A 56,664-nucleotide genomic window follows, 5' to 3' on the forward strand; every position below is an offset into this window, starting at 1 on the left:
GAAGAAGCCGTCCTGCGAGCGGCCCGCGGGGTCGCCGCTGATGATCTGCGTGTCGGCCGGCGTCAGCAGGAAGACCCGCGTCGCCACCCGCTCGATCGAGCCGCGCAGACCGAAGGCGAGCCCGGCGGCGAAGTCCACCACGCGCTTGGCGTCGGAGGGCTCCATGGCGGTGAGGTTCACGATGACCGGGACGCCGTCCCGGAAGAGCTCGCCGATGCCCCGGGCGTCCCGGAACCCGTCCGGGGAGACGGTCGCGATCCGGCGGCCCTGCACCTGGGCCGAGTCGGACGCCACCCGGACCCGGGGGTCCGTCACCCAGGCGTCGGCGCTCTCGTTACCCTCGGCGTACTCGTCGTCGTAGTAACGCTCGTCGTTGTCCTCGACGAGTCCCAGCCAGGCACTGGCCTTGCGCACCGATCCCATGGACGCCTCCTTTCAACGCGGTCACTTGTGGTTCCGCATGTCCCTATCGTCGTCCATGATGCGGATCGCGCGCCAAGTGGATAGTCGGCGCGCGCGGTTTTCGTGACGGTACTGGTGCAGAACGTGAGGCCCGGTTTCTGGCGATTCGTCAGGAAACTTGCGGTATGCGGGGCCTGACGGAGGTTCCGCAGGAGCTGTGCAACTTAAAATATGAAAGTCGGGCCAGAAGGGTGACGGCTGGCGCGTCCGGGTGAACGGGGTGGCTCGGTACGATGCCCACACCGCTGCCCGCAGGGGCGCGCGACTCACGGGGGAGTCTCTTGTTCGGGATAGTCAGGCCCTGCACCCATCGGCTCACCGAGGGGCTCAAGGCCGAATGGATGGCCCATCTCTGCGGCCTCTGCCTGGCACTTCGGGCCGACCACGGGCAGTTCGCCCGGGTGGTGACCAACTACGACGGGCTCATCGTCTCGGTGCTGACGGAGGCTCAGACCGGCCTGGCCGACGGCGGGCGCCGTACCGCCGGTCCCTGCCCGCTGCGCGGCATGCGCACCGCCCCGGTCGCCCGGGGCGAGGGCGCTCGGCTCGCGGCCGCCGTCTCGCTGGTCCTCGCCTCGGCGAAGGTTCGGGACCACGTCGCCGACCGGGACGGACTGTTGGCGCGCCGGCCGGTCGCCGCCGCCGCCCGGCGGGTCGCCAGGTCCTGGGACCGGGCGGGTGCGCGGACCGGGCACGCGCTCGGCTTCGACACCGCCGTCCTCGTGGACGCCGTGGACCGGCAGACCGGGATCGAGACGCTCGCCGGGCTCGGCACGCCCCTCCTCGCCGTGACGGAGCCGACGGAGACGGCGACCGCGGCGGCCTTCGCGCACACCGCCGTCCTCGCCGGCCGGCCCGGGAACGTCGAGCCGCTCGCCGAGGCGGGCCGGCTCTTCGGGCGCCTCGCCCACCTGCTGGACGCCGTGGAGGACCGGGACGCCGACGCGGCGTCCGGCGCCTGGAACCCGCTCGCCGCGACGGGCACCTCGCTCGCCGAGGCGCGTCGGCTCGCGGACGACGCGCTGCACGGCATACGCCTCGCGCTGCGGGACGCGGAGTTCGTGCACGGCCGGCTGGTGCACGTGCTGCTCGCGCACGAACTGCGGGTTTCGGTGGACCGCGCCTTCGGCACGACGAGCTGCGCGCACGGCGTCGGTGGAGCCGGGGCCGTCCAGCCGCCGGGGCCGCACGCCCCCGGCCCCGTACCGGGCAATCCGTACGCGCCCGGCGGCCCGGGGGGTCCTGGGGCCGAGCCGCCCGAGCCGCCGAACCGCCGGCGCGGCCTGATGGCCGGGTGCGCGGTCTGGATGGGCCTGGCGTGTACGTGCCGGCTGTGCTGTGGGCACGAGGACCCGTGGAGCGGGGAGCGCCGCGAGGGGCTCTGCAACGACGTGGGTAGCTGGTGTGATTGCTGTGACTGCTGTAGCAACTGCTGCGGCGAGGGGGACGGCTGCTGTGGCGACTGTGACTGTGGGTGCGACTGCGGCTGCTGAGGTGCCCGTGACCTGCGCCGGTGGGACGGCGGCTGCTGTGGTCGGCGCGGTCCGTGCCGGTGGGACTGCGGCTGCTGAGGTGGCCGTGGCCTGTCCCGGTGGGACTGCGGCTGCTGTGGTCGGCGCGGCCCGTGCCGGTGGGACTGGGCGGGCTGAGGTGGCCGTGGCCCGTTCCGGTGGGACGGCGGCTGCTGGGGCACGTGCGGAGGGCGGGCGATGACGCGGAACGCGGCCGTCGTGATCATCGGCGCCGGGCCGCGCGGGACCGGGGTGCTGGAACGGATCGCCGCCAACGCGCCCGAGCTGTACGGCGGTTCCGGCCTCGACATCCACGTCGTCGACCCGTACCCGCCCGGCGGCGGCCGGATATGGCGCCACGACCAGTCGCCGCTCCTCCAGATGAACTCGCAGGCACGGGACGTCACCCTCTTCACCGACGCCAGTGTCGAGATGACCGGGCCGGTCCTGCCCGGACCCACCGTGCACGAGTGGGCCGGCGGGGACGCGCGGGCCTTCGTCAGCCGCCGCGCGCACAGCGGCTATCTTCGCTGGGCCTACGAACGGGCCGTCGCCGCCCTGCCGGCCGGGGTCGTCGTCCACCACCACCGGCGCACGGCGCTCCGCGTCGCGGGAGCGTGGAACGGCCGCCAGACGGTCTGGCTGGAGGGCCTCGACACGCCCCTGGCCGCCGACGCCGTCATCCTCGCCCAGGGCCACCTGGACGCGGAACCCGACCAGGAGCAGCGCGAGTTGGCCGCCCACGCCACGCGCCACGGACTGCAGTACCTGCCGCCCGCGTACACCGCCGACAGCGACCTGTCGCGGCTCGCGCCCGGTGCGCCCGTGCTCGTGCGCGGCCTCGGCCTCGCCTTCGTCGACCTCATGGTGCTGCTCACCGAGGGGCGCGGCGGCCGGTACGAGGACGGGACGTACGTGCCCTCGGGGCGCGAGCCGGTCCTGTACGTGGGGTCGCGGCGAGGCGTCCCGTACCACGCGAAGATCGCGTACCCGCTCGTGGGCGAACGGCCGCCGCTGCCCCGCCATCTGGGTCCGGCGGAGGTCGACCGGCTGCTCGCCCTGCCCGGCGGCTTCGACTTCCGGCGGGACGTCTGGCCGCTGGTCGCCAAGGAGCTCGGCTTCGCGTACTACCACCGCCTCTTCTCCGCCCACCCCGACCGCACCCGCCTCGCCTGGGCGGCCTTCGAGCGCGCCCACGCCGCCTGCCCGCCCGGCGGTCCCGAACTCGGCGCCCTCCTCGCCCGCGCCGTGCCCGACCCGGCCGACCGGCTCGACCTCGCCGCGCTGGACCGTCCCCTCGCCGGGGTGCGCCACGCCTCCGCGGCGGCGCTCCAGGAGCACCTGCGCGGGTACGTCGCCGCGGACCTGGCCCGCCGCCGCGACCCGGCACGCAGCCCCGACCTCGCCCTCTCCCACGCCCTGCTCGGCGTCTACGGACAGCTCGCGCCGCTCGGTGACCTCGGCACCTGGTGGCACGGCTTCTTCAGCTCCCTGGCGTCCGGGCCGCCCGCCCCGCGCCTGCGGAGCCTGCTCGCCCTGTCGCGCGCGGGGGTCGTACGGTTCCTCGGCGCGGACCTCCGGGTGGCCGTCGAGGGCGGGGTGTTCCGGGCCCAGAGCCCCACGCTGCCGGGGCGGGCCACCGAGGCCCGCGCCCTCGTCGAGGCCCGGCTCCCCGAGCCCACCGTCGCGACCACCCGCGACGCGCTGCTGCGGGCGCTGCACACCGACGGCGCGGCGGCCACCCCGGCGGGACTCCTCGCCGTCGACCCCGTCGACGGCCGCGTCCTGGACCGGGCGGGGAGGCCGCACCCCCGGCGCTTCGCGCTCGGCCCGCACACCGGCGCACGCGGCCCCGGAGGGTTCCCCCGGCCCGGCGGGAACGGCCTCGCGCTCCGGCAGAACGACGCGACCGCGCGGGCCGCCCTGGCCCTCCTGCGCGGCCCGGGCCGGAGCGTCCCGCCGGGCGCCTGACCGTGTCCCCGCCCCGAGGCGTCGTGTCCGGGGCTTCCCGGACCCGTATGGAAGGGTTGAACACCATGAGCACGGATGACACCGATCCCCAGCGGGACTGGCAGCACTGGCACGAGAAGCGGACGGCGGCGGTCTCCTCGCCGTACGGACCGCTCTCCCTCACCGGCACGTACTGGCTCTCCGACCACCCGGAGGGTCGAATTCCGGCCGTTCCCGGGCGGTGGCGGGACGAGGGCGACGAGGTGGTCCTCACGGCCGACGCCGAGGACGCCGTCACCGTCGACGGCAAGCCCCTGATCGGCAGCGTCCGGCTCACCGCCGACCACGCCCCGATCCACGAGTCCCGGGTCGAGTCGGCCGGCCGACGGCTTGTCCTGCTGAGCCGTGAAGGGCTGTGGGCGGTACGGGACTTCGACCCCGAGTCGGCGGCGCGCCGCGCCTTCCGGGGCATCGAGGCGACCCCCTACGACGCGAGCTGGGCGGTGCCCGGCACCTACCGGGCGTACGAGAGGTCCAGGAGCGTCCGGGTGGAGAACGCGGACGGGAAGGAGCGCGGGCTCGGGCTCGCGGGCGAGCTCTCCTTCGCGCTGCGCGGCGTCGAGCACTCCCTCCAGGTCGCCGTGGAGGACGACGGCACGCTGTGGGCGGTCTTCGCGGACGCGACCAGCGGCCGCGACAGCTACCGTTTCCGGTTCCTGCGTCCCGCCGCGCCCGCCCCGGACGGGTCGGTGACGGTCGACTTCAACCGCGCGCTGCTGCCGCCGTGCGCCTTCGCGGACCACTTCATCTGTCCGTTCCCGCCGCCCGGGAACACCCTCGACACCGCTGTGCCGGCGGGGGAGCGGCGGCCGGTCGAGGGCTGAGCGCCGGGCCGGCCGCGACCGGGCGGCACACGGAAGGGGCGCCGGTGACCACGCGGGTCACCGGCGCCCCTTCCGCGTGCCTTTCTCCGGAGATCTCCGAAGTCGCCTGTGGGGCGCGGTAGTTGAGCGTCGTACGGCCGAAAGGCGCCCTTGCGGCGTCCGCCCGGACGGCCGGAGACTCCCCCTCAGCGCCGGCCTTGGCCGCGCCTCACGGGTCCGGCACCCCACGGCGGACCCCCCGATTCCCCCTTGGAGGAACGCGAAGTGAGGATCAAGCGCACCACCCCCACAAGAACCATCCGTCTGCTCGCGGTCGCCACCGGCCTCGCCGCCGCCGCGGCCGTCGCGGTTCCCGCCGCGAACGCGGACACGGCGCAGACCTTCAGCGCCTCGCAACTGACCGCCGCGAGCGACGCCGTGCTCGCCGCCGACGTGGCCGGTACCGCCTGGCACGTCGACAAGGCGACCAACACCCTCGTCGTCACGGCCGACTCCACCGTCTCGAAGGCGGAGATAGCCGAGATCAAGCGCGAGGCCGGCGCCAACGCCGGGGCGATCCGGGTCGAACGCACCCCCGGCACGTTCAACAAGCTGATCTCCGGCGGCGACGCCATCTACTCCAACACCGGACGCTGCTCCCTCGGCTTCAACGTCCGGGACAGCGCGGGCGCCTACTACTTCCTGACCGCCGGGCACTGCACCGACGGCCAGGGCACCTGGTACGCCAACTCCGCCCGCACGACCGTCCTCGGTTCCACCTCGGGGTCCAGCTTCCCGACGAACGACTACGGCATCGTCCGGTACACCAACTCCAGCATCACCAAGTCCGGTTCGGTCGGCAGCGTGGACATCACCAGCGCCGCCAACGCCACCGTCGGCATGTCCGTGACCCGTCGCGGCTCCACCACCGGCACCCACAGCGGCTCGGTGACCGGGCTCAACGCCACCGTGAACTACGGCGGCGGTGACGTCGTCTACGGCATGATCCGCACCAACGTGTGCGCCGAGCCCGGCGACTCCGGCGGCCCGCTCTACTCCGGCAGCCGTGCGATCGGCCTCACCTCCGGCGGCAGCGGCAACTGCTCCTCCGGCGGTACGACCTTCTTCCAGCCGGTCACCGAGGCGCTGAGCGCGTACGGCGTCAGCGTCTTCTAGGGCGGCCGGAACCGGAGGCCGACCAGACCTAGGCGGAGGACCGTACTCCGTAGCACCATGATCCGAACCGAAGTCGGTCCCCCGGCCCTCTCCTGGCCGGGGGACCGACGCGTGGAGTCGTGGGTGGGGAGAGACACGTGACCGTCCGGCCCGGTGGACCGATACCCGACGTGGACGCCCAGCGCAGGGTCCGGCGCAGCCCGCTGCTCTTCACGGCGCCGATCGTGCTGCTCCTCCTGCTCACCGCCGTGCTCGGCTGGGAGATCGTCCGCGCCAACGTGACCGAGGAGGCGAGGACCGCCTGGCCCTGGCGGCTGCAGCTGCTCGACATGGAGCCGCTGGGCAGCCTGCTCGCGGTCGCGGCGGCGGCCGTCCTCGCGCGGGCGCAGTACGCCCGGACCGTACGGCCCTACCTGGGCTGGCGGAGCGACTGGACGGCGGGGCGGCTGCGCGGGAGCGACGTCGAGTGGCGGGCCGGGGTCTACAACGGCGGGCAGCACACGGCGGTGCTCGAACGGTACGACTGCCGGGTCGTGCTGGCGGGGGAGAGCGACCCGGAGTCGACCCCGTGGACGGACCTTCCGGCGGCCGTGGCGGTCCTGACCGGGGCCGGTCTCGTGGCGGGCGAGGACTTCCGGATCGCCACCTTCGGCACCTTCCCGCTGGTGGGCACGGGGACGTACGAGACCGTCGAGATGGGGGCGTTCTCGCGGCGCTTCGTCGACGAGGTCGACGCCTTCCACGTCCGGCTGAGGGTCGTGGACACCGTCGGCGACAGCCATGAGAGGGCCATGAACTGCCTCAAGGGCGCCCGCTCGACCGGCTATCCGCCGCCGCCGGCGTCCTGACGGGCGCCGCTGGGCCGACCTCGGCCGCCGCCGTCGTGGTCGGTGCCGGCGCCGAGGGTCCCCGCCTGGTTCCGTAGCCATTCCAGGACGGCTGGAAGCGCGTACCGGGCGATTGCTTGTGAAAACTTTCACGATACCTCAGGGGTCTAAAGTCCCTCGGTTTTCATGCTGGTCAGGGATTGGTTTCGAGAGTATCCGCGCGATCTCGCAGGGCCTTTCGACCGGCCCTCTCAGGGCTTTGTCCGGCCCTTTTCCACGGCCCCCGGGTGTCGAATGGAGACATCGGAAAAGGATCGAAGAGGGATCGAAGAAGGAGTACCTGCCATGGAGGCCAAGGAGATGGTGGACGGACTCGTCCAAGGGGCTCTCACGGCCCTCGGGCGGTTCGGGGAGTTCGACCAGGAACGGGTCGACCACATCGTCAAGAAGGCGTCGCTCGCGGCGCTGGGCGCGCACGGCGACCTCGCGAAGCTGGCCGTGGAGGAGACCGGCCGCGGTCTTTTCGAGGACAAGGCCGTCAAGAACCTCTTCGCCTGCGAGCACGTCACCCACTCGATGGCCGGTCTCAGGACCGCCGGCGTGATCCGCCGCGACGAGCTGAACGGCATCACCGAGATCGCCGAACCCGTCGGTGTCGTCTGCGCGATGACCCCTGTCACCAACCCCACCTCGACCACGATCTTCAAGGCCCTGATAGCCCTGAAGACCCGTAACCCGATCATCTTCGCCTTCCACCCCTCCGCCCAGCGGTGCTCCGCCGAGGCCGCCCGGATCGTCCGCGACGCCGCCGTCGCCGCCGGAGCGCCCGCCGACTGCGTGCAGTGGATCGAGGAGCCCTCCATGGAGGCGACCGGCCTCCTCATGCACCACGAGGGCGTCTCCACCATCCTCGCCACCGGCGGCAACGCGATGGTCAAGGCCGCCTACTCCTGCGGCAAGCCCGCCCTCGGCGTCGGCGCGGGAAACGTCCCGGCCTACGTCACGAAGAGCGGCAGGCTCCGGCGGGCCGTCCACGACATCGTGCTCTCCAAGGCCTTCGACCACGGCATGATCTGCGCCTCCGAACAGGCCGTCATCCTCGACCGGGAGGTGTACGAGCAGGGCATCGCCGAGTTCGAGCGGCTCGGCGCGTACGTCGTCACCGCCGCCGAGAAGACCAAGCTGGAGGAGTACGTCTTCGGCACCACCGCCTACGCCACCACCTGCGGCGGCGCCAAGCTGAACGCGGACGTCGTCGGCAGGTCCCCGCGGTGGATCGCCGAACAGGCCGGTTTCGAGGTCCCCGACGGCACCACGCTCCTGCTCGCCGAATGCCACGAGGCCGGCGAGGGCGAACCGCTCACCCGTGAGAAGCTCTCCCCGATCCTGGCCGCCCTCAGGGCCGACACCACCGAGCACGGCCTCGAACTCGCCGCGAGGATGGTCGAGTTCCACGGTCTCGGCCACAGCGCCGCGATCCACACCGAGGACGAGGAGCTCGCCGAGGAGTTCGGCAGGCGGGTCAAGGCGATCCGGATCATCGTCAACGCCCCCTCCACCTTCGGCGGCATCGGCGACGTCTACAACTCCTTCCTGCCCTCCCTGACCCTCGGCTGCGGCTCGTACGGGCACAACTCGGTCTCCGGCAACGTGACCGCGGTCGACCTGATCAACGTCAAGCGGATCGGACGGCGCAACACCGACATGCAGTGGTTCAAGGTCCCGCCGAAGATCTACTTCGAGCGCAACTCCCTGCGCTACCTGGGCGAGATGGACGGCCTCGAGCGGGTCACCGTCGTCACCGACAGGACCATGGGCACCCTCGGCTTCGTCCAGAAGGTCACCGACATCCTCCAGGCCCGCCCCTCCGCGGTCGTCCTGCAGATCATCGACAACGTCGAGCCCAACCCCGAACTGGCCACCGTCCAGGCCGGTGCCGCGCTGATGCGGGACTTCGCACCCGACACCATCGTCGCGCTCGGCGGCGGCTCGGTGATGGACGCCGCCAAGATCATGTGGCTGATGTACGAGCACCCGGAGGTCGAGTTCGCGGACACGAAGGAGAAGTTCTTCGACATCCGCAAGCGCGCCTACAGGTTCCCCGGGCTGGGGGAGAAGGCGCAGCTGGTGGCCGTCCCGACCACCTCAGGCACCGGCAGCGAGGTCACCCCCTTCGCCGTCATCTCCGACCCGGCGGCGGCTCAGAAGTACCCGCTCGCCGACTACGCGCTCACCCCGAACGTCGCGATCGTCGACCCGGTCCTGCCCATGGGGCTCCCGGCGGCCGTCACCGCCGACTCCGGCTTCGACGCCCTGACCCACGCCACCGAGGCGTACGTCTCGGTCTACTCCAACGACTACACCGACGGGCTCTGCCTCCAGGCCATCAGGCTCATCTTCGAGAACCTGGAGCGGTGCGTGGTGAACGGGGCGAAGGACCCCGAGGCCCGCGAGAAGATGCACAACGCCTCGACCGTCGCCGGAATGGCCTTCGCCAACGCCTTCCTCGGTCTCGTCCACGCCATGGCGCACACCCTCGGCAACACCTTCCACGTCGCCCACGGCCGCACCAACGCCCTGCTCCTGCCACACGTCGTCCGGCACAACGGCCAGGTCAGCGGCAAGGCCACCCCGTGGCCGAAGGCCGAGGTCTACCGCGCCCCGGAACGCTTCCAGGAGATCGCGAAGACGCTGGGCCTGCCGGCCGCGACGCCGGAGGAGGGTGTGGAGTCGTACGCGAAGGCGGTCGAGGAGCTGCGCACCCGGTGCGGGATCCCCGCCTCCTTCCAGGCGGCGGGCGTCGACGAGGCGGCCTTCCTCGCGGCCCTGCCGCAGCAGGCGATGAACGCCTACGCCGACCAGTGCGCGCCCGCCAACCCGCGGATGCCGATGATCGAGGAGATGAAGGAGCTGATGACCCGGGCGTACTACGGCGCCTGACCGCCCCCGGACCACAGGCCGCCTCGCGCGAGGAAGCGCGGGGCGGTCTCGTGCGGTGGAGGTTCAGGCGGCGGCCCCGCCGGCCGCGCCGAGTTCCTCGGCGATCGGCTGGCTGCCCGGCTTGCGCCTCAGCGAGGACATCACCAGCGTGACCACGGTCCCGACGACCGCCCAGGCGGAGAGCACCAGGAGCGAGACGGTGACGTCGTTGCCCTTGAAGTACGCGATCGAGCGCGCCGCCCAGGTGCCCGCGCCCGGGGGCAGTGCGGGGCCGATCGCCTTCCAGAACGGCGGCAGCATCGGCAGCGGGAACGCGCCGCCCGCGCTCGGGTTGCCGGCGACCACGATCAGCAGGATCGCCAGGCCGATGCCGACGATGCCGAAGACCGACTGCAGCGCCAGGGTGGCGGCGCCGACCGCGAAGACGACCAGGGCGCCCAGACCCCACAGGGCCACGACGCCGCCCGGCAGCGCGCCCAGGATCGGGCCGACGATGACCGCGCCGCCGAGGCCGCCGAGGATCGCGTAGAGCGCGAGGGTGCCGAGCCGGATGACGGCGCGCTCCCGGTTCGCGGGGCGGGAGCCCGCGCTGATGGCGAGGATCGCGGCGCAGATGTAGCCGCCGACGCACCAGCCGACGACCAGGTAGAAGGCGGAGAGGCCGTCGAAGTCCTGTGGGGAGGCCGGGGCCACGTCGAGGGTCCTGACGGTGCGTCGCTCGGCGCCCTCGACCTCGGTGAAGAGCCGCTCCAGGCCCGAGGCGAGCACGGTGCCGCCGCCGGAGGCGACGAGCAGGGTGTCGGTGGTCCCGGCCGGGTTCACCAGCAGGGCGCCGTCGATGTCCCGGTTCAGGACCTGCTCGCGGGCCTCGGCCGCGTCGCTGACCGCCCGGGGGTCGAGCGGTCCGCCGGGGAGCCTCTCCAGCCGCCCGACGAGCTGGGTGGCGGCCTGGGGAGGTGCGACCACGCCGAAGGGGACGTCCTTCGGCTTCGGGTCGTGGAGCGCCCCGACGTACGAGGCGATGAACAGCAGCTGGAGGGCGAGGACGCCGACGACCAGCAGGGCGGCGCGGGGAGTGACGGCACTCTTCAGTTCGTCGACGAGGCTCATGCCCCCACGCTCCGGGGAGGGGGATGATCGCGCAGGCGGGGTGGGGCCGAACGGACGACCCGGCGGGGGCGCGGGGTGCCGCCGTGATCCACCGCGCGGGACGCCGTCGTGCGGTTGTGGGCGCCGCGCGGTCCGGGCAGGCTCGGTCGGGGGAGCCCCGGGCCCCTGCCGGGATGAGTTCCGGCCGGGTCGCGAGTCGGTTCCGGTGGGCGTCGTACGACACCCACCGGCACGAGACACCACGGAGGACACCATGACGACCACTCCCGGCGACGCGAGCGGCGAGCGCCCCGGCAGGCCGCCGGTCGTCGACCTGGCCACCTGGCAGGCGGCGCGCGACGAACTGCTGGTCCGCGAGAAGGAGCACACCCGCGCGGGCGACGCGATCGCGGCGGCCCGGCGGCGGCTGCCGATGGTGGAGTTCGACGGCACCGTCGAGGTCACCGGCGCCGACGGGCCCGTGCCGTTCCTGGACCTCTTCCAGGGGCGCGACGAGCTCGTGGTCTACCAGCACATGTGGTACGACGGCGCGCCGCACCAGGGGCAGTGCGAGGGCTGCACCACCACGGCCTGGCACGTGAGGGACGCCGTCTACCTCAACGCCCGGGGCGTCTCGTACGCCGTCCTGACCTCGGGCCCCTGGGACGAGGTGGCCCGCTACGTCGCGTTCATGGGGTACACCCAGCCCTGGTACTCGGTGCGGGGTGTGGAGGCGCCGGTCGGCGGAGAGATGGGCCACATCGTCTCCTTCCTGCGCGACGGCGACCGTACGTTCCTGACCTACTCCACGACGGGCCGCGGCAACGAGGTGGCCAACGGGTCCCTCGGCCTGCTCGACATGACGCCCTACGGCCGCGGCGAGGGGTGGGAGGACAACCCCGAGGGGTGGCCCGTGCTCGGCCATGTCCGCGAGGGGTACCCGGCCGTGGGCCGCCAGTCCTGCTGGTACTGGCGCACCGACGCCGACGGCGACGCCACCTGGGGCCCGACCAGCCGGCCCGTGCCGCAGTGGACCCGCCCCGGTGCGACCCCCGTGGAGACCCTCGGCCGGCACGGCGAGCACCACTGACGCGCGCCCGTCCGCGGCCCCTGAACTGTGGCCCCCGAGCCCGGCGTACCCGCCGTTCTCGGGGGCCACTGCTCTGTCCGTCGTACGCGGCAGGTCGCGGGAGGCCGGCGAGGGGGTACAGTAATCGAACGAGCGTACGATGAACATATCGGGTGAATCGTCGGAATGGGGTGGAGTGATGGAGGTGTGGCATGGCGGGCTTCGCCCATCTGCACGTCGCGTCCGGTTACTCCGTCCGCTACGGCGCCGCCCACCCGGAACATCTCGTCCGGCGGGCCGCCGAGCGGGGCGTGCCCGCCCTCGCGCTCACCGACCGTGACACCGTCACCGGCCTCGTCCGCTTCGCGCAGGCCTGTGCGGAGACCGGGGTACGGCCGGTCTTCGGTGTCGACCTCGCGGTGGAGGCCCTCGCGCCCCCGCCGCCGACCCAGCGGCGCCGTACGCCCGTACGCGGAGGCGCCCATGTGGTCGAGCCGCCGCTGCGGTTCACGCTGCTCGCCCAGGACCGGGAGGGCTGGGCGCGGCTGTGCCGCATCACCTCGGCCGCCCACGCCGGTGCCGCCGGTTCCCTGTCCGGTTCCGTGTCCGGCGGTTCGGGTGTCGCGTCCGCCGGTGCCGGTGCCGGTGCCGGTGCCGGTGCCGGTTCCGGTACGGCGCCGGTGGTGCCGTGGGAGGCGCTGCGCACGTACGGCGGCCCCGGCCTGACCGCGCTGCTCGGACCGCTCTCGGAGCCGGTCCGCGCCCTGGCGGCGGGGCGCGAGGACGTCGCGACGAAGCTGCTCGCCCCCTGGCAGGAGATCTTCGGTGACGGCCTCCGGCTGGAGGCCGTGGGGCACAGGCCCTCCGGCACCGGGCCCGGGTCGATCCGGCTGGCCGCCCGGACGATGGCCCTCGCCGACCGCACCCGTACCACCGCCGTGCTGTCGAACGCCGTGCGCTACGCCGACCAGGAGCAGCACCGGCTCGCCGACGTCCTGGACTCCGCGCGGCTACTGCGGCCGATCGACCGGCGCCGCCTGGACGGCGGGCAGCGCTGGCTCAAGGACGAGGGACGGATGGCGAGCATCGCGCGGATGATCGCCGAGTGCGCGGGCGCCAACCCCGCGCGGGCCCGCCGGCTGCTCGCCGACACCGCCGCCACGGCGGCCGCGTGCACCGTGGACCCCGTCGCCGACCTGGGGCTCGGCACACCGCACTTCCCCGAGCCGGGCGTGCTCGGCGCCGACCCCGGCGCGGACGGCGCGGCGCGGCTGCTGCGCGAGCGGAGCGAGGCGGGCCTGGTCCGGCGCGGCCTGGACCGTGACCGCGCCGCGCTCGACCGGCTGGACGAGGAGCTGGCGATCATCTCCCGGTTGGGTTACGACGCGTACTTCCTCGCCGTCGGCCAGGTCGTGGCCGACATCCGGGAGAAGGGCATCCGGGTCGCGGCCCGGGGCTCCGGCGCCGGATCGATGGTCTGCCACGCGCTGGGCATCGCCACGGCCAACCCGCTCGAACACCGCCTGCTGTTCGAACGCTTTCTGAGCGTGCGCCGGAAGTCGCTGCCCGACATCGACATCGACGTGGAGTCCGCCCGCCGGCTGGAGTGCTACGACACGATCTTCGACCGGTTCGGCAAGGAGCGGGTCGCGGTCACCGCGATGCCCGAGACCTACCGGGCCCGCCGCGCCCTGCGCGACACCGGCCTCGCCCTCGGCATCGCGCCCGCGGACGTCGACCGGATCGCCAAGAGCTTCCCGCACCTGCGGGCCTCCGACATCACCGGCGCCCTCGCCGAACTGCCCGAGCTGCGGGGTCTCGCGGCCGAGGCGCACCGGTACGGGCCGCTGTGGGAGCTGGCCGAGGGCCTCGACTCCCTGGTCCACGGCATGGCCATGCACCCCTGTGGTGTGGTCATCAGCGACGCGACGCTCCTGGACCGGCTGCCGGTCCAGCCGACCCCGCAGGGCGACTACCCCATGGCGATGGCGGCGAAGGAGGAGATCGAGGCGCTGGGCAACATCAAGCTGGACGTCCTCGGCGTACGGATGCTGTCCTCGATGACCCACGCGGTCGCCGAGATCGAACGGACCACCGGCACCCACATCGACCTCGACGACCCCGCGCAGGTGCCGCTCGACGACGTCTTCGCCTTCAAGCTCATCCAGGAGAGCCAGACCCTCGGCCTGTTCCAGCTCGAATCGCCCGGCCAGCAGGACCTGCTCTCCCGGCTCCAGCCCCGCGACCCGCAGGACGTCATCGCCGACATCAGCCTCTTCCGTCCCGGGCCGGTGGCCGGCGGCATGCCGGAGCGGTACATCGCCGCACGGCACGGCGGTTCACCCGGGTACGCCCATCCCGACCTGGAGCCGGTGCTCGCCGACACCTACGGCGTGACCATCTGGCACGAGCAGATCATCGAGACCCTGTCGGTGATGACCGGCTGCGACCGGGCGCTGGCCGAGGTCGCCCGGCGGGCCCTCGGCGACAAGGCCCGGCTGCCCCGGATCCATGACTGGTTCCACCGCCTGGCCGGGGCCCGGGGCTACAGCGCGGAGGTGCGCGAGCAGGTCTGGAAGACGGTCGAGGCCTTCGGCGCCTACGGCTTCTGCCGGGCGCACGCGGTCGCGTTCGCCGTACCGGCGCTGCAGAGCGCCTGGCTCAAGGCGCACCATCCTGCGTTCCTGCTGGCAGGTCTCCTCGAACACGACCCCGGTATGTGGCCCAAGCGCGTCCTCGTCTCCGACGCCCGCCGCCGTGGCGTGCCGATCCTCCAGGTCGACGTCAACGACTCCCGGGTGAAGCACACCGTGGAGAAGACCGACGGGGACCGGTGGGGCGTACGGCTCGCCCTGTCAGCCGTGCACGGCATCAGCGAGGAGGAGTGCGCGCGGATCGAACAGGGGCAGCCCTACGGATCGCTGTCGGACTTCTGGCAGCGGGCCCGCCCCAGCCGGCCCGTCGCCGAACGGCTCGCCGAGCTCGGCGCCCTGCACGCCCTCCACGACGGCCGCCTCACCCGACGCGACCTGCTGCTGCAGATCGCCGAACTCCACCGGCAGTCCCGCACCCGCTCCGCGAGCGAGGGGCAGCTGCCCCTCGACGCGGGCGCCGTCGGCGGGGCGGAGCCGAGCGGTCTGCCCGAGATGACCGGACGCGAGGCGTTGAGCGCCGAGCTGAACACCCTCGGCATCGACGTCTCCAAGCACCTGATGGAGCACCACCACCGGCTGCTGCGCGAGATCGGCGCGATCGACGCGGCCCACCTGGCCGGGATGCGCGCGGGTCAGCAGGTTCTCGTCGCCGGGGTCCGGGCATCCACCCAGACCCCGCCGATCGCCAGCGGCAAGCGGATCATCTTCGTCACCCTGGAGGACGGCTCCGGCCTGGTCGACCTGGCCTTCTTCGAGGACTCCCACCCGGCCTGCGCGCACACCGTCTTCCACAGCGGACTGCTCCTCGTGCGCGGCACGGTCCAGGTGCGCGGCACCCGCCGCACCATCGTCGGCACCATGGCCTGGGACCTGGACGAGATCGCCGCCGCCCGGCGCGACCGGGGCCCCGAGGCCGCGCTCGCCCTGCTCGGCGCCGACCGGCCGCACCCGACCCCCGCCCAGCCGCACCGCGTCCTGGTCAACGGCACGACGGGCGCCCGCCTGCACCCGTACGCCGACCTGCAACCGGCCGGCAGCCGTTCGGCCGACCTGAAGAAGTTCGGCTACACGAGCCCCGGGAGCGCGGGATGACCACACGGCAGCGGCACATCGCCCACCTCCACCTGCACACGGCGCCGACCGAGACCCAGTACGGAGACATAATCGAACTGGTGTCCGGTATCACGCCGCACGTCCAGGCCGTCCCGCCCCAGGCCGTCCAGCTGGACCTGACTTCGGCGCTCCGCTACTTCGACCTGTCTCCCTACGACGTCGTCCAGCTGGCGAAGCTCCGACTGAAGGCGCTCTACGACATCGACAGCAGCGCCGGGCTCGCGAGCAACCGGATGCTCGCCGCCATGGCCGCCGACGCGTCCGCGCCCGGCGAGACCACCTGGGTCCGCGCCGACGAGGCCGAGGAGTGGATGTACCCCCGGCCGGTCACCGCGCTGCCGGGGATCGGGCGCGCCACGGCCGACGCGCTCCACCGGTACGGGCTCCACACCATCGGCCAGGTCCTCGAGCTGCCCCCGGCGACCTTGCAGCGACTGCTCGGGGCCGGTCCCGCCCGGCTCCTCGCCGAGCGCGCCCGGGGACGTGACCCCCGCCCGGTCACCCCGTCCGAGCCCGCCGCGCACCTGAGCGCCGACCTCGTCCTGGACCGGGACTGCCTCGACCCGGAGCAGCAGCACCGGGCCGTCCTGGGGCTCGCCGACCGGATCGGACGGCGCCTGCGCGGCGAGGGCCAGACCGCCGGCCGTCTCACCCTCACCGTGCGGTACGCCGACCGCAGCTCCACCACCCGGACGCGCGCCCTGCCCGAGGCCACCGCCCACTCGCCGGCCCTCGCCGCGACCGCCCTCGGGCTGCTGGCCGCCCTGGGGCTCCAGCGGGCCCGCGTCCGGTCGTTCGCGCTCCGCGCCGACGACCTGCTGTCCGCCGACAGCGCCTACCGCCAGCTTTCCCTGGACCCCGGTGACGCCCGCGCCCGCGCGGCCGAGGCCGCCGCCGACCGGGCCCGCCGCCGCTTCGGCCCGGAGGCCGTCCGCCCGGCGGCGCTGGCCCGCTGACCGCCGCTCGGCGTCCTCGGAGTGGTCCGAAACGGTCACCGTGTACTCCGAGTTGACGAGAAGTCAGTTTTTACCGACGCGTAACTTCCCAGTCGACGCTACTCGTGCGTAGCTTGGCCTGAAGCAGAGCATCCCCACTTGTGGTCCGGGCCGCAGGGCGTACTGCCGTCGTTCGTTCCTGATTTCCCTTGAGCCGCAAGGAGATCGCACGATGCTGCCCTGGAAGCACGCGCTCAGAGCCCTCTCGGTCCTGCTGCTGACCGCCGCCGCGACCCTCGCCCCCACCGCCTCCGCCCAGGCCGTCCCCACCCAGGCCGCCGCTTCGAGCCGAGGCTGGAACGACTTCTCCTGCAAGCCCTCGACCGCCCACCCGCGCCCCGTCGTCCTGGTCCACGGCACCTTCGGGAACTCCGTCGACAACTGGCTGGTCCTCGCGCCGTACCTCGTCAACCGCGGGTACTGCGTCTTCTCGCTCGACTACGGCCAACTGCCGAACGTGCCCTTCTTCCACGGACTCGGCCCGATCGCCGCGTCCGCCGAGCAGCTCGACGTCTTCGTGGACAAGGTCCTCGCGGCCACCGGCGCCCCCGAGGCCGACCTCGTCGGGCACTCGCAGGGCGGGATGATGCCGCGGCACTACCTGAAGTTCCTCGGCGGGGCCGAGAAGGTCAACGCGCTCGTCGGGATCGCCCCCGACAACCACGGCACGACCCTCCTCGGCCTCACCAGGCTGCTGCCGTACTTCCCCGGCGTCGAGGACCTCATCAGCGCCCACACCCCGGGCCTCGCCGACCAGGTGGCCGGCTCACCGTTCCTCACCCGGCTCAACGAGGGCGGGGACACGGTCCCGGGGGTCACGTACACGGTCATCGCGACCAAGTACGACGAGGTGGTCACCCCGTACCGCTCGCAGTTCCTCTCCGGGGACCGCGTCACCAACGTGCTGATCCAGGACAAGTGCGCCCTGGACCTCTCGGAGCACGTGGCGATCGGGACGGTGGACCGGGTCACGTTCCACGAGGTGGCCAACGCCCTCGACCCGGCCCGCGCGACCCCGACCACCTGCGCCTCCGTGATCGGCTAGCCCGGACCGGCCCGGGGGCCGGCCCCGCGCCGACCGGCTAGCGCGTGGCGCGACGGCCCCGGCGGGTCGCCCCGAAGAACACGGCCGCACCGAGCGCCATGACGGCGGCGCCACCGATCGCCAGGTACGACGTGGTGGCGTCGCCCCCGGTCTCGGCGAGGCGCTCGCCCGTGTCCGAACCGGCCGCGGCCGGCGCGTTGGGCGCGGCCGTGGCCGCCGGGTCCGAGGCGGCGGACGGGGAGGTCGCGGGGTCCGAGGCGGCCGGGTCCGAGGTCGCGGGGTCCGAGGCCTCCGGCGCCGGGGCCGTCGCCTCCGCACCGGTCCCGGCGTGCTGGTCGCCGTGCCCGCCGTGCTCCACGGTGGACTTGTCCTCGCCGTCCTTGATCTCCTCGTCGCTCGGCGCCGACGCCGTCGGGGCCGTCGTACCGCCGTTGTCCTTGCCGAAGACGACGTCGGAGCAGGTGTAGAACGCCTCGGGGGAGTCGGAGCGCTGCCAGATCGAGTAGATCAGGTGGCGGCCGGACTTGTTCGGGATCGTGCCGTCGAAGACGTAGTCGCCGTTCTCCATGCGCGGGTCGGTCACCGTCGCGAACGGCTTCGCCTCCAGGTCCGACCACGCCAGCGGCTTCGAGGGGTCGTAGCCGTCCTTCGTCACGTACAGCTCGAACGAACCGCGGTGCGGGGCGGTGCCCTTGTAGCGGAAGGTGTGCTTGCCCGAGGCGAGCGTGCTGGACGGCCAGTCGCCGCGGGCCAGGTCCAGACCCCGGTACTTGTCGTTGCCGGCGCTGCAGAGCTTGCCGTCCGGGATGAGGTCGCGGTGCTTCCCGGCGGCGTTGGCGATGTTCACCGCGTTCCAGTCGTAGAACGCCTGCGCTCCGCTCGCCGCCACGGCCGCCTTGCACGCGGCCGACTGCGGGCTCTCCGGCCCTTCCGCGTAACAGGCGGAGACCCGGCTCACCGGGTCCGTCATCGACCCGTGCGCCGCGGCGGGCGAGGCGGCGAGCCCGGCGAGCGCGAGCGGCGCGACACCGAGGGCGAGGACGGCGGACGCGGTACGGCGAGCGGTCATGGTGAACAACTCCTTGGAGGGGGGACGTGCGTGGGGTTGCTCAGCAAGCTAGCCGCCGAAATCCACGAAATCCGCTGCAAGGAGGGGGCGATGGCGATCCTTATGGTCGCTTTAAGGAGCGGCTAAGCGGCCCTTCGGACTCCCGCTCGGCCCACCCCGGACACCGGCTCCCGAGCCGCCCGTGCGGCCTTCGGTCCAGCCTCCCTACGCCAGGCGCCGGTAGCGCCGCTCCGGGCGGCCCGTCCCCCCGTACCGCAGCGTGATCTCCGCCCGGCCCGTCTCCGCGAAGTACTCCAGATAGCGGCGCGCGCTGACCCGGGACAGCGCGCCCGCCTCCGCGCACTCCGTCGCCGACAGACCCGCCGGGTGTGCCCGCAGGATGGAGTCCACCAGGTCCGCCGTCGGGGCGGCGAGGCCCTTCGGGAGTTCGCGCGAGCCCGGCGGGCGGGCGCCGAAGATCTGGTCCACGTCCTCCTGGCGCGCCTCGTCCAGCTCGTCCAGGCGGGTCCGCAGCGACGCCGCGTGCCGCAGCTGTTCCTGGAGCGCGGCCTGGTTGAACGGCTTGATCAGATAGTGCAGCGCCCCCGCGCGCAGCGCCGAACGGATCATGCCCGCGTCCCGCGCGGCCGTGATGAACAGGGCGTCCACCGCGAGGCCGGAACCGCGCAGCTCGCGCAGCACAGTGATCCCGTCCATGTCGGGCAGGTAGATGTCCAGCAGCACGAGGTCCGGGCGCAGCCGGTCGGCGAGGCGTAGCGCCTCACCGCCGCTGTGCGCGACCCCGACGACGGAGAAACCGTCCAGAGTCGACACATAACGGCTGTGCAGCTTCGCGACCATGAAGTCGTCGTCGACCACCAGCACCTTCGTCACGCCGACACGCTAGGTCGCGACCACAAGGACCACAACGTCCGTTGATTGCGGAAGAGAGACAGGTTCTTAACGCGCGGGCAACATGTGGGCCACTTCACACATCTATCGAGAGGCGGCACACGTGCGTCTGCGCACCCCCCTCGCCCTGCTCGGGGCCGCGCTGCTGGTGTTGGTGGGGCCGCCCCTGCTCTCCGCCGGCACCGGCTCCGACACCGGCACCCAGATACCCGGACTGCGGTTCATGGTCCCCAACACACCCGGCGGCGGCTACGACATCACCGCCCGCACGGCGGCGAAGAACGCCGAGGACGCCGGCCTCACCACCGGCATCGAGGTCTTCAACCTGCCGGGCGCCGGCGGCACCGTCGGCCTGACCCGGCTCGTCGGCGAACACGGCAACGGCAAGGTCGCGATGTCCATGGGGCTCGGCGTCGTCGGCGCGGTCCACACCAACAAGACGCCGAAGACCCTCGCCGACACCACCCCGATCGCCCGGCTCACCATGGAGCCCGACATCGTCGTGGTCGGCAAGAACTCCCCGTACAAGACCATGGGGGACCTGCTCACCGCCTGGAAGGCGAACCCCGGCAAGCTGCCCGTCGGCGGCGGCTCCTCACCCGGCGGCCCCGACCACCTCGCCCCGATGCTGATGGCCCGCGCCGCCGGCATCGCGCCGAAGAGCGTCAACTACATCCCCTTCGACGGCGGCGGCGAGCTCCTCGCCTCCATCCTCGGCGACAAGGTCGCCTTCGGTGTCTCGGGCCTCGGCGAGTACCGCGACCAGATCGAGTCGGGCGAGCTGCGCCTGCTCGCCGTCACCGGCCCCGAACGGGTCCCCGGCCTGGACGCGCCCACCCTGCGCGAGGCGGGCCTCGACACCGAGTTCATCAACTGGCGCGGGATCGTCGCCCCGCCCGGCCTCTCCGACGCCGAGCGCGACAAGCTCGTCGGCCTCGTCACCCGGCTGCACGACTCCCCGCAGTGGCGCGAGTCGCTGAAGAAGAACGGCTGGCACGACGCCTTCCAGCCCGGCGAGCAGTTCGGCGCCTTCCTCGCCGAACAGGACAAGCAGGTCGCCTCCGTACTGAAGGAGCTGGGACTGTGAGCGCCCCCACGAACCCCACGCCGTCGCAGCGGTCCTGGCTGCGAGAACACTCCGAACTCGGCGTCGGCGTCCTCCTCTTCGCCATCGGCGTCCTCGTCCTCACCGACGCCCTCACCATGACCGTCGACCTCGCCCAGCGCGGCCCCGTCGGACCCAGGACCGTCCCCGTCGTCGTCGGCGTCGGCCTGCTCGTCGTCGCCGTCCTGCTCACCGTCGACGTCCTGCGCGGCGGCCGCGGCGAGGCCGAGGGCGGCGAGGACGTCGACCTCTCCGAGCCCGGCGACTGGCGCACGGTCCTGCTCCTCGCCGGAGTCTTCCTCGCCTTCGCCGTCCTCATCGGACCGGTCGGCTTCCCCGTCTCCGGAGCCCTGCTCTTCTGGGGCGCGGCCTACGCCCTCGGCAGCCGCCACCTCACCCGCGACCCGCTGATCGCCGCCGGACTCTCCCTGCTCACCTACGTCCTCTTCAACAACCTGCTCGGAGTTCCGCTGCCCGGCGGCCCGCTGATGGGAGCGCTCTGACCCATGGACTCACTCCACTCCCTGATCGACGGCTTCGGTACGGCCCTCACCCCGATGAACCTGCTGTGGGCCGCCATCGGCGTACTCCTCGGCACCGCCATCGGCGTCCTGCCCGGCATCGGCCCCGCCATGGCGGTCGCCCTGCTGCTCCCGGTGACGTACGGACTCGAACCGACCGGCGCCTTCATCATGTTCGCCGGCATCTACTACGGAGCCATGTTCGGCGGCTCCACCACCTCGATCCTGCTCAACACCCCCGGCGAGAGCGCGGCCGTCGTCGCCGCCCTGGAAGGCAACCCGATGGCCAAGGCCGGCCGGGGCGCGCAGGCGCTCGCGGCGGCCGCCATCGGCCACTTCACCGGCGGCATGATCGGCACCCTGCTGCTCGTCGCCCTCGCCCCGACCGTCGCCGCGCTCGCCGTCGACATCGGAGCGCCCGACTACTTCGCCATCATGGTCCTCGCCTTCATCGCGGTGACCTCCGTCCTCGGCTCCTCCCGGATCCGCGGCCTCGCCTCGCTGCTCATCGGCCTCACCCTGGGGCTGGTCGGCCTGGACCAGATGACCGGGCAGCAGCGCCTCACCTTCGGGTCGCTCCAGCTCGCCGACGGCATCGACGTCGTGATCGTCGCGGTCGGTCTCTTCGCGATCGGCGAGGCCCTGTGGGTCGCCGCGCACCTGCGCCGCACGTCCGGCGAGGCGATCCCGGTCGGCCGGCCGTGGCTCGGCAAGGACGACGTGCGGCGCACCTGGAAGTCCTGGCTGCGTGGCCCCCTCATCGGCTTCCCGTTCGGCGCGATCCCGGCCGGCGGCGCGGAGATCCCGACCTTCCTCTCGTACGTCACGGAGAAGCGGTTCTCGACCCACAAGGACCAGTTCGGCAAGGGCGCCATCGAGGGCGTCGCGGGACCCGAGTCCGCCGCCTCGGCCTCCGCCGCCGGCACGCTCGTCTCCATGCTGACCCTGGGCCTGCCGACCACCGCCGTCGCCGCCGTGATGCTCGCCGCCTTCCAGCAGTACGGCATCCAGCCCGGACCGCTGCTCTTCGAACGCGAACCCGACCTGGTCTGGGGCCTGATCGCCTCGCTCTTCGTCGGCATGGTCCTGCTGCTCGCGCTCAACCTGCCGCTCGCGCCCCTCTGGGCCAAGCTGCTGCGCATCCCGCGCCCGTACCTCTACGCCGGCATCCTCTTCTTCGCCGCCGTCGGCGCGTACGCGGTCGGCGGCGAGGCGCTCGACCTGGTCATCCTGCTGATCGTCGGCCTGATCGGGTTCGGCATGCGACGGTACGGACTGCCCGTCCTGCCGGCCGTCATCGGCGTCATCCTCGGCCCGGCCGCCGAACAGCAACTGCGCCGCGCGCTCCAGATCAGCGACGGCTCGCTGACCGGCCTGGTGAACACGCCGTTCTCGGTGGCGGTCTACGCGGTGATCGTGCTCCTGCTGGCCTGGCCCCTGCTGAAGAAGGTGATCCGCCGCCGCCGTGACGTGTCGGCATGACGCGGGTGGCCTCCCCCCACGCCCGTGCGGGTGTGGGGGGAGTCCGGGAGGGCGGCCGGGCGGACCGTACGACCGTATTCATGACCACGGGCCCCTCAACTCGCCCCCGATAGGGTGAGTTTCGGACAGCTCGCGGCTTGATCCGGTATCCCTGGCGGGCGTACCCACCCCCCCCGGAAGGGATCACCCCCATGCGTATCCGCCTCGCCCTCTCCGCCGGCTCGCTGCTGGTCGCCGCCGTGGCCGCTGCCGCCGGCACCGCCCACGCGGGCCCCGCCGACGCCCTCTCCGTCGACGCGTACGGGACCGTAGCCGCCGACGGCACCGTCACCGTCTCCGGCACGTACCGCTGCCTCGACGACAGCGCGGGACCGGTCTTCGTCGGCAGCACCCTCGTCCAGGGCGACCGGTCCACCGGGATCGGCGGCACCAGGGCCGTCTGCGACGGCCGGATCCGCGACTGGACCAACTCGAGCGTCGTGAAGGATCCCGCCTACCGGGCCGGCGCCGCCGAGGTGAGGGCCACCCTGGTGCAGCTCACGCCCTCGGGCCCGCTGGGCGTGCCGATGCCCGGCTTCCTCGCGACGGAGGAGTCCGCCGTCATCCTCGGCTGACGCCGAGCAGCCGGACCAGTCCCTCGCGGCCGAGACCTTCGAGCTCGTCGAGGGCGTCGACGGCGCGGCCGGCCGCCTCCGGGTCGGTGGCGGCCAGGCCGCTCGCCGCGAACTCGTCCTCGTCCAGCCGGAGCACCTCGGTGCCGTCCGCCGACACCCACAGGTCCAGGTCCAGGTCCTCGACCACGACCTCGGGACCGTCGACGACGGCCGGCCGGGTGACATCGCAGTACCAGCCCTTGAGCGTCCCGTTCGAGGACCGGACCTCCTTGACCGCGTACCAGCGATCGCGCCAGTAGTGCTCCACGAACACATCGCCCGGCTCGAACCGTACGAAGCCGAAGTCACGCACCCCCTCGGCGGCCCACGGCGCACGCACGGTCAGCCGCGAACCGTCGTCGGCGACGACCTCGGCGGGATACCGGATCTTCGTCCGCCCCGCCTTCACGAGCACGATCTCAACCGAGCGCCCGGACATGGCGCACCTCCGTCGCGCACACCTCGTAACCGAACCATTCGTTGATCGCCAGCATCGGCCCGTTCCCGGCGTCGTTCCCGGTGAACGCCTCCGTGCAGCCCGCCGCGCGGGCCCGGTGCAGGGAGTCGTTCTTGGCGAGCTTGGCGAGGCCCCGCCCCCGGAACGCCGGGTCGGTGCCGGTCATCCCGCTGCTGTACCGCCCCCGGCCGTCGGTCTCGGCGGCGCTGAAGGCGACCGGGCGGCCGTCGACCACCGCGACCGTCGTCAGCTCCGCGTCGAAGAGCGGGTGGTTCCAGGTGGTCGCCAGCCAGTGCTCGTAGTCGGTCAGCTCGGCCCCGACGTCGCCGGGCTCGTCGGCCGTGGTCACCGCGTCCAGGACGAACAGCGGACGGGGATCGGCGGCGAACGTGGCGGCGGTCCGCAGCTCGACACCGGACGGCGGCCGCTGGAGCGGCGGCAGCTCGGCGGTGAGGTCGAGCCGGAGGAAGTGCGCGGTGCGGCGGGCCGCGTAGCCGAGCCGCTCGGCGAAGCCACGGAACTCCGGGGCGTCGAGCACCCAGCTGAAGAGCGTGGTCGCCCCGCATCGCGCGAGGTGCTCCTCGGCGGCCCGCACCAGCAGCGAGCCGGCGCCGAGGCCCCGCCTCTCCGGGTGGACGTAGATGTTGAGCGAGCCGACGTCCGGTTCGGGCGCGTCGTACGCGACACGGATCTGGGCCGTGCCGACGACCTCCCCGTCGACCTCGGCGACCAGGGGGCGCGCGTGGGCGTCGGGATGGGCGTGGGCCCAGTCGAAGGCGACCTGGGCGCCGGTGGCGAGCATGGCGGGGAGCGCGGCGCGGCGGACGAGGGCGAAGGCCTCGGCGTCCTCGGGGCGTACATCCCGGACGATCACAGTCATGGTGCCGCACGCTATGCGGGGGAGTGGCGCGGCCGCCTCCCATTTTCCCCCGGGGCGGGGGGAGAATCGGCCCGTGACATTGCGAATCACTGTGGACACGGCCTCCTCGACCGCCCCGTACGAACAACTCCGCGCCCAGATCGCGGAACGCGCCCGCTCGGGCACCCTGCCGGTCGGCTACAAACTCCCGACGGTACGAGGCCTGGCGGAGGACCTCGGCCTGGCGGCGAACACGGTCGCCAAGGCGTACAAGTCGCTGGAGGCGGACGGCGTCATCGAGACCCGGGGCCGTCTCGGCACCTTCGTCGCGGCGGCGGGCGACGCGGCGGCCCGCCGGGCGGCGAGCGCGGCCGCGATGTACGCGACGGAGGCCAAGCGGCTGGGCCTGACCCGGGAGGCGGCGTCGGCCGCGATCTCGGACGCGCTGCGGGCGACGTACGGGAGTTGACCCCGGAGCGGCCCCGTGCCTCGGAGGGCGCCCCGTGCCCGGGAGGCGCCCGCGACTCGGAGGCGTCCCGCGCCCCGTCGGCGTCCCGCCCCGGGGGTGCCCGCGTCTCGGAGGCGTCCCGCGCCCCGTCGGCGTCCCGCCCCGGGGGTGCCCGCGTCTCGGAGGCGTCCCGCGCCCCGTAGGCGTCCCGCCGTGCCCGGGAGGTGCCCGCGTCTCGGAGGCGTCCTGTGCCCCGGGAGCGCCCCGCCTCCCGGAGTCGGCTGCCGCAGCTTCTACGGCTGCGACGGCTCCTACCGTGCCTTCAGCTCCTACAGGTAGAGCCCCGCCTCCGGGGCGCGGGACTCCGGGATGCCGGTGGGCGACGTGCCGCGCCGTAGCGCGTACAGCTCCGCCAGCGTCGCGCCCTCGCGCCCGACGCCCTCCTCCGTCCCCAGCCATCCCACGGACTCGGCCCGGGTCAGCCCGCCCACCTCGATCCGGGCCAGGCACCGGCCGGGGCGGACCACGGCCGGGTGCAGACGCTCCAGGTCCTCGTTGGTGGTGACGCCGACGAGGACGTTGCGGCCCTGGCCCAGCAGCCCGTCGGTGAGGTTGAGCAGCCGGGAGAGCGCCTGCCCGGCCGTGTGCTTCGCCTCGCCGCGGATCAGCTCGTCGCAGTCCTCCAGGAGCAGCAGCCGCCACCGCCCCTTCGCCGTACCCTCGTCCTCGCCGATCGCGATGTCCATCAGATATCCGACGTCGTTGAAGAGCCGCTCGGGGTCCAGGACGCAGTCCACCTGGCACCAGTCGCGCCAGGAGCGGGCGAGGGTGCGCAGCGCGGAGGTCTTGCCCGTCCCCGGCGGCCCGTGGAGCAGCAGCAGCCGGCCCGCGATGTGGTCCGGGGTGACCTTCATCAGCCGGTCCATCGCATCGGCCACCTGCGCCGTGTAGTTGGGCCGGATCTCGTCCCACGTCCCGGCGCTGATCTGCCGGGTCGTCCGGTGCGGGCCGCGCCGGGGCGACACGTACCAGAAGCCCATCGTCACGTTCTCGGGCTGCGGTTCGGGTTCGTCCTTCGCCCCGTCCGTGGCCTCCTTGAGGATCCGCTCCGCCAGTTCCGGCTCGGTGGCGGTGACGGTGACGTCGGCACCCCGGTTCCAGCGCGAGACGAGGATCGTCCAGCCCGCGCCCTCGGCGAGCACGGCGGCGCGGTCGTCGTCCTTGGCGGCACGCAGCACCTTCGCCCCGGCCGGCAGGAGCGTCGCGGCGGGCTTCACCCGGTCCAGGGTCGTGCTCTGCGCGTGCGGCTGCTCGCCCGTCGTGAAACGGCCGAGGAAGAGCGCGTCGATGACGTCCGAGGGCGAGTCGCTGTCGTCGACGGTGAGCCGGATGGGCAACGCCCGCTGCGGCTCGGACGGCTCGGACGGCTCGGGCGCCTCGGAGGGTTCGGTACGCCCGGACGACCTGGACGGCCCGGAAGGCTCGGACGCCTCGGAGGGTTCGGCAGGCTCGGGCGGCCCGGAGGGTTCGGACAGGGGGAACTCCTCGGCTGGCGTGGCAGACATAGCGCCCATGATCCGGCAACGGACCATGGCGCGCACCGTGTTTTGACCGGGCGGATCCGGGGGACGGCCGCAGCCCCCGGATCCGCCGGCCGGCCGCTTCTCAGTGCGTCAGGGCCCGCCTTGGAGAGCTTTCGGCGTACGACCGGATCCAGCACATTGTTGTGCGCATCCGCGTCGACGGATGATTCATCAGATGGCTTGATCTCGACGGCCCGTGGCGGCCTCGGGCGGCTCCTGACGGGGCGTCGGCAAGATCTCGCCAAAACTTCTTGGCATGGACACTTCCAGCAGGGCCGTGGCAGCTGCTACTACCTAGTAGCGCAGAGATCCTGCTACAGGGAGGTTCCATGAAACTGTCCCGATTCGCGGCATTCTCGTCCTCGCTCCTCCTCGGTGCCGTCCTCGCCCTCACCGGGGCGGGAGCCGCACAGGCCGCCGAAACAGCCGCCGTCGACTACGTGGCGCTGGGCGACTCGTACTCCTCCGGCGTCGGAGCCGGCAGCTACGACAGCGCCAGCGGCGACTGCAAGCGCTCCACGAAGGCCTTCCCCGTCCTCTGGAAGAACGCGAACGCACCCTCGTCGTTCGCGTTCACGGCGTGCTCGGGCGCCCGAACGGGTGATGTCACGAGCGGTCAGCTCGGACCCCTCTCCACCGCCACCGACCTGGTCTCCGTCACGATCGGGGGAAATGACGCCGGCTTCGCCGACGTCATGACCACCTGCGTCCTCCAGTCGGAGACCACCTGTATCAACCGTGTGAATCAAGCCAAGTCCTATGTCGCCGACACCCTGCCCGGAAAGCTCGACTCGGTATACGCGGCCATCCGGGCCAAGGCGCCGAACGCCCGGGTCGTCGTCCTCGGCTACCCCCGCTTCTACAAGCTCGGCGGCAGCTGCCTCGCCGGCCTGAGCGAGAACGAACGACGCGCCATCAACGAGGGATCGGACATCCTCAACGAGGCCACCGCCAAGCGCGCCGCCGACCACGGCTACACCTTCGCCGGCGTGGTCCCCGCCTTCACCGGCCACGAGATCTGCTCCAGCTCGTCGTGGCTGCACAGCGTCAACTGGCTCAACATCGGCGAGTCGTACCACCCCACGGCCGCCGGTCAGTCCGGCGGCTACCTGCCCAGCTTCAGAGCTGTGGCGTAGCCGATCCGCTCGGGGAGGTGGCCCCGCCCGTCGGGGTCACCTGCTCGCAGGTCACCGTGAACTCCACCCAGTTCGAGCGCTTCTCGACCGGAGCGCGCACCTCCAGCCTGATCCGGTCGCGCCATGTGTCGTCCGCCCGGTGCGTCAGCTCGGTGTGCTCGACGTTCTTCTCCCGCGGGCCGTCCGCCGGGAACTCCAGCGTCCGCCAGCCCTGTTCGGCCGAGGTCTCCCCGCTCTCGGTGACCCAGCGGTACTCCACCGAGGTGGGTGTCCGGCCCACCGTGAGCGTCGCGACGAACGCGGGGGCCCGCTCCTCCGGCGGCGGGCAGGTGCCCGTGTGACTGCCGCGCACCGCCCGCACGTGCACCAGGACCGTGGGCGCCTGCGGTGCCGTGGTGCCGGTCGTGGCCGTCGGCCCGGTCGGCGTGGGTCTGGTGGGGGGTGCCGTGGTGGGCGCGCCGGTCGGGGGCGCGCTCGTCGCCGGTGAACTCGTCACCTGCGCGTCGCCCGGACCTCCGCTGTCTCCGTTCCGCAGCAGCGCGTACGTCAGGGCGCCCACGGCGAGCAGCAGCAGGACCACGCCGGTCGCGAGGACGGCCACCGCCCGCCCCGAGCGGTCCGGCGGCTCCGCCTGACCGCGCGAGCTGTGCGCCGGGAGGGGCTGAGGCGGCGTCGGGTTCGGAGTCGGGATCGGGATCGGGGCCGTCGGCCGGTTCGGCCCCTCGTCCGAGGTCCGGCCGGTCGGCCCGTACGGCTCCGAGCGCACCGGCCCCGAACGGGGCGAGCCGCCCGCGCCCACCAGCCTCAACTGCCGTTCGGCCTCGTCCGCCGAGAGGCGGTCGCCCGGCTCCTTGCGCAGCAGGCCCTCGATGACCGGCGCGAGCGGGCCCGCGCGACGCGACGGCGGCAGTTCCTCGTCGACGACGGCGCGCAGCGTCGTCAGGGGGGTGTCCTGGCGGAAGGGCGAACTGCCCTCCACCGCCGCGTAGAGCAGGATCCCCAGTGACCACAGGTCCGAGGCCGGGCCGGGGGTCCGGCCCAACGCCCGCTCGGGCGCCAGGAATTCGGGCGACCCGATCAGCTCGCCCGTCATCGTCAGCGGAGACGTCCCCTCCACCGCCGCGATCCCGAAGTCGGTCAGCACGACCCGGCCGTCGTTGGCGAGCAGGACGTTGCCCGGCTTCACGTCCCGGTGCAGCACCCCCGCCTCGTGCGCGGCGCGCAGCGCCGCGAGGACCTCGGCACCGATGAGCGCGGCGCGCTGCGGGGGCATCGGCCCCTCCGCGTCGATCACGTCGGCGAGGGTCAGGCCCTGGATCAGCTCCATGACGATCCAGGGGCGGCCGTCCTCGGTGGCCACGTCGTACACCGTCACCGCGTTCCGGTGCGCGATCCGGGCGGTCGCCCAGGCCTCGCGCTCCAGGCGGGCGTACAGCCGCTGCTCGTCGGCGCCGCTCAGGCCGGCCGGGGCGCGGACCTCCTTCACGGCCACGTCCCGGCCGAGAGCCTCGTCCCTGGCCCGCCAGACCGTGCCCATGCCGCCCTGTCCGATGACGTCCAGGAGCCGGTAACGCCCCGCGATCACGGTCATGGCGCGTCCCTCTCCGTCGTCGGCCCGGTCCGGGTCCTGTTTGAGCATGTCTGCCCCCCGGCGGGGTGGTTCGAACACCGCGCGGAGAACGCGGTGTGATCTTGGTGGCGGAGATCACACATCGTCAGACGGTGACAGAGGACGACAGCCGGCGGCCTTGCGTGCAGGATGGTTCGTGACGGTTCGGCAGGTGTTCGAGGCCTGTCCAACTCACCCTGAAATCAGATGGATTCGGACAGTAGTCGTCAACGCCCGTACGAGTGCGGTGAATCCTGCCGTCGGGATACACGAGTGTCAGCACGGAGCGATAGGGTTAACCTGCCCGGGCCGGGTGCCCTCGTTAGGGTGGGGAGTGTCATGGAACAGATAGCAATGCGCAGCAGGCCGCGAGTGCCTGCCATCACATGCGGGAACAGCGCGACCAGTTCGCGGCTCGACCGCCATCTCGCGGTGCTCGGCGGCCCCGTCGTGCCACAGCGCGAGGCGGCCGAGGCGACGCTGCTGATGCGCGAGCTCACCTCGCGCGACATCACGCAGACCCGCAGGAGCAAGAGCGCGCGCGTCTCGCTCTTCGCCCCCCTCCGCCGCCTGCGCCGCAGCCTCTTCGGCAGCAGAGGCTGAGCCGCCGGAGATAGCGGGCACGCATCCCGCAGGGCGGGACAGGTGGGCACAACCCCGACGACGGCGCGCGCCCACCCCCGTTCACCCCGTGATGCGGTCCTCCCGCGACCGTCCCACCACCGACCGTCCCGTACGTGACCGTCCCCCCGTCCCTCCACCGACCGTCCCGCCCTGTGACCGTCCCCTCTCGCGGGCGGTCACGCCACGACCCCGTCCGCCCGTAGCACCCGCAGCTCCTCCGGCGTGACGCCCAACTCCCCGAGCACGACGTCCGTGTCGTCCCCCAGCCCCGGCACGCGGCCCATCGGGGCCTCCGGCCCGTCCGGGTACGTGACGGGCGGCACCAGCGAGCGCAACGGCCCCACCGGCGACCCCACCTCCCGCCACCGCTCCCGCGCCGCCAGCTGCGGATGCTGCGCCAGGTCCGCCACGGTGTTCAGCCGCGCGCACGCGATCCCCGCCGCGTCCAGCCGCGCCAGCGCCTGCGCCGCCGTCAGCGGCGCCAGCGCACCGGCCACCACCGCGTCCGTCGCCGTGCGACCGGCCACCCGCGCCGTGTTCGTCGCGAAGGCGGGATCGTCCGCCAGATCCGGCCGCTCCAGCACCTGCTCGGCCAGCCGCCGCCACTCCCGGTCGTTCTGGACCGACAGCAGCACCAGGCTCCCGTCGACCGTCGGGTAGGCGTCGTACGGCGCGATGACGGCGTGCGCGAGCCCCGTGCGCGCCGGGGCCGTGCCCCCGTGCATCCCGTGGTGCAGCGGATGCCCCATCCACTCGGCCAGCGAGTCGAGCAGCGACACCTCCACCGGCCCGCCCCGCCCGGTCGTCCCGCGCCGCACCAGCGCGGCGAGGACACCCGCGTACGCGTACATCCCGGCCGCGATGTCGGCCGCCGGGATCCCCGACTTCACCGGCTGCTCCTCGGTCCCGGTCACCGAGACGAGCCCGGCCTCGCACTGCACGAGCATGTCGTACGCCCGCTTGTGCGCGTACGGCCCGCCCGGCCCGTACCCCGAGAGGTCGACCGCGATCAGCCGGGGATGCGCCGCGCACAGGGTGGCCGCGTCCAGGCCGAGCCTGGCCGCCGCCCCCTGCGCCAGGTTCTGCACGAAGACGTCAGCACCGGCCACGAGCCGGCGGACCAGGCCGAGCCCGCGCCCGTCCTTGAGGTCGACGGCCACCGACTCCTTGCCCCGGTTGCACCACACGAAGTGCGAGGCGAGTCCCCGGGCCGCCGTGTCGTACCCCCGCGCGAAGTCACCGCCGTCGGGGCGTTCGACCTTGATGACGCGGGCGCCCAGATCGGCGAGCTGGCGGGTGGCGAAGGGGGCGGCGACGGCCTGCTCGACCGCGACGACCGTGATCCCCTCCAGGGGGAGTGGCTGAGTGCTCATGACAGCCCTGACTACCCGGTGCCCGGCGGCTTGTCACCGTCGCCCTCGTCACGTGCGCCCCCGTCACCCCCGCGCGTACCGCCGACGACGTGCGGGCGGCCCCGGTCACAGCAGCGCGAACTGGCCCTCCGGGCCCTCCTCCTGGTGGTCCAGGACGGAGGCGGGACGGCGGGACGCCTCCGGTACGGGCAGGACCCCCGCCTCGCGCAGCGCACTCCGGGGCAGCCGGGGCGCTCGGGTCAGCGCCGCGCGCTCCTCGTCCCGGGCGGCGAGGAGCGCGAGGACGGTGACGAGCTCCAGGAGTTCGGAGGTCCACTCCTGCGGCCAGGCGGCAGGCCCGATCGCCTCAAGACCGCCCGGCTCCGCGGGCGCGGTCCGATGGGTGAACCACTGCTCCAGCATCCGTACGCCCCCCACGTGGAACTCCCAGGCGGCGGCCGGGACGGGCGAGATCCTGCCCTCGTCGAGGGTCAGCGTCTCCTCCCCGGGCTCGTACGCGAGCGTCGTCGGCCGGGCCGGGATCGGCGCCCGGACGTAGGGGCGCCGCCCGCCCGGCAGCCGGGGCCGCTCGCCGCCCCGGGCGCCCCGCAGCTGGATGTCGGTGAGGGCGCGGCCGAGCTCCACGCCCGCCGCCCACACGTCCGGGTCCGCCGGGAGCGGGACACGGCAGCCGGCGGCGGAGGGGCGGGCGGCCGCCACGGCCCAGGCCGGCACGTCGGCGGCGGCGACCTGGCATCCGTACCGCTCGCCCAGCCAGTCGAGCAGACCCGGCGTGAGGTTCGGCTCCGCGCCCCCGGGGCGGCGGAACAGCGGCCGGATCCGGCCCGGCCGCCCGGCAGGGGAGCGGCCCGCGGGCAGCGCCGCCGTCACCAGCAGCGCGGGTCCGGCCGCGCCCGGCACGTACCCCTGCTCGACGGCGAAGAGCTGGTGCGCGTCGGCGACCCGCCACAGCTCGGGGCGAGCGGTGTCGATCAGCCGGTGGTCGGGGAGCAGCCACTGCTCGTCGAAGGGCCCGTGGGCGAGCCGTACCGGATCCGGGCAGGGCCCCGTCTCCCGGGCGAACCGGACCGTGCCGGTCCGCTGCCCGGGCAGCGCGGCCACGGAACTCGACAAGGTGCGCGCCCGGCTGGGCCGGAACAGCTCCTGGCGTTCCGCCGGGTCGGCGGCGACCAGCCGGTTCCAGCGCTCGCGCAGCGTGCGTACGTCCGGCGCCACGATCCAGGAGCGGCCGAGCCGCAGCGGTGCGACGGACCACGGCATCAGCTCGTCCAGGAGGGGCGCGTCGTCCAGCGGTACGTCTTCGGTCACGCCTCGGATGCTAGCGAGCGGGCTCGGTGTGCCTCCACCGGTCGACGGGCCCCTGTCCTCGGCCTCCGGCCGCCGGTCGTCCCTCAGCGCGCCTCGACCGTCACCGTGAAGGAGAACCGGTCGCCCCGGTACCGGATCCGGGCCACGTCCACCACCCGGCCGCCCTCGTCGTACGTGACGCCCGTGTAGTGCAGGATCGGCGACAGCAGCGGGACCTGGAGGAGGGCCGCCGTCTCCGGGTCGGCCAGCCGGGCCTCGACCGTGTCCGTGATCCGGCTGATCCTGACCCCCAGCACGTCCCGCAGCACCTTCGTCATCGGCCAGCGCTCCAGGTCGGCCGGGTCGAGACCGGCCGCGACCTCCGGGCGTACCGCGTTCTCCGCCCAGTTGGTGGGCTCCCCGCTCTCCCCGTCGCTGCGCAGCCGCCGGTACGCGACCACCTCCGTGACGTCGGGGAAGAACTCCGCCAGCTCACCCGGCACCGGTTCGGGGCCGTGGCCGAGGACGGTGGTCCGCTCGCCGGACTGCTGGGCCACGATCGCGTCGATCGAACCGAGCAGCCGGCGCGGGGAGGACCGCCGGGCGCCCGGCTCGATGAAGGTGCCGCGCCGCCGGTGCCGGCTGATCAGACCCTCCTGCTCCAGCTCCTTGAGGGCCTGGCGCATCGTCAGCACGCTCACGCCGTAGTGCGCCGCGAGCTGCTCCTCGGTGGGCAGCCGCAGCGAGGCGTCGGGCGTGCGGCCCAGTATGGAGGCGCGCAGCGACTGCGAGACCTGATACCAGAGCGGCAGCTTGCGGTTCAGGACCAGCGAGTCGGGAGCGAAGGCGGTCACGGCGTTCTCCGTACGACGACAACGGGACTCGGGGACGGCGAGTCCCGACACGGCTACGAGACTCTACGGCCGGAAGTGGCGCTCAAGACCCTGCCATACGTCGTCGTAGGCGCCCTGACGGTGGTCGGCGTCGGCCGCCTGGGCGGTGGCCGTGAGCGGCCAGCGGGTCTCGAACATGAAGGCCAGACCGTCGTCGATCTTCTGCGGCTTCAGCTCGGCGGCGCTCGCCCTGTCGAAGGTCTCCCGGTCCGGGCCGTGCGCGGACATCATGTTGTGCAGCGAGCCTCCGCCCGGGACGAAGCCTTCGGCCTTCGCGTCGTACGCGCCCTCGATGAGGCCCATGTACTCGCTCATCACGTTGCGGTGGAAGTACGGCGGCCGGAAGGTGTCCTCGCCCACCAGCCAGCGCGGGGCGAAGACCACGAAGTCGACGCCGGCGAGGCCGGGGGTGTCGGTCGGCGAGGTGAGGACCGTGAAGATCGACGGGTCCGGGTGGTCGTACGAGATCGTCCCGATGACGTTGAAGCGGCGCAGGTCGTAGACGTACGGGGTGTGGTTGCCGTGCCAGGCGACGACGTCGAGCGGGGAGTGGTCGTAGGTCGCGGACCAGAGGTTGCCGCAGAACTTGTTGACGACCTCGACCGGGCCCTCGGCGTCCTCGTACGCGGCCACCGGAGCGCGGAAGTCGCGGGCGTTCGCCAGGCCGTTGGCGCCGATCGGGCCGAGGTCGGGGAGCTGGAAGGGCGCTCCGTAGTTCTCGCAGACGTAGCCGCGGGCGGTGGCGTCGAGGAGTTCGACCCGGAAGCGGACGCCGCGGGGGACCAGGGCGACCTCGCCGGGGTGGACGGCGAGCAGGCCGAGTTCCGTACGGAGGAGCAGGTCACCGCGCTCGGGGACGATCAGCAGCTCACCGTCGGCGTCGCTGAAGACCCGCTCCATGGAGGCGTTCGCGTGGTACAGGTGCACGGCCATGCCGGTGCGCTGGGTGGCGTCGCCGTTGCCGCCGAGCGTCCAGAGGCCGGCCAGCCAGTCGGTGCCCGGCGCCGGGTCGGGGAGCGGGTTCCACCGCAGCCGGTTGGGGTCGGGGACGGTCTCGGTGAACGGCGCGGAGCGGACGGCGCCGTTGTCGGTCCGGACGAACGGCGGGTGCGCGGCCGAGGGATGGATCCGGTAGAGCCACGAGCGGCGGTTGTGGGCGCGCGGCTCGGTGAACGCGCTGCCGCTCAGCTGCTCCGCGTACAGGCCGAGGGGGGCGCGCTGCGGCGCGTTGCGGCCGTGCGGCAGTGCGCCGGGGACCGCTTCCGAGCTGTGCTCGTTGCCGAACCCGGTGCTGTACGTCAGCGCCTCGGCGGTCTTCCGAGCCGTCTCTCTGGCCTGCCGCGTGGCCTGCTGCGTGGCCTGCTCCGTGGTCATCGCCCGCTCCTGTCTGAGCCCGCAAGGGGAATCCTATGGAAGACCGTAGGATTCCGCGACCGCTCACGTCAACGGGTCTCGGGGGTGTCCTGCGGGGTCTGGCGGGGTGTTGCTGGGAACTCGCGGGAACTCGCGGGAACTCGCGGGTCTCGGTTCGACGTGACGCGTGCATGAGGGGTTTCAAAAGATGAACAATGCTCTACTCTCACGCGCATGTCGTGGACCCGCAGGCTCCTTGTCGCGCTCTCGGTCGTTCTCGCGGCGCTCGCCGCCGCGCTCGTCACCGCCCCCGGGGCCCAGGCCCACGAGGAGCGGCCCGTCACCTTCCCCGACGGCTCCGGCAGCGTGCCGACGCTGCGAACCGGGGAGCCCGACCTCCTGGTCTGCAAGACGGACCGGGCCGACTTCACCCGCCGGATCTCCGCCTTCCCCGCCGAGCTGAAGGCCCGCAACCTGACCCTCTTCGACCGCTGCGCGCGCAGCGGCCACCGCCATCTCCAGGAGGCCGTCGACGCCGTCGACCGGCCCGGGATGACCATCGCCGTCCTGCCCGGCCTGTACGAGGAGGAGCCCTCCCAGCCCGCGCCGACCGGCGCCTGCGCCGTGCTGAAGGCCCCCAGGTCGGCGCTCGGCTACCAGATCCTGTCGTACGAGCAGCAGAGGCAGTGCCCGCACAACCAGAACCTCGTCGCCATCCTCGGCAAGAAGAACCTCCAGATCGAGGGCACCGGCGCCTCCCGTCTGGACGTCGTCTTCGACGCGAAGTACACCAAGCTCAACGCCCTGCGCGCCGACGGCTCCGACGGCGTCTACTTCCGCAACTTCACCGCCCAGCGCACCACCTTCAACTCGCTGTACGTGCTGGCGGCCGACGGCTTCGTCATCGACGACGTGCTCACCCGGTGGAACGACGAGTACGGCTTCCTCACCTTCGCCTCCGACCACGGCCTCTACAAGAACTGCGAGTCGTACGGCAACGGGGACTCCGGCATCTATCCGGGCTCGGCCTCCGACATCAACGACGGCCGCGGCTACGACGTCCCGCGCTACTCCATCGAGATCACGGGCTGCCGCAGCCACCACAACATGGTCGGCTACAGCGGCACGGCAGGGGACTCGGTGTATGTCCACGACAACGAGTTCGACCACAACATGGGCGGCGCCTCCATGGACTCCGCCTTCCCCGGCCACCCCGGACTCCCGCAGAACCACGCCCGCTTCGAGCGGAACCTGATCCACGACAACAACCAGAACTACTACCGGTACGTCGCCGACGGCACCTGCGCCAAGCCCCCGGTCGAGCGCGGCTACGAACAGGGCGTCGTCTGCCCGCAGATTTCCATGCCGCCGGGCACCGGCATCATCACCGCGGGCGGCAACTGGAACCTGTACGAGAACAACTGGGTGTACGGACACCAGCGCGCCGCCTTCTTCCTGAGCGCCGTCCCCGCGTTCATCCGGGGCGAGTCGGCCTGGGGCAAGCAGACCGACACCTCCCACCACAACCGCTACGCCGGTAACCGTCTGGGCGTCGACCGCTCCGGCGCCTCCCGGCCCAACCGCGCGGACGTCTGGTGGGACGGCCAGGGGGGCGGCAACTGCTGGCAGGCCGAGGGCAAGCCCTCGGGGGCGTCGAACCCGGGCGCCCTGCCCGAGTGCGGGAAGCGGCGCGGCGAGGTCGCCGGGAACACCGACCGGCTCGTCGGCGAACCGGCCAAGCTCGCCCACCTCCTGGTCTGCGCCGACTACAACGTCCAGGCGCGCCGACTGCCCGCCGGCTGCGACTGGTACGGAGCCCGGGGGATCCAGCGGGTCGAGACCCAGCTCGCCCTGGGGATCGCCGTCGTCCTCGCCCTCGTGGGCGGCGCCCTGTGGTGGCGCAGGCTCCGTGGCCACCGGCTCGCGGGCCTCGCGACCCTCGGGGGGCTCGTGGGCCTCGTCCTGGACGTGGTCGGCTCCACCCTCGGCCTGGCCTCCGGCCCCCTGCCCGCGCTCGCGCTGCTCCTGATCGGCGCCTGGTGGACCGTCCTGGGCCTCGCTCTTCGCCCGACCCGCCCCGCCCTCGCCTGGACCACCCTCGCGCTCGGCGCCCTCACCCTCCTCGACGCCTTCGACAAGGCCGTCCTGATGATCCCCTGGATCCCCCTCAGCCCCGCCTGGCTGCGCGGCCTCCTCGCGGTGGTCTGGGTGCTGTGGGCGGTGGTGGCGGCCGGCCGCCGCGCCCCCGGAGAAGCGGGCGACCGCGAACCGGCCCCCGACCCCGGCCCGCCCCCGGTCGCCGCCGCCACCCGCGAGGCGAGCGACGGAGCCACCTCATGAGGCGGCCACCGACGAGGGCTGCGGGGCCGCAGCGGCGGGGAGCGGCGACCCAGGCCGTGCCGCCGGAGCGCGCAGCGGCCACCCGGCCGCCGGAGCGCGGAACGGTGCCGGCCCCGGTCGTGCCGCAGCGGCGGGGAGCGGCGACCCAGGCCGTGCCGCCGGAGCGCGCAGCGGCCACCCGGGCGCCGCAGCGGGGAGCGGCGGCGGTCCCGGTCGTTCGCCTCGCCCGCCGACGGGCCGCCGTGCTCGCCGGGGTCCTGCTCGCCGTCGCCCTGGCCGCCGCCGGGTGCGGCGGTCGGCCCACGACCCATCACAAGCCGGGGACCAGTCACCAGGAGGCCACCGGAGGCAGCGGCACCCTGCTCGCGGCCACGGACGAGGCGGGACACCGGCTCCGGGAGGTACCGGCCGACGGCGCGCCCGCCGTACGTGTCGCGGCGCGGCCCGACACCCAGGGCGGCTGGAACATCCACCTCACCGTGGAGAGGTTCCGCTTCACCCCCGAGAGCGTCGGCGGCGCGGCCATCCCGGGCCGGGGTCACGCCCGGCTGCTGGTCGACGGCAAGGAGACCGGCCGGGCCTACGGCCCCTGGCAGCACGTCCCGCCCGGCGCCCGCGCGGTCACCGTCCGGCTCCACGCCGACGACCACACCGTCTGGGCGGTCGCCGGCCAGCCGGTCGAGGCCACCGTCCCCCTCTCCACCACCGCCACGACGCCCCCCGCGCCGACGCCCCCCGCGCCGACAGCCGACGGGGCCCCGCCCCCCACGCCGACGGCCAACGCGCCGACGAGCCCCGCCCCGACGGCCGCCCCCGGCCGGACCGTCGAGATCACCGTCACCGGTACGTCCGTCCAACCACCCCCCTCCCGCATCGAGTTGAAGAAGGGTGAACGGCTCACCCTCCGCGTCACGGCCGACCGCGCCGACACCCTCCACGTCCACGGCTACGACCGTGAACTGCCCCTCGTCCCCGGCGAACCCGGCACCCTCACCTTCACCGCCGACCGCACCGGCCTCTTCGAGGTCGAGACCCACGGCTCCGGGCTCCTGCTGACCCAGCTCGTCGTCCGATGACCACCCCTCCGTCCGCCCCGGCCCCCGACCACCTCCTCGCCCACGGCATCGGCTCCCAGCACGACCTCCCCCTCTCGCCCTTCTACGCCTACGCGGGGGCCTTCGCCGCGCTCTTCGTCTCCTTCCTGGCCCTCGGCCTGCTCTGGCCCACCTCCCGGTTCCGCGGCGACCGGGCAGGCCGCCCGCTGCCCGCCGCCGTCCAGCGCCTCGCCGACGCCCCGGCCACCCGGACCGCCCTGCGCCTCGCCGGGGCGGCCGCCGCCACGGCCGTCCTGCTCCACCTTCTCCTCGGCCCCGACGACCCGGACCGCAACCCCGCACCCGGCGCCGTCTACGTCCTGCTCTGGGTGGGCCTCGTCCCCGCCTCCCTCCTCCTCGGGCCCGTCTGGCGCCTCCTCAACCCCCTGCGCACCCTCCACGCGCTGCTGCCCGCTCCCCGTCACCCCCGCCCGCTGCCGGCCGGGCTCGGCATCCGCCCCGCCGCCGCGGGGCTCCTCCTCTTCGCCTGGCTCGAACTCGCCGCCCCCGACCCCGCGTCCACCACCACCCTCCTCGCCTTCCTCGCCGTCCTCACGGTCACCGGCGTCCTCGGCGCCGCCCGTCACGGCCCCGACTGGTTCGCCCGCGCCGACCCCTTCGAGGTCTACTCCTCCCTCCTCGCCCGGCTCTCCCCGCTCGGCCGCCGGGCCGACGGCCGACTCGTCCTGCGCTCCCCCTTCGACAGCCTCGACTCCACCCCGAGGACACCCGGCCTCGTCGCCACCGTCTGCGTCCTGCTCGGCTCCACCGCCTACGACGGCTTCTCCGACAACCCTCGCTGGATCACCACCCTCCAGACGTCACCCCTCGGCCCGACCGTCACCGCCACCCTCGGTCTGCTCGCCGCCATCGCCCTGGTCGCCGCCCTCTACGGCCTCTGTGCCGGCACCCTGCGTCTGATGTCCCGCGAACTCACCACCCCTCTCACCTCCTTCGCGCACTCCCTCCTGCCCATCGCCCTCGGCTATCTCGTCGCCCACTACTTCACACTCCTCGTGACCGAAGGGCCACGTACCGTCATGATGGCAGGGGGCACTGACAACGCCCCCGAACCCGCTCCACCACTGGCCCCCGGCGCCCTCGCCACGCTCCAGGTCACCGCCATCGTCACCGGCCACGTGCTCGGTGTCGTCGCCGCCCACGACCGCGCCGTGCGCCTCTTCCCGCCCGCCCGGGCCGTGGCGGGCCAACTCCCCCTGTTCGCGCTGATGATCGCGTACACCCTCGGCGGCATCGGCCTGCTCATCGCCTGACCCGACCAGCGACGGAGCGGCATCATGGACCTCGTGCCCCAGCCTTCTCTCCGTCGCACCCCCGTCCAGCAGCGCAGCGCCGAGCGCCTCGCCCGGATCCTCGACGCCTGCGCCGAACTCCTCGACGAGACCGGCTACGAGCAGCTGAGCACCCGCGCGGTCGCCCAGCGGGCGGGCGTCCCCATCGGCTCCGTCTACCGCTTCTTCGGCAACAAGCGCGCGATGGCCGACGCCCTCGCCCACCGCAACCTCGACCGTTACGCCGAGCGGATCTCCGCCCGCCTCGCCGCGACCGCGCGGGTCGACGCGTACAGCGCGATCGACGGCGTCCTGGACGAGTACATCGCGATGAAGCGCACCGTCCCCGGCTTCGCGCTCGTCGACTTCGGCGTCCCGGCCCCCACCGGCCCCGACCACGCCGATCCCGCCGACCGCGCCGACCACGCTGATCCCGCCGATCCCTCCGACCACTCCGATCCCGGCGACCCCGCCGCCCACGCCGACCGCGCCGACCGCGCCGACCACGCCGACCCTGCCGATCACGCCGATCCCGAGGGCGACCGCGGCAAGGGCACTGTCGCCCCACCCCCGGGCGGCCCCGGCGCCCCGGGGTCCGGCTCCGGGGGCGATGCCAACCATCTCGTCGCCGACCGCCTCTGCGGTCTCCTCGCCGCCCATCTCGGCCGCACCGCCGACGAGGCCCTGCGCCGCAAGGTCCTGGTCGGTGTCGAGGCGGCCGACGCGCTGCTCCAGCTGGCCTTCCGTACCGCCCCGTCCGGGGACCCCGCACTCATCGCCGAGACGCGCCACCTCCTCTACGCCTATCTCGCACCCTCCTTGAGCTGACGGACCCTCCCCACCGTCCGTACCGGTCGGTATGCTCGCTGGTGCCCGCGCGCCACCGCCGCCGCTCCAGGGAGTCCGCCATGTCCACCGCCCTGCGCATCTGCCCCCTCTGCGAAGCCACCTGCGGGCTGACGCTCACCCTCGACGGCACCCGGATCACCGGCGCGCGCGGCGACCGCGACGACGTCTTCAGCCAGGGCTTCATCTGCCCCAAGGGCGCCTCCTTCGGCGAGGTCGACGCCGACCCCGACCGGCTCACCGGCCCCCTGGTCCGCAAGGACGGCACGCTCCAGGAAGCCACCTGGGACGAGGCGTTCGACACCGTCGCCGCCCGGATCAGGCCCCTGATCGAGACCTACGGTCCGAACGCGGTGGGCCTCGTGCTCGGCAACCCGAACGTCCACACCATGGCCGGCGCCCTCTACCCCCCGCTGCTGATCGGCGCCCTGCGGACCCGGAACCTGTTCACCGCCTCCACCCTCGACCAGATGCCCAAGCACGTCTCCAGCGGGCTGCTGTTCGGCGACCCCTTCGCCGTCCCCGTCCCGGACCTCGACCGCACCGACCACCTGCTGATGCTCGGTGCCAACCCGATGGACTCCAACGGCAGCCTCTGCACCGCCCCCGACTTCCCCGGCAAGCTCAAGGCGCTCCGCCGGCGCGGCGGCACGCTCACCGTCGTCGACCCGCGACGTACCCGCACCGCCCGGCTCGCCGACCGCCACCTCGCCATCCGCCCCGGCACCGACGCCCTCTTCCTCGCCGCGCTCGTCCACACCCTCTTCGCGGAGGACCTCACCGCCCCCGGCCCGCTCGCCGATCACGTCCAGGGCATCGAGGACGTACGGGAAGCGGTACGGGAGTTCACGCCCGAGGCCGTCGCCGCCGCCTGCGACCTGGACGCCGCCACCATCCGTACCGTCGCCCGCGAGCTCGCCGCCGCGCCCACGGCCGCCGTCTACGGCCGGATGGGGAGCTCCACCGTGGCCTACGGCACCCTCGCCAACTGGCTCGTCGACGTCCTCAACGTCCTCACCGGCAACCTCGACCGCCCCGGCGGCGCGCTCTTCCCGCTCTCCGCCACCGCCCCCGCACCGCGACCGGCCGGTCCCGGCAAGGGCTTCGCGCTCGGCCGCTGGACCAGCAGGGTCTCCGGCCATCCCGAGGCCAAGGGCGAACTCCCCACCGCCGCGCTCGCCGAGGAGATCGAGACGCCGGAGCGCGTGGCGGGGGAGGGGCGGATCCGCGCCGTGATCACCATCGCCGCCAATCCGGTCCTGTCCGCCCCCGACGGGCTGCGCCTGGACCGGGCGCTCGGCGCGCTCGACTTCATGGTGGCCGTCGACCCGTACCTCAACGAGACCACCCGCCACGCCGATGTCGTCCTGCCCCCGCCGCCGCCCTCCCGCAGCGCCCACTTCGACTTCGCCTTCAACGGCTTCGCGGTCCGTAACCAGGTCCGCTTCGCCCCGCCCGCCGTCCCTCTGGAAGAGGGACGGATGGACGAGTGCGAGATCCACGCCCGGCTCGTCCTCGCCGTCTCCGGGATGCACGGCGCCCCGCCGTCCGCCGTCGACGACCTCGCCATCGACACCGCCCTCGCCAAGGCCGTCACCCAGCCGCACTCACCCGTCCACGGCGCCGACCCGCAGACCCTCGCCGCCGGACTGAGCGGCGCCACGGGGCCCGAACGGCGGCTCGACATGATGCTCCGCCTCGGCCCGTACGACCTCACCCTCGACGCCCTGCGCGGGGCCCCGCACGGCATCGACCTCGGCCCCCTGAAGCCCCGTCTCCCCGGCCTCCTCAAGACCCGCAGCGGACGGGTCGAGCTGCTGCCCGCCCCGATCGCCGCCGACCTGCCCCGGCTGCGCGCCGCCCTGGACGCCGAGCCGGGCGGCCTGGTCCTCGTCGGCCGCCGTCATCTGCGCTCCAACAACAGCTGGATGCACAACGCGCCGTCCCTCAACCGGGGTTCGAACCGGTGCACCCTCCAGGTCCACCCGGCCGACGCCGACCGCCTCGGCCTCGCCGACGGCAAACCAGCCCGGATCGCGGCGGAAGGCGGGGCGCTGGAGGTCGAGGTGGAGGTCACCGACGCCGTACGGACCGGGGTGGTGAGCCTGCCGCACGGCTGGGGCCACGACCGGTCCGGCACCCGTCTGGCGGTCGCCGGCGCCCGCCCTGGTGTCAACGTCAACCAGCTCCTCGACGGTTCCCGGCTGGACCCGCTGTCCGGCACCGCCGTGCTCAACGGATTCCCCGTCGAACTGGCGCCCCTGCCGTGACACCCGGGGCGCCCCCGGGGGTGCCCCTCGGGGCGAGCCCTGCCGTGCCCCCCGCCGTGCCCCCTGTCGTGACCCCTGCGTTGACCTGGGGTTTTGCTCGTATTGCTCACGCGTCACCATCTTGTTAACGGCGGAAGAGGGCCCCTAACGTCATCCGGACCGCCGCACCGGCGGGAGCCGCCCCGGTGCGAGTTCAAAGGTGAACGTGAGGTGTCCTCCATGCTGACCGTCCTGGGCTTCGCCATGATCGCGACCTTCCTGGTCCTGATCATGACGAAGAAGATGTCGCCGATCGCGGCGCTCGTGCTGATCCCCGCGCTGTTCTGCGTCGCCGTCGGGCAGGGGGCAGACCTCGGCGACTACGTCATCGACGGCGTCCAGAACCTCGCCCCCACCGCCGCGATGCTCATGTTCGCCATCGTCTACTTCGGCGTGATGATCGATGTCGGCCTCTTCGACCCGATCGTCCGGGGCATCCTGCGCTTCTGCAAGGCCGACCCGGTGCGGGTGGTGGTCGGTACGGCGGTCCTCGCCGCGATCGTCTCGCTCGACGGCGACGGCTCGACCACCTTCATGATCACCGTCTCGGCGATGTACCCGCTCTACAAGCGTCTGGGGATGAGTCTGGTCGTCATGACCGGTGTCGCCGCCACCGCCAACGGCGTCATGAACACCCTCCCCTGGGGCGGCCCGACCTCGCGCGCCGCGACCGCGCTCAAGGTCGACGCGGCCGACATCTTCGTCCCGATGATCCCGGCGCTCGGTGTGGGGCTGCTCTTCGTCTTCGCCCTCGCGTACGTCCTCGGCCGCCGCGAGCGCAAGCGCATCGGTTACCTCACCCTGGACGAGGTCCTGGAGCCGCGGACGGAGACCGTACTGGTGGGCAGCGGGGCGGGTGGTGGCGGCGGTACGGAGGTGACGAAGGCGTCGGCCTCCGGGGCCACGGCGACGGGGCCCGGCTCGGAGGCGAGCGCCGAGGCGGCCGACGGGGGCTTCCAGGGGCTCGATCCGCACCGGCCGACCCTGCGGCCCAAGCTGTACTGGTTCAACGCCGGCCTCACCCTCGCGCTGCTCACCGCGATGATCCTCGAAGTGCTGCCGATCCCGGTCCTGTTCCTGCTCGGCGCCGCCCTCGCGCTCACCGTCAACTACCCGAACATGGCCGACCAGAAGGCCCGGATCGGCGCCCACGCCGAGAACGTCCTCAATGTGGCCGGCATGGTCTTCGCGGCCGCCGTCTTCACCGGCGTCCTGACCGGTACGGGCATGGTCAAGCACATGGCCGACTGGCTGGTGGGCGCGATCCCCGAGGGCATGGGTCCGCACATGGCGCTGGTCACCGGTCTGCTGAGCCTCCCGCTCACGTACTTCATGTCGAACGACGGCTTCTACTTCGGCGTCCTGCCCGTCCTCGCCGAGGCGGGCGCGGCGCACGGCGTCGGACCGTTGGAGATCGCCCGGGCCTCGATCGTCGGTCAGGCGCTGCACATGTCCAGCCCGCTGGTCCCGGCCGTGTACGTCCTGGTCGGCATGGCGAAGGTCGAGTTCGGCGACCACACGCGGTTCACCGTGAAGTGGGCGGCGCTCACGTCGCTGGTGGTCCTCGCGGCGGGAATCCTGTTCGGGATCATCTAGCCACGGGGGACGTGGGCGAGCCGGCGGCGCGGAGCGCGGGCGAGCCGGCGCCGGAGGCACGCGGGCGATCCGGCGGCGCGAGGACGCGGGCGAGCCGGCGGCGCGAGGACGCGGAAGGCGGCGTTCCTCGGCCGGGGGAGTGAATATCGGAGAGCGGTGCGGCACGGCTGCCACTCTGCGTATTCCCGTCATGACAGATAGTCAGATTATCGGTCAATCTGTCCGTGTCTTCATGACTGGTCTTCGTGACTGGAGGAACCCCCGCATGACCGCTCTGGCAGTACGTCCCCTGCTGTCCGTCGCCGCCGCGTCACTCGCCCTCGGAACCGTCTCCCTGGCCGGCGCCCCCGCCGCGTACGCGGCTCCCGGCGACAACGGCGACGTCAAGGTCCACCACGCCGGACCGTTCCCGCCCCGCACGCCCGTCGACGACCGGAGCAACAAGCCCCAGGTCTGCAAGTTCTACTTCTCGGCCTTCGACTTCGACGGGCTCCAGGAGCTGAACTGGACGGTCTCCCCGCAGCCGGCCGTGGACAGCGTCGCCCTCACCGGCAGGATCACCGTCGACGCCCAGGGCAACGGCAACACCCCGAACCTGGCCCTCGCCGACGGCATGTACAAGGTCGAGTGGACGTGGGAGGGCCAGCAGGGCGCCGCGAAGAGCAAGGTCTTCAGGGTCGACTGCCTCGACGACGTCACCAACCCGACGCAGCCGCCCACCACCGGCGGCAACGGCGGCAACGGCCCGCAGCGGCCTCCGCACGGTCCGGTCGGGGCGGGCGGCGGCGGCAGCGCCGACGCCCTCGGCGGTGACTCCGCCTTCGGGGTCGGAGCGGCCCTCGCCGCCGGCCTCGCGGGCATGGCCGGTCTGATCCTCGTCCGCCGGTCGCGTCGCCGCACGCATGGCGCGTCGTAGGTCCCGCATCACGCGCAGACAGCGGCGCCGCCTCCGGCTCACCCGGACCGTGGTGGTGACCCTGTCGCTGGTCGGCGGCGGCATCTGGTGGGCCCAGGACGAGGAACCGTCCGGCCCACCGGCGGTCGCCGCCCCGGCCGCGCACGCGGCGGACCGGGCTCCGGCCGACAGCCCGGCCGAACCGGGGCGGCAGCGCGACCAGAAGCCGAAGGCGCAGCCGAGGCCCAAGGCTCTGGAGCAGGCCCCGTCGTCGCCCGCGCCCCTCGCCCGCTCGCGCGCCACCGAGGTCGCCATCCCGGCGATCACCATCGAGGCTCCGGTCGTCGGCCTGGCCCTGGACCGGTCCGGACAGCTCGGCTCCCCGCCGATCGAGAACCCCCGGATCGTCGGCTGGTACGCGGAGGGCCCCGCCCCGGGAGAGCGCGGCACCGCGATCGTGGTGGGCCACCGCGACACCCGCACCGGTCCCGCCATCTTCCTCAACCTCGACTCGCTCGCGCCCGGCAACACCGTCCGGGTCGCCCGCGCCGACGGCAAGGTCGCCGTCTTCACGATCGACAAGGTCCGCACGTACACGAAGGAGAACTTCCCCGACCGCGAGGTCTACGGCTCCACGGGCCGCCCCGAGCTCCGGCTGCTCACCTGCGGCGGTCCCTTCGACGCCAAGAAGGGCTATACGGCGAACATCGTCGTCTTCGCCCATCTCACGGACGTCGCCCGGACGATCTGAGCGGCGGTGGGCCCGCCGTCCGTCGGGCCATGCCCCGCGGGCTCGCGCGCACCCGCAGCGCGCCCGCCGGGTACGGCAGTTCCGACGCCGACGCCGACGCCGACGCCGACGCCGCTGCCGACGACGCCGTCGCCCTGTCGAACCCTCTGCCGTCCCAGGACGCGGCCGAGGGCGGCAAGGGCGGCGGCGTGCGCCGTTCGCCGAAGGCCCTGGCGTCAGCGGCGGCGTGCGCCGTTCGCCGAAGGCCCTGGCGCCCGAAAACTAACAGCGCTAGTTTGGTGCCGATGTGAACCGGCCGGTAACGAAGCCCGATGGACCGAAGGACCGAAGGAGCAGCGGATGAAGAGCCACGACGCGATGTACATCGGCGGGGAGTGGCGGCCCGCCGCGTCCCCGGAGACCCTCCCGGTCGTCAACCCGGCCGACGAGCAGGTCATCGCCCATGTCCCGGCCGGCAGCGCCGAGGACGTCGACGCCGCCGTACGGGCCGCGCGCGCCGCCTTCCCCGGCTGGGCCGCCACCCCGCCGGCCGAGCGCGCCAAGCTGCTCGGCGCGCTCCGCGACGGCCTCGCGGCCCGTGCCGAGGAGATCGCCGCCACCGTCACCGCCGAGCTGGGCGCCCCGCCGCAGCTCGCCGCCGCCGTCCACGCCGGCCTGCCGGTCGCGGTCGCGGGCTCGTACGCCGACCTCGCCGCCACCCACCCCTTCGAGGAGAAGGTCGGCAACTCCACCGTCTACTCCGAGCCGGTCGGTGTCGTCGGCGCGATCACCCCGTGGAACTACCCGCTCCACCAGATCGTTGCCAAGGTCGCCCCCGCGCTGGCGGCCGGCTGCACCGTCGTCCTCAAGCCGGCCGAGGACACCCCGCTGACCGCCCAGCTCTTCGCCGACGTGGTCGACGCGGCGGGCTTCCCGGCCGGCGTCTTCAACCTGGTCACCGGCCTCGGCCCGGTCGCCGGGCAGGCGCTCGCCGAGCACGCGGACGTCGACCTCGTCTCCTTCACCGGCTCCACCGCCGTCGGAAAGCGGATCGGTGCCCTCGCGGGCGGAGCGGTCAAGCGGGTCGCGCTGGAGCTCGGCGGCAAGTCCGCCAACGTCATCCTGCCCGGCGCCGACCTCGGCAAGGCCGTCGCCGTCGGCATCGCCAACGTCATGAGCAACTCCGGCCAGACGTGCAGCGCCTGGACCCGGATGCTCGTCCACCGCGACCAGTACGACGAGGCGGTGGCGCTCGCCGTCGAGGCCGTCGCCAAGTACGTCCCCGGTGAGCGCGTCGGCCCGCTCGTCAGCGCCAAGCAGCTCCAGCGGGTGCGCGGCTACATCGAGAAGGGCGTCGAGGAGGGCGCCCGGGTCGTCGCGGGCGGCGCCGAGGCACCCCGCGAGACCGGCTACTACGTCTCCCCGACGGTCTTCGCGGACGTCACGCGGGAGATGACCATCGCCCAGGAGGAGATCTTCGGACCGGTCGTCTCGATCCTCCGGTACGAGGACGAGGACGACGCCCTCGCCATCGCCAACGGGACCGTCTACGGGCTCGGCGGTGCCGTCTGGGGCGCGCCGGACGAGGCCGTCGCCTTCGCCCGCCGCATGGACACCGGCCAGGTCGACATCAACGGCGGCCGCTTCAACCCGCTGGCCCCGTTCGGCGGCTACAAGCAGTCGGGCGTGGGGCGCGAGCTCGGGGCGCACGGCCTCTCCGAGTACCTCCAGACCAAGTCCCTCCAGTTCTGAGCCCCGAGGAGCGCAACGCGTCATGAGTGTGGTCCGCGCCGCCTTCCTGCCCGCCGTCGGCTCTCCGCTGGAGATCGCCGGCATACGTCTGCCCGAGCCCGGCCCCGGCCAGGTCCGGGTCCGTCTCGCCGCCGCCGGGGTCTGCCACTCCGACCTGTCCCTGACCAACGGCACCATGCGGGTGCCCGTGCCCGCCGTCCTCGGTCACGAGGGCGCCGGAACGGTCGTCTCCGTCGGCGAGGGGGTCACGCGTGTCGCCCCCGGCGACCCAGTGGTCCTGAACTGGGCGCCGTCCTGCGGCGCCTGCCACCCCTGCTCGCTCGGCGAGGTCTGGCTCTGCGCCGACGCGCTGACCGGCGCGGGCGCCGTCCACGCCGCCACCGAGGACGGCACCGAGCTCCACCCCGGGCTCAACGTGGCGGCCTTCGCCGAGGAGACCGTCGTCGCGGAGAAGTGCGTCCTGCCCGTGCCGGACGGGGTGCCGCTCACCGACGCGGCGCTCCTCGGCTGCGCGGTGCTCACCGGCTGGGGCGCCATCCACCACTCGGCCCGGGTCCGGCAGGGCGAGTCCGTCGTCGTGTACGGGGTCGGCGGCGTCGGCCTCGCCACCCTCCAGGCCGCCCGGATCGCCGGCGCCTCGCCGATCATCGCGGTGGACGTCTCGCCGGAGAAGGAGGCCCTGGCCCGGGCCGCCGGAGCGACCGAGTACGTCGTCGCCTCCGAGACCACCGCCAAGGAGGTCCGGAAGCTGACGGGCGGCCAGGGCGCCGACGTGGCCGTCGAATGCGTGGGTCGCGCCACCACCATCCGTACCGCCTGGGACTCCACCCGGCGCGGCGGCCGCACCACGGTCGTCGGCATCGGCGGCAAGGACCAGCAGGTCACCTTCCACGCCCTGGAGCTCTTCCACTGGGGCCGGACCCTGTCCGGCTGCGTGTACGGGAACTCAGACCCGGCCGAGGACCTGCCCGTGCTCGCCGAGCACATCCGGGCCGGCCGCCTCGACCTGGGCGCACTGGTCACCGAACGGATCACCCTCGACGGCATCCCGGGCGCCTTCGACAACATGCTCGCGGGCAAGGGCGGCCGGGCGCTGGTGGTCTTCTAGCCGGGCGGGCGCCACCGGCCCGTCAGGCCCTGGCTTCCTGTCCGGCCGACCCCAGGGGCCGGCCGGACAGGAAGCCCCACCGTTCTCTAGCCGCGCCCGCTGTACTCCGCGTTCCCGGCCGGTGCCTTCGCAGGGGGCTTCGGGCGGGAACGCGCGACCGCCACACCCGCCAGGCAGAGCGCCCCGCCCGCGAGCGTCAGCAGACCCGGCAGTTCGCCGAGGAAGACCCACGCCATCAGGACCACCAGCGCGGGTACGGCGTACGTCGTCGCGCCCATCCGGCCGGCGGTCGTACGGGCCAGGGCGTAGGCCCAGGTCGTGAAGGCGAGGGCGGTCGGGAAGACCCCGAGGTACACCATGTTCAGGGTCGCCGACAGCGGGGCCCGGGCCGCCTCGTCGATCAGCTGTCCGGCGAAGGGCAGGCACGCCACCGCGCCGACCAGGCACCCGAAGGTCGTGACCTGGAGGGCGCTCCCGTGCGCCAGGGCCGGCTTCTGCGCGACGACGCCACCCGCGTACGCGATCGCCGCCACCACGCAGAGCACGACGCCCAGCACCGAGGCGTGGCCCTCGCCGGACATCGACAGCCCCACGGCCACCGCACCCGCGAAGGAGACGGCCATGCCCGCGATCAGCCGGGGCGGCAGCCGCTCGCCGAGGAACCGGGCGCCGAGCAGGGCGATCAGGATCGGCCCGATGTTCACGAGCATCGCCGCCGTCCCGGCGTCGACCTCCTGCTCGCCCCAGTTGAGGGCCACCATGTACGCGCCGAACCACAGGACACCGGAGACCGCGATCCCCGGCCAGGCCGCCCGGGGCGGCAGACCTTCCCGCCGGATCAGCAGGACGACGGCGAGGACGAGCGCGCCGGAGAGCAGCCGCCCGAGGGCGAGGGCACCGGGGGAGTAGGCCGCCCCGGCGCTGCGGATCGACACGAAGGCGGAGGCCCACAGGACGACGGTGACGGACGCGGCCGCGAGCGCGAGGCGCGACGTGCCGTGGGGAGCGGGCGTTGCCGGGGAGTTGGTCATGGGAGGACCGTAGGCCCCGGACCCTTCGGCGCTCACCGCAATATCGCCGGGTCGATGCCCAGGGCCTCGCGCAGGGCGCGTTCGCCGTCGGCGGTCACCTTCACGGCCCGCTCGGAGCCGATCCGTACGCACCAGCCGCTGTCCAGCGCGTACCGGCACAGCGAGGCGCCCGCGACGCCGGCGAGGTGCGGCCTGCGCTCGGTCCGGTCGAGGCAGCCCCGGGCCACCGGCCGCCGCCCTGTCGCCGTCAGGTCGATGCCCCGGTCCCCGAACCAGGTCACGCCCTGGTCGGTGAGCGCGAAGCCGGTGTCCTGGCGCAGCAGTCCGCGCGCGGTCATCGCCTCGGTGATCGTGATGCCGAGCCGCCCCGCGAGATGGTCGTAACAGGTACGCCCCCGCGCCATCGCCTCGCCCGCGCTCGCGGCCCGCAGGGTGCGGGGCGGCGCCTTCGAGGCGGGCTCGGAGCGGGCCGCGAGGTCCTCGACCAGGTGCGCGATCCCGGGATCGGCGAGCCGCACGTACCGGTGCCGGCCCTGCCGTTCCTCGGCGAGCACCCCGCCCGCGACGAGCTTCCCGAGGTGCTCACTGGCCGTGGACGGCGCCACGCGCGCGTGGCGCGCGAGCTCCCCGGCGGTCCAGGCCCGCCCGTCGAGCAGGGCGAGCACGAACGAGGCACGGGTCTCGTCGGCGAAGAGCGTGGCGAGGGCGGCGAGATCTTTGGAGGCCATGGCCCCAGGATGAGGCCCGCACCGTTCGGCGTCCGCCGAACGATCCGAAGGCCCGGAAGGCCCGGAGCGAACAGGCCGAACAGGCCGAACCGGCCGATGCGAGCGGCCCGAAGGCCCGGACCGAACAGGCCGAACCGGCCGATCCTCCGGCTACGAACCGCTCGTCGCCCCCTTGCGCCCCCGCGCGCCCGCCCCCGCCCCCGTCTCGTACTGCAGCGCCAGGCCGTCGAGCAGCGCCCGCAGGCCCGTCTCGAAGGCGCCCTCGTCGACCTTCTGGCGGTGTTCCGCGAGCAGGTGCGCCTGGCCGAGGTGCGGGTAGTCGGCGGGGTCGTAGGCCGTCTCGTCGTCGACGAAGCCGCGTGCGAAGGAGCCCAGGGCCGAGCCGGTGACGAAGTAGCGCATCAGCGCGCCGATGTACGTCGCCTGCGCCGGCGGCCAGCCCGCGCGGACCATCGCGCCGAAGACGGCGTCGGCGACCCGCAGGCCCGCCGGGCGGCGGCCCGGGCCCTGGGCGAGGACCGGGACGATGTGCGGGTGGTCGGCGAGGGCGGCGCGGTAGGAGACGGCCCAGTCGTGCAGGGCCGTACGCCAGTCGCGTCCGTCGCCCTCCTCGAACATCGACAGGTCGACTTTGGCGCTGGCCGCGTCGGCGACCGCGTCCAAGATGTCGTCCTTGGTGCGGAAGTGGTTGTAGAGGGACGGCCCGCTCACCCCGAGCTCGGCCGCGAGCCGCCGCGTCGAGAGCGCCGCGAGGCCCTCCGCGTCCACGAGCGCGCTCGCCGTCTCGACGATCCGGTCTCTGCTCAGGAGGGGCTTGCGCGGTCGGGCCATGGCGCACATAGTAGGCCTGCACAACGGAAACTAGCAGTGCTAATTAAAGCCTGCTGAGGCAAGCCTCTTCAGTCTCTTCCCGAAGGTCGGTGGCGCAGTGAACCTGGAGCTCACGGAGGAACAGGAAGCCGTACGGCAGCTCGCCGAGGACTTCGTCGCCCGCGAGGTCGCCCCGCACGTCGTCGCGTGGGACCGCGCCGAGGACGTGGACCGGTCGATCGTGAAGAAGCTGGGGGCCGTCGGCTTCCTCGGCCTGACGATCCCCGAGGAGTACGGCGGCTCGGGCGGCGACCACCTCGCGTACTGCCTGGTCACCGAGGAGCTCGGCCGCGGCGACTCCTCCGTGCGCGGCATCGTCTCCGTCTCCCTGGGCCTGGTCGCCAAGACCATCGCCTCCTGGGGCGACGAGGAGCAGAAGCGGACCTGGCTGCCCCGGCTCGCCTCCGGCGACGCCCTCGGCTGCTTCGGGCTGACCGAGCCCGGCACCGGTTCGGACGCCGGAAACCTCGCCACCAGGGCCGTCCGTGACGGGGACACGTACGTCGTCAACGGCTCGAAGATGTTCATCACCAACGGAACCTGGGCCGACGTGGTCCTGCTCTTCGCCCGTACCGGAGACGCGCCCGGCCACAAGGGCGTCTCCGCCTTCCTCGTCCCCACCGACACCCCCGGCCTCACCCGCCGCACCATCCACGGCAAGCTCGGCCTGCGCGGCCAGGCCACCGCCGAGCTGGTCCTCCAGGACGTGCGCGTCCCCGCCGCCGCGATGCTGGGCCCCGAGGGCAAGGGCTTCTCCGTCGCCATGTCCGCGCTGGCCAAGGGGCGGATGTCGGTCGCGGCCGGCTGCGTCGGCATCGCGCAGGCGGCCCTCGACGCGGCCGTGCGCTACGCGGGGGAGCGCGAGCAGTTCGGCAAGCCGATCGCCTCGTACCAGCTGGTCCAGGAGCTGATCAGCGACATCTCCGTGGATGTGGACGCCTCCCGGCTGCTGACCTGGCGGGTCGCCGACCTCATCGACCGGGGGCAGGACTTCGCCACCGCCGCCTCCAAGGCCAAGCTGTACGCCTCCGAGGCCGCCGTGCGCGCCGCCAACAACGCCCTCCAGGTCTTCGGCGGCTACGGCTACATCGACGAGTACCCGGTCGGCAAGCTGCTGCGCGACGCGCGGGTGATGACGCTCTACGAGGGCACGAGCCAGATCCAGAAGCTGATCATCGGACGCGCGCTGACGGGTGTGTCGGCGTTCTGAGGTGGGGGTCGGCGTCCTGAGCGGGTGCGCGCCTTCCTCGCCGTCGCCGTCCTCCACCTCACCACCTCCGCCTCCACGCTCGCCGAGGTCGTCCGCGGCCGGCGGGAGGCGGGCCGGATCGTCGGCCGCGTCGACCAGGCCCGGCTGGAGAAGCTCCTCGCCGAGCACGACCCCCTCCAGAAGCTCTAAGCGCTTGCTCAGCTTCGTTGTATGGTGTTCGTCCTGACGACCGGCTGAGAAGAGGGCGAGCGATGAGCGCGGCGGACGCGGCGGAGGAGACGCCCGGCGGCGAGGACGCGCCGTGGGGCGAGGTCACGCCCGAGGCGGCCCGGCGGCTGCTCGTCGCGGCCGTCGAGGCGTTCGCCGAGCGCGGCTACCACGCCACCACCACCCGGGACATCGCCGGCCGCGCCGGGATGAGCCCGGCCGCGCTCTACATCCACTACAAGACCAAGGAAGAGCTGCTCCACCGGATCAGCCGCATCGGCCACGACCGGGCCCTGGAGATCCTCCGGCGCGCGGCCGACGGCGAGGGCACGGCGGGCGAGCGGCTCGCCGACGCCGTACGGTCCTTCGTGCGCTGGCACGCCGAGCGGCACACCACGGCGCGGGTCGTCCAGTACGAGCTCGACGCCCTCGGGCCCGAGCACCGCACCGAGATCGTGGCGCTGCGCCGGGAGTCCGACGCCACCGTCCGCCGGATCATCGACGAGGGCGTGGCGGCCGGGGAGTTCGACGTGCCGGACGCGGCGGGCGCGACCGTGGCCGTGCTGTCGCTCTGCATCGACGTCTCGCGCTGGTTCAACACCCAGGGCCGCCGGACGCCGGACGAGGTCGGCGCGCTCTACGCCGACCTCGTGCTGCGGATGGTCGGCGCTCAGAAGTAGTAGCGCGAGACCGACTCGGCGACGCACACCGGCTTCTCGCCGCCCTCGCTCTCCACCGTCACCGTCGCGGTCACCTGGACCCCGCCGCCGGCCTCCGTCACCTCGGTGAGGACGGCGCCGGCCCGCAGCCGGGAGCCGACCGGTACCGGCGCGGGGAAACGGACCTTGTTCGTACCGTAGTTGAGGCCCATCTTCATGCCCTCGACGCGCATGATCTGCGGGACCAGGGTCGGCAGCAGCGACAGCGTCAGATAGCCGTGCGCGATGGTCTTCCCGAACGGCCCAGAGGCCGCCCGCTCCGGGTCCACGTGGATCCACTGGTGGTCACCGGTCGCGTCGGCGAACAGATCGATCCGCTTCTGCTCGATCTCCAGCCAGTCGCTGTGTCCCAGCTGCTCGCCGACGGCGGCACGCAGCTCCTCGGCGGAGGTGAAGATCCTCGGCTCAGCCATGTTTCCCTCGTCCTCTCGTGAACCTGTGGCTCCTGTTTCTAAGCGCTTGCTCAGCATGTGGGGTGGGCGACGCGCTGTCAACGGACAGTAGGGTTCGAGGGGTGCCGCAGATTCCGGAGAAGATTCATGAACTCACCGTCGGCCAGCTGTCCGCGCGCAGCGGCGCCGCGGTGTCCGCCCTGCACTTCTACGAGACCAAGGGCCTGATCACCAGCCGCCGAACAAGCGGCAACCAGCGCCGCTACGGCCGTGACACCCTGCGCCGGGTCGCGTTCGTCCGGGCGGCGCAGCGCGTCGGCATCCCGCTCGCGACCATCCGTGACGCCCTCGCCGAACTCCCCGACGAACGCACGCCCACCAACGAGGACTGGGCCCGGCTCTCGGCGACCTGGCGCACGGAGCTGGACGAGCGGATCAAGCAGCTCGGCCGGCTGCGGGACCACCTGACCGACTGCATCGGCTGCGGATGCCTGTCCCTGCGGAACTGCGTCCTGTCCAACCCGGACGACGTGATAGGCGAGCAGATCACCGGCTCGCGCCTGATGGGGGAGCGGCGCAAGTCCTAGGCACCCGCACCCACACCCGCGCCAACGGACGTGTACGTGTACGCCGTCTCGTAGGCGTACGAGTGAGGGGCCCGCCACCCCCGTGGGCGGGCCCCTCGGTCCTCGCGGCTCGCGGCCGTCACTCGTACTCGGTGCCGCCCTTGCGCGTCAGGTAGGCCGGGCTGACCGCCTTGGCGATGGCGCGGCCGCCGACGACCGGGCTGTACCGCTCCGTGACCGGCCGGATCACCACCCCTTCGCGCAGATGCAGCCCACGCCCGGACACGGTCTCCCGCCCGCTCGCCACCTCCAGCACGGTGTCCAGGTCGTACGGGCCCGTGTACAGCCGCGGTACGAGGGGCAGTTCGCCGGCCTCCAGGACCTCGGCCGGGTCCAGCCAGCGCACCTGGCCGTCGATCTCGGCGGACACGTCGAAGACCGCGTAACCGACCTTCTCGCCACGGGCGTTGGCGCCGTAGCCGAGGTCCTGCACCCCGGCTCCGTAGACCTCGCCGAACAGCCCGACCCGGCGGGCGCCGAGCCGCTCGGCGAGCCGCGCCGCGACCGCCGGCACGCCGTGGCCGAGAACGGCCCGCCAGTACAGGTTGCGCGGGTCCTCCTGGAGCGCCAGGCCCTTCGCGCCGAAGCCCTTCGAGGAGACCTGGAGGCGCCCGTCCTCCGCGAAGTAAGTGGCGAGGCAGGCCGTACCGTGCAGCTTCTCCGTCAGGACCACCGGCTCGCCGGGCTCGAAGACGTCCGGATACCGCTGGAGGTTCTCGATGTCGACCCACGACAGCAGATCGGGGGCGGCCTCCACGTCCCCGTTCATCGTCGGCGGGATCGGCGGCACCCACTTGGTGATCCCGAGCAGCTCGGCGAAGTCGGTCCCCTCGGCGGCGGCCGCCGCCAGGTCCACGTCGGCCAGCGCCTTCGGGCGGCACACGATGCCCTGCGACACCTCGCCGCGCAGCCGGACCGCCTTGACCCGGTCCGAGGCCTTCCCGGCGAGCCGCCCGGTCAGCCCCAGTTCGTCGACGAGCGCGGCGGGCAGCACGGCCTGCTCCGGGATGTAGACGGCGACATCACCACTGCGGTACGCGCCCTTGGCGACGACGGCGCGGTAGAGGCCCACCTGGGCGAGCTCCAGCGCGTCGGCGTTCGGGTGGGCGTGGACGGCCAGGGTTTCGGCGGTGACGCGTAGCGTCGACATGGCGGTGCTCCGGGAGAATCGGTGGGCGTTCTCGACGCGGAACACTCTGCGGGAGCGATATTGCGGTGGGCCACCGAATTGCGCTCTGGTACGGTCACGCCGCCCGCGCGGCCGCCACCAGTTGGGCGTTGGACTCCGCGTAACTGCCGTCGGGCAGCGACAGGGTGTCCTCCAGGCCGATCCGGGTGTCCAGGCCCAGCCGACGGGCGAGCCGCAGCACCGGCCAGGCGCCGCCTTCCTCGCCGTGCAGGAGGACCGGCCGTCCGTGGGCGGAGCCCGCCAGGGTCGCCAGCAGGGCGAGGGCCGTGGACTCGGCGGTCGTGGCGTCGGAGTCGGTGACCTCCGCCAGGATCCGCAGCACCCGGGGCGCCAGGGGCGAGCCGAGGAACAGCTCAGGTCCTTCCGTACCGGACCACAGGCCCGCCTCCACGCCCACGCCCCGCTCCAGGAGCGCGGCCGCGAGCTCCTCGGCGCCCGGCTCGTGCCAGTTCACCGAGGCGTGGTCGGGCAGGACCGTCCAGGCCCGGACGCGCTCCACCCGCCGTACGGGATCGGGCTCGGCCCAGGCTCCGGTCGTCACGCCCACCGGGACGTCGACGGCCTCCCGGATCGCCGTCAGCGTGGCCGCGAGGACCCGGGGCGACAGCGTGTCGCCCCCGCACGGCGTCCTGGGGTGCACATGGACGTCCTCGGCTCCCGCCGCGACCGCCCGTGCCGCCTCCTCCGCCATCG

At 73.3% G+C, this 56,664-nt stretch carries 49 protein-coding genes and 1 pseudogene (2 of these 50 running past the window's edge); 32 read left to right on the forward strand and 18 right to left on the reverse strand.

Annotated elements, in window-relative coordinates; translation table 11 throughout:
- Window positions 1–423, reverse strand: the 5' portion of a protein-coding gene (locus ACIPPS_RS24860; protein ID WP_401435987.1) for a cell division protein SepF. Its footprint begins 12 nt before the window's first position; 423 of the gene's 435 nt are visible here — the first part of the coding sequence; its start codon is at window positions 421–423; the stop codon falls past the left edge of the window.
- A gap of 320 nt (window positions 424–743) precedes the next feature.
- Between ACIPPS_RS24860 and ACIPPS_RS24865 the strand changes: the two genes are divergently transcribed.
- The 6 genes from ACIPPS_RS24865 (at window position 744) to adhE (ending at window position 9,729) form a co-directional block, all read left to right on the forward strand.
- Complete coding sequence (locus ACIPPS_RS24865; RefSeq protein WP_401435989.1) at window positions 744–1,955, forward strand: DUF5685 family protein; 1,212 nt, start codon at window positions 744–746, stop codon at window positions 1,953–1,955.
- A 216-nt stretch (window positions 1,956–2,171) separates the two neighbouring features.
- The gene (locus tag ACIPPS_RS24870) at window positions 2,172–3,944 is read left to right on the forward strand and encodes an FAD/NAD(P)-binding protein (protein WP_401435992.1); all 1,773 of its coding nucleotides are present in this window, start codon (window positions 2,172–2,174) and stop codon (window positions 3,942–3,944) included.
- Between the two features lie 65 nt (window positions 3,945–4,009).
- Window positions 4,010–4,807 (forward strand): DUF1684 domain-containing protein, encoded by a 798-nt coding sequence (locus ACIPPS_RS24875; protein ID WP_401435994.1) that lies wholly within the window; start codon window positions 4,010–4,012, stop codon window positions 4,805–4,807.
- A 264-nt stretch (window positions 4,808–5,071) separates the two neighbouring features.
- On the forward strand, window positions 5,072–5,962 hold the full coding sequence (locus ACIPPS_RS24880; RefSeq protein WP_401435997.1) for a S1 family peptidase: 891 nt from the start codon (window positions 5,072–5,074) through the stop codon (window positions 5,960–5,962).
- A 137-nt stretch (window positions 5,963–6,099) separates the two neighbouring features.
- On the forward strand, window positions 6,100–6,810 hold the full coding sequence (locus tag ACIPPS_RS24885) for a hypothetical protein (RefSeq protein WP_401436000.1): 711 nt from the start codon (window positions 6,100–6,102) through the stop codon (window positions 6,808–6,810).
- 324 nt (window positions 6,811–7,134) lie between these two features.
- Window positions 7,135–9,729: a bifunctional acetaldehyde-CoA/alcohol dehydrogenase gene (gene adhE, locus ACIPPS_RS24890; protein WP_401436002.1), complete on the forward strand. Its 2,595-nt coding sequence runs from the start codon at window positions 7,135–7,137 to the stop codon at window positions 9,727–9,729.
- A 63-nt stretch (window positions 9,730–9,792) separates the two neighbouring features.
- Here adhE and ACIPPS_RS24895 read toward each other — a convergent pair whose 3' ends face one another.
- The gene (locus ACIPPS_RS24895; RefSeq protein WP_401436005.1) at window positions 9,793–10,839 is read right to left on the reverse strand and encodes a DUF3533 domain-containing protein; all 1,047 of its coding nucleotides are present in this window, start codon (window positions 10,837–10,839) and stop codon (window positions 9,793–9,795) included.
- Between the two features lie 253 nt (window positions 10,840–11,092).
- Between ACIPPS_RS24895 and ACIPPS_RS24900 the strand changes: the two genes are divergently transcribed.
- From ACIPPS_RS24900 to ACIPPS_RS24915, 4 genes are all read left to right on the forward strand, one after another.
- The gene (locus tag ACIPPS_RS24900; RefSeq protein WP_401436007.1) at window positions 11,093–11,908 is read left to right on the forward strand and encodes a DUF899 family protein; all 816 of its coding nucleotides are present in this window, start codon (window positions 11,093–11,095) and stop codon (window positions 11,906–11,908) included.
- A gap of 191 nt (window positions 11,909–12,099) precedes the next feature.
- A complete protein-coding gene (locus ACIPPS_RS24905) occupies window positions 12,100–15,633 on the forward strand; it encodes a DNA polymerase III subunit alpha (protein ID WP_401436010.1) in 3,534 nt (1,177 codons plus the stop codon).
- The gene (locus tag ACIPPS_RS24910; protein ID WP_401436013.1) at window positions 15,630–16,610 is read left to right on the forward strand and encodes a DNA polymerase thumb domain-containing protein; all 981 of its coding nucleotides are present in this window, start codon (window positions 15,630–15,632) and stop codon (window positions 16,608–16,610) included. The genes ACIPPS_RS24905 and ACIPPS_RS24910 overlap by 4 nt, the downstream gene beginning before the upstream one ends.
- A gap of 211 nt (window positions 16,611–16,821) precedes the next feature.
- Entirely contained in the window at window positions 16,822–17,694 is an 873-nt protein-coding gene (locus tag ACIPPS_RS24915) for an esterase/lipase family protein (RefSeq protein ID WP_401436015.1), read from the forward strand.
- 37 nt (window positions 17,695–17,731) lie between these two features.
- Here ACIPPS_RS24915 and ACIPPS_RS24920 read toward each other — a convergent pair whose 3' ends face one another.
- Entirely contained in the window at window positions 17,732–18,763 is a 1,032-nt protein-coding gene (locus ACIPPS_RS24920; RefSeq protein ID WP_401436017.1) for a lytic polysaccharide monooxygenase, read from the reverse strand.
- 204 nt (window positions 18,764–18,967) lie between these two features.
- Complete coding sequence (locus ACIPPS_RS24925) at window positions 18,968–19,636, reverse strand: response regulator (RefSeq protein ID WP_401436020.1); 669 nt, start codon at window positions 19,634–19,636, stop codon at window positions 18,968–18,970.
- A 121-nt stretch (window positions 19,637–19,757) separates the two neighbouring features.
- On the opposite strand from ACIPPS_RS24925, the gene ACIPPS_RS24930 reads away from it, so the two are divergent.
- The 4 genes from ACIPPS_RS24930 to ACIPPS_RS24945 all read left to right on the forward strand — a co-directional run bounded on the left by ACIPPS_RS24930 (window position 19,758) and on the right by ACIPPS_RS24945 (window position 23,376).
- A complete protein-coding gene (locus ACIPPS_RS24930; protein WP_401436022.1) occupies window positions 19,758–20,741 on the forward strand; it encodes a Bug family tripartite tricarboxylate transporter substrate binding protein in 984 nt (327 codons plus the stop codon).
- Complete coding sequence (locus ACIPPS_RS24935; protein WP_401436024.1) at window positions 20,738–21,262, forward strand: tripartite tricarboxylate transporter TctB family protein; 525 nt, start codon at window positions 20,738–20,740, stop codon at window positions 21,260–21,262. The genes ACIPPS_RS24930 and ACIPPS_RS24935 overlap by 4 nt, the downstream gene beginning before the upstream one ends.
- A gap of 3 nt (window positions 21,263–21,265) precedes the next feature.
- Window positions 21,266–22,762, forward strand: a complete 1,497-nt coding sequence (locus ACIPPS_RS24940; protein WP_401436026.1) for a tripartite tricarboxylate transporter permease — start codon at window positions 21,266–21,268, stop codon at window positions 22,760–22,762.
- A 191-nt stretch (window positions 22,763–22,953) separates the two neighbouring features.
- Entirely contained in the window at window positions 22,954–23,376 is a 423-nt protein-coding gene (locus tag ACIPPS_RS24945) for a DUF6299 family protein (protein WP_401436029.1), read from the forward strand.
- Here ACIPPS_RS24945 and ACIPPS_RS24950 read toward each other — a convergent pair.
- Together ACIPPS_RS24950 and ACIPPS_RS24955 are read right to left on the reverse strand one after the other, a co-directional pair.
- Window positions 23,363–23,854: a DUF402 domain-containing protein gene (locus tag ACIPPS_RS24950; RefSeq protein WP_401436032.1), complete on the reverse strand. Its 492-nt coding sequence runs from the start codon at window positions 23,852–23,854 to the stop codon at window positions 23,363–23,365. The genes ACIPPS_RS24945 and ACIPPS_RS24950 overlap by 14 nt on opposite strands.
- Window positions 23,835–24,752 (reverse strand): GNAT family N-acetyltransferase, encoded by a 918-nt coding sequence (locus ACIPPS_RS24955; protein ID WP_401436035.1) that lies wholly within the window; start codon window positions 24,750–24,752, stop codon window positions 23,835–23,837. Before ACIPPS_RS24955 ends, ACIPPS_RS24950 begins: the two co-directional genes overlap by 20 nt.
- Window positions 24,753–24,825: 73 nt before the next feature.
- Between ACIPPS_RS24955 and ACIPPS_RS24960 the strand changes: the two genes are divergently transcribed.
- Complete coding sequence (locus tag ACIPPS_RS24960) at window positions 24,826–25,200, forward strand: GntR family transcriptional regulator (protein WP_401436037.1); 375 nt, start codon at window positions 24,826–24,828, stop codon at window positions 25,198–25,200.
- A gap of 308 nt (window positions 25,201–25,508) precedes the next feature.
- On the opposite strand, the gene ACIPPS_RS24965 is transcribed toward ACIPPS_RS24960, so the two are convergent.
- Window positions 25,509–26,744: a DUF5925 domain-containing protein gene (locus ACIPPS_RS24965; RefSeq protein ID WP_401436040.1), complete on the reverse strand. Its 1,236-nt coding sequence runs from the start codon at window positions 26,742–26,744 to the stop codon at window positions 25,509–25,511.
- A gap of 347 nt (window positions 26,745–27,091) precedes the next feature.
- Between ACIPPS_RS24965 and ACIPPS_RS24970 the strand changes: the two genes are divergently transcribed.
- Window positions 27,092–27,898 carry an SGNH/GDSL hydrolase family protein gene (locus tag ACIPPS_RS24970; protein WP_401436042.1) on the forward strand — a complete coding sequence of 269 codons (807 nt, stop codon included), beginning with the start codon at window positions 27,092–27,094 and terminating at the stop codon, window positions 27,896–27,898.
- On the opposite strand, the gene ACIPPS_RS24975 is transcribed toward ACIPPS_RS24970, so the two are convergent.
- Window positions 27,882–29,537: a serine/threonine-protein kinase gene (locus tag ACIPPS_RS24975; RefSeq protein ID WP_401436045.1), complete on the reverse strand. Its 1,656-nt coding sequence runs from the start codon at window positions 29,535–29,537 to the stop codon at window positions 27,882–27,884. The two genes, ACIPPS_RS24970 and ACIPPS_RS24975, sit on opposite strands and share 17 nt — an antisense overlap.
- 309 nt (window positions 29,538–29,846) lie before the next feature.
- On the opposite strand from ACIPPS_RS24975, the gene ACIPPS_RS24980 reads away from it, so the two are divergent.
- Window positions 29,847–30,110, forward strand: a complete 264-nt coding sequence (locus tag ACIPPS_RS24980; RefSeq protein WP_401436047.1) for a hypothetical protein — start codon at window positions 29,847–29,849, stop codon at window positions 30,108–30,110.
- Window positions 30,111–30,307: 197 nt separating this feature from the next.
- Here the strand turns inward: ACIPPS_RS24980 and ACIPPS_RS24985 are convergent, their stop codons facing one another.
- The 4 genes from ACIPPS_RS24985 to hmgA all read right to left on the reverse strand — a co-directional run bounded on the left by ACIPPS_RS24985 (window position 30,308) and on the right by hmgA (window position 35,058).
- Window positions 30,308–31,504 (reverse strand): CaiB/BaiF CoA transferase family protein, encoded by a 1,197-nt coding sequence (locus ACIPPS_RS24985; protein ID WP_401436050.1) that lies wholly within the window; start codon window positions 31,502–31,504, stop codon window positions 30,308–30,310.
- 105 nt (window positions 31,505–31,609) lie between these two features.
- Window positions 31,610–32,821: a type ISP restriction/modification enzyme gene (locus tag ACIPPS_RS24990; RefSeq protein ID WP_401436833.1), complete on the reverse strand. Its 1,212-nt coding sequence runs from the start codon at window positions 32,819–32,821 to the stop codon at window positions 31,610–31,612.
- A 74-nt stretch (window positions 32,822–32,895) separates the two neighbouring features.
- Entirely contained in the window at window positions 32,896–33,645 is a 750-nt protein-coding gene (locus ACIPPS_RS24995) for a GntR family transcriptional regulator (protein ID WP_401436053.1), read from the reverse strand.
- 63 nt (window positions 33,646–33,708) lie between these two features.
- A complete protein-coding gene (hmgA, locus tag ACIPPS_RS25000) occupies window positions 33,709–35,058 on the reverse strand; it encodes a homogentisate 1,2-dioxygenase (protein WP_401436055.1) in 1,350 nt (449 codons plus the stop codon).
- Window positions 35,059–35,271: 213 nt separating this feature from the next.
- Between hmgA and ACIPPS_RS25005 the strand changes: the two genes are divergently transcribed.
- The 11 genes from ACIPPS_RS25005 (at window position 35,272) to ACIPPS_RS25055 (ending at window position 48,999) form a co-directional block, all read left to right on the forward strand.
- On the forward strand, window positions 35,272–37,377 hold the full coding sequence (locus ACIPPS_RS25005; protein WP_401436057.1) for a right-handed parallel beta-helix repeat-containing protein: 2,106 nt from the start codon (window positions 35,272–35,274) through the stop codon (window positions 37,375–37,377).
- Window positions 37,374–38,453 carry a hypothetical protein gene (locus tag ACIPPS_RS25010; RefSeq protein ID WP_401436059.1) on the forward strand — a complete coding sequence of 360 codons (1,080 nt, stop codon included), beginning with the start codon at window positions 37,374–37,376 and terminating at the stop codon, window positions 38,451–38,453. Before ACIPPS_RS25005 ends, ACIPPS_RS25010 begins: the two co-directional genes overlap by 4 nt.
- The gene (locus tag ACIPPS_RS25015) at window positions 38,450–39,745 is read left to right on the forward strand and encodes a hypothetical protein (protein WP_401436062.1); all 1,296 of its coding nucleotides are present in this window, start codon (window positions 38,450–38,452) and stop codon (window positions 39,743–39,745) included. Before ACIPPS_RS25010 ends, ACIPPS_RS25015 begins: the two co-directional genes overlap by 4 nt.
- Before the next feature lie 24 nt (window positions 39,746–39,769).
- Window positions 39,770–40,591: a TetR family transcriptional regulator gene (locus ACIPPS_RS25020; RefSeq protein WP_401436068.1), complete on the forward strand. Its 822-nt coding sequence runs from the start codon at window positions 39,770–39,772 to the stop codon at window positions 40,589–40,591.
- 80 nt (window positions 40,592–40,671) lie between these two features.
- Entirely contained in the window at window positions 40,672–42,879 is a 2,208-nt protein-coding gene (locus ACIPPS_RS25025) for a molybdopterin oxidoreductase family protein (RefSeq protein WP_401436071.1), read from the forward strand.
- 219 nt (window positions 42,880–43,098) lie between these two features.
- Entirely contained in the window at window positions 43,099–44,514 is a 1,416-nt protein-coding gene (locus tag ACIPPS_RS25030) for a CitMHS family transporter (RefSeq protein WP_401436835.1), read from the forward strand.
- 265 nt (window positions 44,515–44,779) lie between these two features.
- A complete protein-coding gene (locus tag ACIPPS_RS25035; RefSeq protein WP_401436074.1) occupies window positions 44,780–45,430 on the forward strand; it encodes a hypothetical protein in 651 nt (216 codons plus the stop codon).
- The gene (locus tag ACIPPS_RS25040; protein WP_401436077.1) at window positions 45,417–46,160 is read left to right on the forward strand and encodes a class F sortase; all 744 of its coding nucleotides are present in this window, start codon (window positions 45,417–45,419) and stop codon (window positions 46,158–46,160) included. The genes ACIPPS_RS25035 and ACIPPS_RS25040 overlap by 14 nt, the downstream gene beginning before the upstream one ends.
- Window positions 46,161–46,189: 29 nt before the next feature.
- Window positions 46,190–46,450 (forward strand): hypothetical protein, encoded by a 261-nt coding sequence (locus ACIPPS_RS25045; protein ID WP_401436079.1) that lies wholly within the window; start codon window positions 46,190–46,192, stop codon window positions 46,448–46,450.
- Window positions 46,451–46,499: 49 nt separating this feature from the next.
- A complete protein-coding gene (locus ACIPPS_RS25050; RefSeq protein ID WP_401436081.1) occupies window positions 46,500–47,891 on the forward strand; it encodes an aldehyde dehydrogenase family protein in 1,392 nt (463 codons plus the stop codon).
- A 22-nt stretch (window positions 47,892–47,913) separates the two neighbouring features.
- The gene (locus tag ACIPPS_RS25055) at window positions 47,914–48,999 is read left to right on the forward strand and encodes a zinc-binding dehydrogenase (RefSeq protein WP_401436084.1); all 1,086 of its coding nucleotides are present in this window, start codon (window positions 47,914–47,916) and stop codon (window positions 48,997–48,999) included.
- Window positions 49,000–49,085: 86 nt separating this feature from the next.
- Here ACIPPS_RS25055 and ACIPPS_RS25060 read toward each other — a convergent pair whose 3' ends face one another.
- From ACIPPS_RS25060 to ACIPPS_RS25070, 3 genes are all read right to left on the reverse strand, one after another.
- Entirely contained in the window at window positions 49,086–50,030 is a 945-nt protein-coding gene (locus ACIPPS_RS25060) for a DMT family transporter (protein ID WP_401436086.1), read from the reverse strand.
- Window positions 50,031–50,062: 32 nt separating this feature from the next.
- Window positions 50,063–50,758 carry an ArsR/SmtB family transcription factor gene (locus ACIPPS_RS25065; protein ID WP_401436089.1) on the reverse strand — a complete coding sequence of 232 codons (696 nt, stop codon included), beginning with the start codon at window positions 50,756–50,758 and terminating at the stop codon, window positions 50,063–50,065.
- Between the two features lie 150 nt (window positions 50,759–50,908).
- Window positions 50,909–51,589 (reverse strand): TetR/AcrR family transcriptional regulator, encoded by a 681-nt coding sequence (locus tag ACIPPS_RS25070; protein WP_401436091.1) that lies wholly within the window; start codon window positions 51,587–51,589, stop codon window positions 50,909–50,911.
- Window positions 51,590–51,686: 97 nt separating this feature from the next.
- On the opposite strand from ACIPPS_RS25070, the gene ACIPPS_RS25075 reads away from it, so the two are divergent.
- The 3 genes and pseudogenes from ACIPPS_RS25075 to ACIPPS_RS25085 all read left to right on the forward strand — a co-directional run bounded on the left by ACIPPS_RS25075 (window position 51,687) and on the right by ACIPPS_RS25085 (window position 53,725).
- Window positions 51,687–52,838 (forward strand): acyl-CoA dehydrogenase family protein, encoded by a 1,152-nt coding sequence (locus ACIPPS_RS25075; RefSeq protein WP_401436093.1) that lies wholly within the window; start codon window positions 51,687–51,689, stop codon window positions 52,836–52,838.
- Window positions 52,839–52,862: 24 nt separating this feature from the next.
- Window positions 52,863–53,027, forward strand: a pseudogene (locus tag ACIPPS_RS25080) (hypothetical protein); the annotation flags it as partial.
- A 62-nt stretch (window positions 53,028–53,089) separates the two neighbouring features.
- Window positions 53,090–53,725, forward strand: coding sequence for a TetR/AcrR family transcriptional regulator (locus ACIPPS_RS25085; RefSeq protein WP_401436096.1), 636 nt, complete (start codon window positions 53,090–53,092; stop codon window positions 53,723–53,725).
- On the opposite strand, the gene ACIPPS_RS25090 is transcribed toward ACIPPS_RS25085, so the two are convergent.
- On the reverse strand, window positions 53,716–54,177 hold the full coding sequence (locus ACIPPS_RS25090) for a MaoC family dehydratase (RefSeq protein WP_401436099.1): 462 nt from the start codon (window positions 54,175–54,177) through the stop codon (window positions 53,716–53,718). The two genes, ACIPPS_RS25085 and ACIPPS_RS25090, sit on opposite strands and share 10 nt — an antisense overlap.
- A 101-nt stretch (window positions 54,178–54,278) precedes the next feature.
- Here ACIPPS_RS25090 and soxR point away from each other — a divergent pair, with 101 nt between their 5' ends.
- Window positions 54,279–54,743, forward strand: a complete 465-nt coding sequence (gene soxR, locus ACIPPS_RS25095; protein ID WP_401436102.1) for a redox-sensitive transcriptional activator SoxR — start codon at window positions 54,279–54,281, stop codon at window positions 54,741–54,743.
- Window positions 54,744–54,861: 118 nt separating this feature from the next.
- Here the strand turns inward: soxR and ACIPPS_RS25100 are convergent, their stop codons facing one another.
- Complete coding sequence (locus ACIPPS_RS25100) at window positions 54,862–55,932, reverse strand: RNA ligase (ATP) (protein ID WP_401436104.1); 1,071 nt, start codon at window positions 55,930–55,932, stop codon at window positions 54,862–54,864.
- 94 nt (window positions 55,933–56,026) lie between these two features.
- Window positions 56,027–56,664, reverse strand: partial view of a 3-keto-5-aminohexanoate cleavage protein gene (locus ACIPPS_RS25105; RefSeq protein WP_401436838.1) — the 3' portion only. It continues 70 nt past the right edge of the window; only the last 638 of its 708 coding nucleotides appear in the window; the start codon falls outside the window, past its right edge; it ends in the stop codon at window positions 56,027–56,029.

Source organism: Streptomyces sp. NPDC090127, from assembly GCF_044746945.1.
In the GTDB taxonomy this organism is placed as follows: domain Bacteria; phylum Actinomycetota; class Actinomycetes; order Streptomycetales; family Streptomycetaceae; genus Streptomyces.

Coding starts and splice junctions, on each gene's coding strand:
- ACIPPS_RS24870 (WP_401435992.1), top strand. CDS start 2,172: ATGACGCGGAACGCGGCCGTCGTGATCATCGGCGCCGGGCCGCGCGGG.
- ACIPPS_RS24875 (WP_401435994.1), top strand. CDS start 4,010: ATGAGCACGGATGACACCGATCCCCAGCGGGACTGGCAGCACTGGCAC.
- adhE (WP_401436002.1), top strand. CDS start 7,135: ATGGAGGCCAAGGAGATGGTGGACGGACTCGTCCAAGGGGCTCTCACG.
- ACIPPS_RS24895 (WP_401436005.1), bottom strand. CDS start 10,839: ATGAGCCTCGTCGACGAACTGAAGAGTGCCGTCACTCCCCGCGCCGCC.
- ACIPPS_RS24900 (WP_401436007.1), top strand. CDS start 11,093: ATGACGACCACTCCCGGCGACGCGAGCGGCGAGCGCCCCGGCAGGCCG.
- ACIPPS_RS24905 (WP_401436010.1), top strand. CDS start 12,100: ATGGCGGGCTTCGCCCATCTGCACGTCGCGTCCGGTTACTCCGTCCGC.
- ACIPPS_RS24910 (WP_401436013.1), top strand. CDS start 15,630: ATGACCACACGGCAGCGGCACATCGCCCACCTCCACCTGCACACGGCG.
- ACIPPS_RS24915 (WP_401436015.1), top strand. CDS start 16,822: ATGCTGCCCTGGAAGCACGCGCTCAGAGCCCTCTCGGTCCTGCTGCTG.
- ACIPPS_RS24920 (WP_401436017.1), bottom strand. CDS start 18,763: ATGACCGCTCGCCGTACCGCGTCCGCCGTCCTCGCCCTCGGTGTCGCG.
- ACIPPS_RS24940 (WP_401436026.1), top strand. CDS start 21,266: ATGGACTCACTCCACTCCCTGATCGACGGCTTCGGTACGGCCCTCACC.
- ACIPPS_RS24945 (WP_401436029.1), top strand. CDS start 22,954: ATGCGTATCCGCCTCGCCCTCTCCGCCGGCTCGCTGCTGGTCGCCGCC.
- ACIPPS_RS24950 (WP_401436032.1), bottom strand. CDS start 23,854: ATGTCCGGGCGCTCGGTTGAGATCGTGCTCGTGAAGGCGGGGCGGACG.
- ACIPPS_RS24955 (WP_401436035.1), bottom strand. CDS start 24,752: ATGACTGTGATCGTCCGGGATGTACGCCCCGAGGACGCCGAGGCCTTC.
- ACIPPS_RS24965 (WP_401436040.1), bottom strand. CDS start 26,744: ATGTCTGCCACGCCAGCCGAGGAGTTCCCCCTGTCCGAACCCTCCGGG.
- ACIPPS_RS24970 (WP_401436042.1), top strand. CDS start 27,092: ATGAAACTGTCCCGATTCGCGGCATTCTCGTCCTCGCTCCTCCTCGGT.
- ACIPPS_RS24975 (WP_401436045.1), bottom strand. CDS start 29,537: ATGCTCAAACAGGACCCGGACCGGGCCGACGACGGAGAGGGACGCGCC.
- ACIPPS_RS24980 (WP_401436047.1), top strand. CDS start 29,847: ATGGAACAGATAGCAATGCGCAGCAGGCCGCGAGTGCCTGCCATCACA.
- ACIPPS_RS24985 (WP_401436050.1), bottom strand. CDS start 31,504: ATGAGCACTCAGCCACTCCCCCTGGAGGGGATCACGGTCGTCGCGGTC.
- hmgA (WP_401436055.1), bottom strand. CDS start 35,058: ATGACCACGGAGCAGGCCACGCAGCAGGCCACGCGGCAGGCCAGAGAG.
- ACIPPS_RS25005 (WP_401436057.1), top strand. CDS start 35,272: ATGTCGTGGACCCGCAGGCTCCTTGTCGCGCTCTCGGTCGTTCTCGCG.
- ACIPPS_RS25010 (WP_401436059.1), top strand. CDS start 37,374: ATGAGGCGGCCACCGACGAGGGCTGCGGGGCCGCAGCGGCGGGGAGCG.
- ACIPPS_RS25015 (WP_401436062.1), top strand. CDS start 38,450: ATGACCACCCCTCCGTCCGCCCCGGCCCCCGACCACCTCCTCGCCCAC.
- ACIPPS_RS25020 (WP_401436068.1), top strand. CDS start 39,770: ATGGACCTCGTGCCCCAGCCTTCTCTCCGTCGCACCCCCGTCCAGCAG.
- ACIPPS_RS25025 (WP_401436071.1), top strand. CDS start 40,672: ATGTCCACCGCCCTGCGCATCTGCCCCCTCTGCGAAGCCACCTGCGGG.
- ACIPPS_RS25030 (WP_401436835.1), top strand. CDS start 43,099: ATGCTGACCGTCCTGGGCTTCGCCATGATCGCGACCTTCCTGGTCCTG.
- ACIPPS_RS25035 (WP_401436074.1), top strand. CDS start 44,780: ATGACCGCTCTGGCAGTACGTCCCCTGCTGTCCGTCGCCGCCGCGTCA.
- ACIPPS_RS25040 (WP_401436077.1), top strand. CDS start 45,417: ATGGCGCGTCGTAGGTCCCGCATCACGCGCAGACAGCGGCGCCGCCTC.
- ACIPPS_RS25045 (WP_401436079.1), top strand. CDS start 46,190: ATGCCCCGCGGGCTCGCGCGCACCCGCAGCGCGCCCGCCGGGTACGGC.
- ACIPPS_RS25050 (WP_401436081.1), top strand. CDS start 46,500: ATGAAGAGCCACGACGCGATGTACATCGGCGGGGAGTGGCGGCCCGCC.
- ACIPPS_RS25055 (WP_401436084.1), top strand. CDS start 47,914: ATGAGTGTGGTCCGCGCCGCCTTCCTGCCCGCCGTCGGCTCTCCGCTG.
- ACIPPS_RS25060 (WP_401436086.1), bottom strand. CDS start 50,030: ATGACCAACTCCCCGGCAACGCCCGCTCCCCACGGCACGTCGCGCCTC.
- ACIPPS_RS25065 (WP_401436089.1), bottom strand. CDS start 50,758: ATGGCCTCCAAAGATCTCGCCGCCCTCGCCACGCTCTTCGCCGACGAG.
- ACIPPS_RS25070 (WP_401436091.1), bottom strand. CDS start 51,589: ATGGCCCGACCGCGCAAGCCCCTCCTGAGCAGAGACCGGATCGTCGAG.
- ACIPPS_RS25085 (WP_401436096.1), top strand. CDS start 53,090: ATGAGCGCGGCGGACGCGGCGGAGGAGACGCCCGGCGGCGAGGACGCG.
- ACIPPS_RS25090 (WP_401436099.1), bottom strand. CDS start 54,177: ATGGCTGAGCCGAGGATCTTCACCTCCGCCGAGGAGCTGCGTGCCGCC.
- ACIPPS_RS25100 (WP_401436104.1), bottom strand. CDS start 55,932: ATGTCGACGCTACGCGTCACCGCCGAAACCCTGGCCGTCCACGCCCAC.